This window comes from Cupriavidus sp. FW305-26 (assembly GCF_058787975.1).
The window spans coordinates 1-47,444 of the sequence record NZ_JBYTAH010000006.1 but is presented as its reverse complement, the minus strand read 5'-3'; the positions used below and the strand labels follow the sequence as shown (position 1 = coordinate 47,444).

Sequence of the window (47,444 nt, the reverse complement as noted above, 5' to 3'; positions counted from 1 at the left end):
GCCCATCGGGCCCCCGCGCTGCGTTTTGCCCCGCCTCAGTCCAGGCGGCGGCACATGCAGTGCGTCCAGGCGCCGAAGCGGCGTTGAAATTCCCTGGACAATTCCAGTTCGGTCGGCAACTCGTCCACGGATGTCAGCGAGAAGCCATAGCGCGCAAAAAAGGCCGGATGCTCCGTCGTCAGCAGAACGGCCTTGGTGCAACCGTTAGCGCGGGCGCGCATCAACAGGGCCGCAACCAGATGGGTGGCAATTCTTCGCTCCCGAAAATCGGGAAGCACGCCAACGGTCCTGACGACAAAGGTCTGGTCGAATCTCTCCCCGCAGGCACAACCAGCTACGATTTCCCCGAATTCAGCGACATGGCACAGACATGCGGCCGGCCTCACATTTTCAACTGACAACCCACATTGCTGCAGCACTTCCGAAATAGCTTGAATATCGGCAATTCCAGCGGCTCGGATACGGACGTCCCTTGGCATCGCCTCTCCTGAATCACTTGATCAACTTCCGCCCTCCCCCACAGTGACCATCACGGCACCAGGCAAGGGCGCAGTAGTAATTTAGCGCATACATAAAAACCAGCCCAATCCGGGTAAACACATGTGCCGCGGCGCCGGCATTATGGGGAGAATAATGCAGCCCAAAACCGGCGGAAACGCAATGGGATAATCCTTGCGAGATGTCCCGCCAGGAATAATGCAGGACTTGCAATTTACGCCAATCTCGCATTGCCGCGCGCCTGGAAAATCGTGCCGATATTCATCGATGCAGAATCCCAAAGAAAAAAGCCGCGTAATTCTGATTACGCGGCTTTTTTCTTTGGGAGCGGGAGCGCTTCAGCGGCGGCGCATGTAGAACACAAACACCTTGTCCACTTCCGAGTGCGACAGCAGCTCATTGCCGGTCTGCTTGGCAAAGGCCTGGAAATCGCGCGTGGCGCCGGGATCGGTGGCCAGCACCTTGAGCACATCGCCGCTGGCCATGTCGGCCAGGGCCTTCTTGGTGCGCAGGATCGGCAGCGGGCAGTTCAGGCCGCGCGCATCCACTTCTTTCTGGAACTCCATTCGTCTCTTCCTTCGATTCTGGGGGCTGGGCGGCTGGCCGGAGGCCAGCCTCACCAACGGTATTGTAGCGAACCCCCGACCAGGCTGAAGTCGTGCGGGCGGCGCGGGTCCGGAATGTCGGCGCCGGTCTGGCGGTCGAAGAAGCGCACCGGATAGCCGCGCGCGGCCAGCCAGTCGGCAACCGCGAAGCCGGTGCCAGCCGACCAGACGCGCACGTCCTCCGGCGCCACCAGCTTGTAGTCGGCCAGTTCCTCGGACAGCGCCACGGTGCCGGTCGCCTTGACGTGGTAGGCAATGATCAGCTCGTTCTTGCGCATGAACTCGTAGACGCCGATCAGCGACACCGACTCGGTATCGAGGTTGGTCTCTTCCTTCAGTTCGCGCGCCACGCCCAGCTCGGGCGGCTCGTCGCGCTCCAGGAAGCCCGTCACCAGCGCGAACATGGTCTCCGGCCAGGCGGCATTGCGCGCCAGCAGCAGCTTGTCCTGGTACTCCACCACCGCCGCCAGCACCGGCAGCGGGTTGTTCCAGTGCACGAAGCCGCATTCCTGCTGCACGCAGGCGTGGCGTTCGCGCCCGGACAGCGGCAGCACCTCAAGCGGCGCGCCGCACTGCGGGCAGAATCGGTATTGCATTTGGGGGCTCCTGAAGGGTCTCGTCGTTATAGGTATGGGTGCCGGTCAGGCGCCGCAAGCCGCCCGCATGTCGGCGGCCAGCGCCTCGACCGTCTGCGGCTGCAGGTCCCATGAACACATGAAACGGCAGCCGCCGGCGCCGATAAAGGTATAGAAGCGCCAGCCCCTGGCGCGCAGCGCCTCGATCGCGGGCAGCGGCAGCTCGGCGAACACGGCGTTGGACTGCGTCGGGAACATGATGCGAACGCCCGGAATATCGCTGATGCGCTGCTGCAGCAGCTGCGCCATCGCATTGGCATGGCGCGCGTTGGCGAGCCATACGTCGTTCTCGAGCAAACCCAGCCACGGCGCGGAGATAAAGCGCATCTTCGACGCCAGCTGCCCGGCCTGCTTGACGCGGTAGGCAAAGTCCTCGGCCAGGCGGCGGTCGAAAAACACCACCGCTTCGCCCACCGGCAGGCCGTTCTTGGTGCCGCCGAAGCACAGCACGTCGACGCCGGCGCGCCAGGTAATCTCGGACGGATGCACGCCCAGCGACGCCACCGCATTGGCAAAGCGCGCGCCATCCATATGCACGCGCAGCTGGCGGCGCTTGGCGATGGCAGCGATCGCGCGCACCTCTTCCACGCTGTAGACGGTGCCGACTTCGGTCGACTGCGTCAGCGACACCACCTTGGGCTTGGGGTAATGGATATCGGAGCGGCGCGTGACCAGCGACTCGACCGCGTCAGGCGTGAGCTTGCCGTCAGCGCCGGGCGCGGTCAGCAGCTTGGAGCCGTTGGAGAAGAACTCCGGGCCGCCGCATTCATCGGTCTCGATATGCGCCAGCTCGTGGCAGATCACCGAGTGGTACGACTGGCACAGCGCCGACAGCGCCAGCGAGTTGGCCGCCGTGCCGTTGAACACGAAGAACACTTCGCAGTCGGTCTGGAACAGGTCGCGGATACGGTCGCAGACCTTCTGCGTCCAGGTATCGTCGCCGTAGGCCTGCTCATGGCCGCTGGCGTTGGCTTCCAGGAAATACTTGAGCGATTCCGGGCAGAAGCCGGCGTAGTTGTCAGAGGCGAAGTGCTGCATGGTGTTCAGTGTGGGGCTGAATGGAGCCTTACTTCTTGTCGGCCCACAGCTCGCCGCCGGTGGCCCAGTTCTCGCGCTTGATGTCGGTGATGATGATGTCGACGGCCGAGGCCGAGCAGCCCAGGGTCTCGCAGCTGACGCGCGTCACTTCCTCGACAAACTTGCGCTTCTGCTCGATGGTACGGCCTTCAAACATTTCGACGTGGAAAGTCGGCATGCAATGCTCCTTTGATGAATGTGGTTGAGTCGCGGCGGGAAATCGATCCCGCTCAGTCCCGGTATGAAGGATCGATTCTATCCAGTTTGCGCAGCAGCGCGGGCCACTCCATCACGCCTTCGACGGCGCCGTTGTCGTAGAGCTGCTCCGAGGTCTTGTCCGCCACGGCCGCGCCTGGCTGCACCAGCGCACCGCCCGCCTGTGCGGCAATCTGGACCTCGCAGGCCTTGATCAGCGTCGCCATCAGCACATAGGCCTCGGCCACGGTGCGGCCCACCGTCAGCGTGCCGTGGTTGCGCAACAGCATGGCGGGATGCCCACCCAGCGATGCGGTCAGCCGCGCGCCTTCGGCCGGGGTGAAGGCCAGGCCTTCGTAGTCGTGGTAGGCCATGCGGCCGTGGAAGCGCATCGCGTGCTGCGACAGCGGCAGCAGCCCGGCGGCCTGCGCCGATACGGCAATGCCGGCGGTGTTATGCAGGTGCATCACGCACATCGCGTCGGCGCGCGCCGCATGCACCGCGGCGTGCAGCGCAAAGCCGGTCACATTGACCGGATGCACGGTCGCGCCGACGACCTCGCCGCGGCCGTTGATCTTGACCAGGTCGCTGGCGCGGATCTCGTCGAAGGCAAAGCCGAAGGGGTTGATCAGGAAGTGGTCGGACTCGCCCGGCACCGTGGCGGAGATATGGGTGTAGATCAGGTCATCCCAGCCCTCGCGCGCGGCCAGGCGGTAGGCGGCGGCCAGGTCGACGCGCACACGCTGTTCTTCGGCGGAAACGGGCCGGATGGGGGCACCCGCGGCACGCGCGGGCTGCAAGGCAAAAGACATGGGGTCGCTCCTGCGCCGCCCGGTCTCGCGTGCCGGGTACGGCCCCGGCCTTCTGTGCCGCGCCACGGGGGCTGCACGCCAGGCGCGGCAGCCGCTCGCGTGGCGCGCCAGGCGGCAAAGGCAATACTTTAGCGCACCTTGCCGATCAGCTCCGGGCAGCCGCCAGCGGCCAGGCGCGGCCCATCCAGGCGAACACCAGCGCGCCGAGCAGCAGCGCCGCCGCCGCGCACGCCAGCGAGCCGGCAAAGCCGCCGGTGCGCGCCACCAGCGCGGTTGCCAGCGGCGGCCCGGCGATCTGGCCCAGGCCGTAGGACGCCGTCATCAGGCCCATCAGCCGCGCCGCTTGCGGCCCCCACAGGCGCCGCGCCTCGCGCATCGCAAACGCCACCAGCGCGGTGAACGGCAGCCCCGCCAGCAGGCTGCTGAGGGCAAAGCCGGCCACGGTCGGGAACACCACCGCGATCGCCACGCCCAGCGCCTGCATGCCGTACAGCAGCGTCAACAGCTTGCGGTTGTCGTGCGCCATGCCGACCCGCGTGACCAGGAACGCGCCCACCGTCACTCCCGCGCCGAAGATCGGCCAGAACAGGTCGGCCCAGACCGTGCCGGGCAGCGCCTCGCGCGCAATCACCGGCAGGAAGGTCGCGGTGATGATGTAGCCGAAGCCGGCCAGGCCGTAGGCAAAGGTCAGCGCCCAGGTCTGGGCATCGAGCCGCGCGGCGCCGGTGTCGGCTGCCGCCGGGGATGCCGCCGCCGTCGCCGTCATCGGCACAGCCGGCTGCGCGACGAAGATCCGCCAGACCGCCGCCACCAGCACCACCGCCAGCGCCGTGAACGCGAGCCAGCCATAGTCCGCATGCCAGCCCGCACCGACCATGCCGGATGCACCCAGCCCAGTGACCACGATGCCCAGCCCCGGCCCGCAGAAGATCAGCCCGGCGAGTTCCGGCTTGCCCAGTTCCGCCAACCGCTGCAGGCACCACCCCGCGGTGTAGACCATCACCACGGCGCTGGCCACGCCCGCGGCGGCGCGCCACAGCGACCATGCCGCCATGCCGCCCGGCAGGGCCATGCCCAGCGTCAGCAGCACCGTTGCGGCCAGGCCCCAGCGCACCATGCGCACCGCGTCGGGCCGGATGAACATGCACACTGCGGCGCCGGCGAAGTAGCCGATGTAGTTGACCGTGGCCAGCCAGCCGCCCTGATCCAGCGTGACGGTGCCGTCATGCAGCATCATCGGCAGCAGCGGCGTAAAGGCAAAGCGGCCGATGCCCATCACCACCGCCAGCGATACCAGGCCGGCCATGGCCACCGCCACCGCGCCGGCTTCGCGCCGTGCCGACGCCCGGGTGGCCACGCGCGCAGCGGCGGGGTGTTCAGGGTCGAGGCTGTGGGGGTTCGGCATGGCTGGAGGCTGGCGGGGCAGCGGTTGCATTGCGATGCCTGTATGCTACGCTGGCTTCAGCATCCCAAAAAATGAATTATCAAGATGTCATGCATCTTGATAAGAGATGAATAGCCTCAGGAGTCCCGCATGGACCTTGCCGCCCTCGAGATCTTCCGCGCCGTCGTCGAAGCCGGCGGCATCACCCGTGCGGCCGAGCGGCTGCACCGGGTGCAGTCCAATGTCACCACGCGCATCCGCCAGCTGGAGCAGTCGCTCGGGGTCGACCTGTTCGTGCGCGACGGCCGGCGCATGGTGCTGACGCCTTCCGGGCAGACCCTGTTCGACTATGCCTGCCGCATCCTCAGCATGACCGAAGAGGCACGCCAGGCGGTGCTGCCGGCGCGGCCGCACGGCCGGCTGCGCATTGCCTCGATGGAGAGCACCGCCGCCAGCCGCCTGCCCAATGTGCTGGCCGCGTACCACCAGGCCTGGCCCGCGGTGCAGCTGGAGCTGGTGACGCTGGCCACGCGCCAGGCGCTGGATGCGCTGGCGCGCTTCGAAGTCGAATGCGCCTTTGTCGCCGAGCCGCTGACCGACCCGGCACTGAGCGCCGTCCCGGTGTTCGAGGAAGAGCTGGTGGTGATCACGCGCGCCCGCCATCGCCCGGTGCGCACCGCGGCCGACCTGGAGGTGCCGACGCTGCTGGCGTTCGAGCCCGGCTGCAACTACCGCGCCCGGCTCGAGAACTGGTATGTGAGCGGCGATGCGCCGACGCCGCGCGTGCTGCAGCTGAGCTCGTACCATGCCATCGTCGCCTGCGTCGCGGCCGGCATCGGCGCGGCGATCGTGCCGCGCTCGGTGCTGGGGCTGTACCGCGACCTGCCCGCCATCCGCCAGCACAGCCTGGGCGCGGCCGGCCGCGTGCGCACGCTGCTGGCCTGGCATCCGTCCATGGCCAGCGCGGCCTTGCATGCGCTGATCGACACGCTCACCGCCCACTCACCCGGCCCCTCGGCCAGGCCGGACCTGGCGGCGGCCTGAGCGCCCGGCGCGCGGGCCCGAGGCAGCCCGCGTGCAAGATGTGCCCGGTGGCCTACACTTGAAGTGGCGCCATCACGGCACCTTGCGTGCCCCGCCCCTCTCATGAAACCTGCCACCGCGCTGCTGCGGGCCCTTCGGCCGATGTCCGGCCGGCTGCTGGCCGGCCTGGCGCTGGCGTGCGGCGCCGTTGCCCTCGCCGGCCCAGGTGCCCGTGCGGCGCCGCCCTCCGGCGCCTCGGCGCCTGCCGCCACCGTCACGACCACGGCAACCGCGCCGGTCTACGTGATTCCGCTCAAGGGTGCGGTCAGCCCCGCCAGCGCCAGCTTTATCCTGCGCAGCATGGAACGCGCGCGCGCGGGCGGCGCCCAGCTGGTGGTGCTGGAAATGGACACCCCGGGCGGGCTGGACGCGTCCATGCGCGAGATCATCCAGGCCATCCTGGCCTCGCCGATACCGGTGGCCAGCTACGTCTATCCCGGCGGCGCGCGCGCGGCCAGTGCCGGCACCTACATCCTCTACGCCAGCCACATCGCGGCAATGGCGCCGGGCACCAACCTGGGCGCGGCCACCCCGGTGCAGGTCGGCATTGGCGGGCCGCAGAAGCCAGAGGCCCTGCCCGGCGCCAAGCCCGCCTCCACCCCCGCCAGCGAGCCAGCGCGGGCCGACGCGATGGAACGCAAGCAAATGCACGATGCTTCGGCCTATATCCGCGGCCTGGCCCAGCTGCGCGGACGCAATGCCGAGTGGGCCGAACGCGCGGTGCGCGAATCGGTCAGCCTGTCGGCCGACGAGGCCCTGGCCCAGCGCGTGGTCGACCTGGTCGCCCCCGACCTGCCCGCGCTGTTGCGCCAGGTTGAAGGCCGCTCGATCACCGCTGCCGGCGGCAAGGCCGGCGTGCTGCACACCGCCAATGCGCCGGTGGTGACGCTGGAACCCGACTGGCGCAACCGCTTCCTGGCCGTGATCACCGAGCCCAGCGTGGCGCTGCTGCTGCTGATGATCGGCATCTACGGCCTGATCTTCGAATTCTCCACGCCGGGCATGGTGGTGCCCGGCATTGCCGGCGCGATCTGCCTGCTGGTGGCGCTGTTCGCGCTGCACATGCTGCCCGTGAACTACGCCGGGCTGGCGCTGGTGGCGCTCGGCATCGGCTGCATGGTGGCGGAGCTGTTCCTGCCGACCTTCGGCGCGCTGGGCGTGGGCGGCATCATCGCCTTTGCCTTTGGCGCGGTGATGCTGATCGACACCGACGTGCCGGGCTTCGGCGTGCCGCTGCCGATGGTGGCGGCGATGTCAGCGCTGTCCGCGATTTTCGTGTTCGGCATGTCGGCGATGCTGGTGCGCTCGCGCAAGCGCCCGGTGGTCAGCGGTGCCGACACCCTGGTCGGCGCCCGCGGCGAAATGCTGGACGACCTGCGCGAGGAAGGCTGGGCCACGGTGCGCGGCGAGACCTGGCGCGTGCACAGCGCCAGCTCCTTGCCGCGCGGCACGCCGGTGGTCGTCACCGCGCGCAAGGGCCTGGTGCTCGAGGTGATCGCCGCCGGCAACGCCCCGCTTGTCCCGACAACTCCACCCCAACCGACGCCAGACAAGGGAGCCTGACCATGGCCTACGGATTCAGCTTCGGCGGTTTGATCTTCCTGCTGGCACTGCTGGTGATCACCTCGTTCCGCGTGCTGCGCGAATACGAACGCGGCGTGGTGTTCATGCTCGGACGCTTCTGGCGGGTCAAGGGCCCGGGCCTGGTGCTGCTGATCCCCGCCGTGCAGCAGATGGTCAGGGTGGACCTGCGCACGGTGGTGATGGACGTGCCGCCGCAGGATGTGATTTCGCGCGACAACGTCTCGGTGAAGGTCAATGCGGTGGTGTACTTCCGCGTGGTCGATCCGGAACGCGCCATCATCCAGGTGGCGAACTTCCTGGAAGCCACCAGCCAGCTGGCGCAGACCACGCTGCGCTCGGTGCTGGGCAAGCACGAGCTGGACGAGATGCTGGCCGAGCGCGAGAAGCTCAACCTCGACATCCAGCAGGCGCTGGACGCCCAGACCGACGCCTGGGGCATCAAGGTCTCGAACGTCGAGATCAAGCATGTCGACCTCAACGAAACCATGATCCGCGCGATTGCGCGGCAGGCCGAGGCCGAACGCGAGCGGCGCGCCAAGGTGATCCATGCCGAGGGCGAACTGCAGGCTTCGGAGAAACTGCTGGAAGCGGCCCAGATGCTGGCGCGCGAGCCGCAGGCCATGCAACTGCGCTACCTGCAGACGCTGACACAGATTGCAGGGGACAAGAGTTCCACCATCGTCTTCCCGCTGCCGATCGACATTCTCAACCGGCTCGCCGGCAAGCCGCCCGGCGACGAGCGCCCATAGAAAATGGCGCCGAAGCGCCATTAGCAGTTGCCGGGTCTGAGGGGGTTGCCCCCCCTCAGCCGCTCAGACCTTGGTCGCCACCCACTCGCCGACACCAGCCAGCGCCTGCGGCAGCTTGGCCGGCTCGGTGCCGCCAGCCTGGGCCATGTCGGGACGGCCACCACCCTTGCCGCCCACCTGCTGCGCGACAAAGTTGACCAGCTCGCCGGCCTTGACCTTGCCCGTGGCATCGGCGGTGACACCAGCGATCAGGCTGACCTTGCCGTCGGACACCGCACCCAGCACGATGGCCGCACTCTTCAGCTTGTCCTTGAGCTTGTCCATGGTCTCGCGCAGGGTCTTGACGTCGGCGCCGTCCAGTTGCGCGGCCAGCACCTTCAGGCCCTTGATGTCGACCGCCTGCGCGGCCAGCTCGTCGCCCTGCGAGGCGGCCAGCTTGCTCTTCAGGCGTTCCAGCTCCTTCTCCAGCGCGCGCACCTGGTCCTGCACCTGGCCGATGCGCGGCACCAGCTCCGACGGCTGGGCCTTCAGCACGGCGGCGGCTTCGTTCAGCCTGGCGTCCAGGCCCTGCAGGTAGTGCAGCGCGTTGTCGCCGGTAATGGCTTCCACGCGGCGGATGCCGGCGGCAACGCCGCCTTCCACCACGATCTTGAACAGGCCGATGTCGCCGGTGCGGTGCACGTGGGTGCCGCCGCACAGTTCCTTTGAGGTGCCGATCGACAGCACGCGCACGTCGTCGGCGTACTTCTCGCCGAACAGTGCCATCGCGCCGCTCTTGACCGCGTCGTCGAACGGCATGATCTCGGCATGCGTGTCGTCGTTGCGCAGGATCTCGGCATTGACGATCTCTTCCACGCGGCGGATCTGCTCGTCGGTCAGCGCCGCGTTGTGCGAGAAGTCGAAGCGGGTCTTGTCCGCATCCACCAGCGAGCCCTTCTGCTGCACGTGGCTGCCCAGCACTTCACGCAGGGCCTTGTGCATCAGGTGGGTGGCCGAGTGGTTGCGCACGGTGCGCGCACGGCGCTGCGCGTCGACCTGGGCCGACACGGCATCGCCCACCTTGAGTGCGCCGCCTTCCAGCGTGCCCTGGTGGCCGAACACGTCGGCCTGGATCTTGGTGGTGTCAGTCACGGCGAAGACGGCATTGCCTGCCTTCAGCACGCCCTGGTCGCCGGCCTGGCCGCCGGACTCGGCGTAGAACGGGGTGTTGTCGAGCACCACCACGCCGGTCTGGCCCGGCTGCATGGCGTTCACGGCGGCGCCGTCCACATACAGCGCGGTGACCCTGGCTTGCGGCAGTTCCAGCTTCTCGTAGCCGTGGAACACGGTCTTGTCGCCGGTGTACTCCAGGCCGGCGGCCATCTTGAACTTGCCGGCGGCGCGCGCCTGCTCGCGCTGGCGGTTCATGGCCGCGTCGAAGGCGGCCTCGTCCACGCCGATTTCCTGCTCGCGGCACACGTCCTGCGTCAGGTCCAGCGGGAAGCCGAAGGTGTCGTGCAGCTTGAACGCCAGTTCGCCGTCCAGCGTCTTGCCGCCCTTGAGCTTCAGGTCGGCCAGTGCGGCGTCAAGGATCGACATGCCGTTCTCGATGGTCTCGAAGAAGCGCTCTTCCTCGGCCTTCAGCACTTCGGTCACGCGCGACTGGGCTTCAGCCAGTTCGGGATAAGCCTGGCCCATCTGCTCGACCAGATCGGCCACCATCTTGTGGAAGAACGGGGTCTTCTGGCCCAGCTTGTAGCCATGGCGGATGGCGCGGCGGATGATCCGGCGCAGCACGTAGCCGCGGCCTTCGTTGCCGGGGATCACGCCGTCGACGATCAGAAACGAGCACGCGCGGATATGGTCGGCGATGACCTTGAGCGAGTTCTGGTTCAGGTTGTCGATATGGGTTTCACGCGCGGCGGCCTTGATCAGCGCCTGGAACAGGTCGATCTCATAGTTGCTGTGCACGTGCTGCAGCACCGCGGCAATGCGCTCCAGGCCCATGCCGGTGTCCACGCACGGCTTGGGCAGCGGCGTCATATTGCCCTGCTCGTCGCGGTTGAACTGCATGAACACCAGGTTCCACACCTCGATGTAGCGGTCGCCGTCTTCCTCGGGCGATCCCGGCGGGCCGCCCCACACGTCCGGGCCGTGGTCGTAGAAGATTTCCGAGCACGGGCCGCACGGGCCGGTGTCGGCCATCTGCCAGAAGTTGTCCGAGGCGTAGCGCGCGCCCTTGTTGTCGCCGATGCGCACGATACGCTCGGCCGGCACGCCCACTTCCTTGGCCCAGATGTCGTAGGCCTCGTCGTCTTCCGCGTAGACCGTCACCCACAGCTTCTCGGCCGGCAGCTGGTAGGTCTTGGTCAGCAGTTCCCACGCGTACAGGATGGCATCGCGCTTGAAGTAGTCGCCAAACGAGAAGTTGCCCAGCATCTCGAAGAACGTATGGTGGCGCGCGGTGTAGCCCACGTTCTCGAGGTCATTGTGCTTGCCGCCGGCGCGCACCGAGCGCTGCGCCGAGGTGGCGCGGGTGTACGGGCGCTTGTCGGTGCCCAGGAACACGTCCTTGAACTGCACCATGCCGGAGTTGGTGAACAGCAGCGTCGGGTCGTTCGCCGGCACCAGGCTGGACGAGCGGACCACGGTATGGCCCTTCGATTCGAAGAACTGCAGGAACTTGCTGCGAATGTCTGAGACTTTCATGGGATGGCGGACGCTTGCCCTGGCGTGGCCGGGCGCGACGAATCAGTATTGGATTTGCAAACCGTTGATTATACGGGCAAGGCAGCCTGCCGGGCACGTCAGGCATGGCGCCGGGGAGCCGGCCGGCTATCGCCCAAATCCCATCGCCACAAGCGCCTTATAAAGCACCCAAAGCCGCACCGGCGATTTGCCAGTGGTACATTGCAGGCAACCCGTGCTGGCCCCTGTTTGCAGGGGCGCGCCGACCCCTCGCCGTTGCGACCGATCCCCCGCCTTACCCACTGCATTGACTACCGCCATGGGAGCTTTAAGCCATCTCCGCGTCCTCGACCTGACCCGCGTCCTTGCCGGGCCGTGGTGCGCCCAGAACCTTGCCGATTTCGGCGCCGACGTGATCAAGATCGAGCGCCCCGGCGCCGGCGACGATACCCGCACCTGGGGCCCGCCCTGGCTCAGGGACGAGGACGGCCGCGACACCGCCGAAGCCGCCTACTACCTGGCCGCCAACCGCAACAAGCGCTCCGTGACCTGCGACATCAGCACGCCGGAAGGCCAGCAGATCGTGCGCGAGCTGGCGGCGCAGAGCGACGTGGTGCTGGAGAACTACAAGGTAGGCCAGCTCAGGAAGTACGGCCTGGACTATGAGTCGCTCAGGCAGGTCAAGCCCGACCTGATCTACTGCTCGGTCACCGGCTTCGGCCAGACCGGCCCGTACGCCGCGCGCCCGGGCTATGACTTCATCATCCAGGGCATGGGCGGCTTCATGAGCCTGACCGGCGAGCGCGACGACCTGCCCGGCGGCGGCCCGCAGAAGGCCGGCGTGGCCATTTCCGACCTGATGACCGGCCAGTACGCCACCATCGCCGTGCTGGCGGCGCTGGCGCACCGCGACCGCACCGGCGAGGGCCAGTACATCGACATGGCCCTGCTGGACGTGCAGGTGGCGATGCTGGCCAACATGAACACCAACTACCTGGCCAGCGGCCAGGCGCCGCGCCGCTGGGGCAATGCGCACCCCAATATCGTCCCCTACCAGACCTTCCAGGCCGCCGATGGCTGGATCATCGTGGCGGTGGGCAACGACGGGCAGTTCCGCAAGTTCGTCACCGACGGCGGCAAGCCCGAGCTGGCCGACGACCCGCGCTTTGCCACCAACCCGCAGCGCGTGGCCAACCGCGACGTGCTGGTGCCGATCCTGGCCGAGATGGTGCGCCCGCGCACCCGCGCCCAGTGGATCCGCGACCTGGAGGCCGCCGGCGTGCCGTGCGGCCCGATCAACACCCTCGACGACGTGTTCGAGGACGACCAGGTCAAGGCGCGCGGCCTGCGCGTGGACCTGCCCCACCCCAGCGCCGGCGAGGTCAGGCTGGTGGGCAGCCCGATCAAGATGAGCGCCACGCCGCCGCAGGCACTGCGCCACCCGCCGCTGCTGGGCGAGCACACCGACACGGTGCTGGCCGAGACGCTGGGCTACGGCCCTGAGCAGATCGAAGCGCTGCGTGCAAAGGGTGTGCTGTAAGATTCTCCTCCTGCCGGCGGGCGGCCCTGGTGCCCCGCCGGTGCCTTCCCGAAGCAGTTCAGTCCCCACTGAAGCAAAGGCAAAGGAGAATCCATGCTGACCGACGCCATACTGTCCTTCCTGCATTTCCTTGCGATCTTCGTCCTGATCACCCTGATGGCCGCCGAGGCCGTGGTGCTGCGCCCGGAAATCACGCCGGCCGCGGTGCGGCGCCTGTCGCTGTACGACCTGTTCTATTTCCTGTCGGCGATGGTGGTGCTGGGCACCGGCCTGCTGCGCCTGTTCTACGGCGCCAAGGGCGCCGACTTCTACCTGCACAACCCGTGGTTCCATGCCAAGGTGGGCGTGTTCGTGCTGATCGCGCTGTGCTCGCTGCCGCCGACCTTCGCCATCGCGCGCTGGCGCAAGCAGGCGCGCCGGCTGCCGGATTACGTGCCGCCGCCGTCCGAGTTGAAGGCCGCCCGCCGCTGGGTGATGATCGAAGCCCACCTGGTGATCCTGCTGCCGCTGTGCGCGGTCATGATGGCGCGGGGCATCGGCGCCAGATAAGAATCCCAATCCCCTGAAGTCCGAAACATGCTGAAGAAACTGCTTGCCGCCGCGCTGACCGCGGCCCTGCTGCCCGCCGCCGCCGTGGCGGCCACCAATGCCTACCCGACCAAGCCGGTCCGCTTCGTGGTGCCCTACCCCGCCGGCGGCCCGCTCGACACCGTCGCGCGCGCCATCGGCGAGAAGCTGCGCGACAGCCTGGGCCAGCCGGTGGTGGTCGAGAACAAGCCCGGCGCGGGCGGCAACCTGGGCGCGGACTACGTCGCCAAGCAGCCGGCCGACGGCTACACCATCGTCATGGGCGCGGTGGCCACGCACGCCATCAACCCGACGCTGTTCAGCAAGATGCCGTACGACCCGGTCAAGGACTTCGCGCCGATCACGCTGGTGGCCGACGTCCCCAACGTGCTGGTGATGCACCCGGGCAAGGCCGCCGACCTGCATATCAACAATGTGCGCGACCTGGTCGCGTACGCGCGCAAGAATCCGGGCAAGCTGGATTACGCCTCGGGCGGCAACGGCAGCGCCGGCCACCTGTCGGGCGAGCTGTTCAAGAGCATGGCGAAGGTCAGCATGGTCCATATCCCGTACAACGGCGCCGCACCGGCGCAGCTGTCGGTGCTGTCGGGCCAGACCGACCTGATCTTCGACAACCTGGCTTCGGCCTCGGCCAATATCAAGGCGGGCAAGCTGAAGGCCTTTGCGGTCACCACCGCCAGCCGCGCCGCGGCCTTCCCGGAACTGCCGACCATCGCGGAAGCCGGCAAGGGGCTGGGCCTGGAAGGCTTCGACATCTCGACGTGGTTCGGCGTGTTCGCGCCGGCCAACACCCCGCGCGAGATCGTCGAGCGGCTTAACCATGAGATCGTGGCAATCCTGAAGACCGACGAGATGAAGGCACGCCTGGCCCGCATCGGCGCACAGCCGGCACCGACCACGCCCGAGCAGTTCGCGGCGCTGATCCAGCGCGAGCTGAAGAAATACGCGCAGATCGTGAAGGTATCCGGGGCGAAGGTGGATTGAAAACAAGGCGGCCATGGCCGCCTTTTTTGTCATTACTCCGCCTCGGCACCCTCCCCGCTCCGCTCTGCCCCGTCCTTGCGCCGGCGCGGCCATAGCCGCCCGCCCGAATCCCCGTCCAGCCGCGGCAGCAGCAACCCCACCTGCAGGATCTGCGCGCCTTCCATGCGCGTCACCGTCAGCGGCAGGCCGGCGATCGCGACACTGTCGCCTTCCACCGGCGGCGAGGTGAAGGCCCGCTGCATCGCCGCTTCCAGCGTCAGCGGCTCCTCTTCCGGGGTCAGCGCGCGCGTGCCGTACAGCGCCGCGACGTCGCGCAGCAGCGCATCACCCGACATCAGGAAATCATGCGAGGCCTGCTCCCAGGTAGGCGCGCGGCCCGGTGCCTGGAACAGCGCCGACAGCATCGGCAGGGTCGTCACCGGCGCCAGCACCGAGACGCTGTCGCCGGCGCGCAGCACGGTCTGATCCAGCGCCGCCAGCGCATCGTCGCGCGCCACCGTCAGCAGCCGGCAGCGCGGCGGCAGCTCCAGCTGGTCGGCGCGCACGTTCTCCACGGGCGCATTGGGCCCCACCTCGAACTGCATCACCTCCAGGATCGGCGCGCGCGTGCCGCGCAGGCGCGAACGCGCCAGCGGCTCGGGGTAGCCGGGGCGCCGCACGCGCGCCAGGCGCGCCGCCACCGACACCGTGGTGCCCTGGAACAGCAGGCTGGCCAGCACCACGGCAAAGGCGATGCGGAACAGCAGCCCCGATTGCGGCACCTCGCGCAGCAGCGGAAACAGCGCCAGTACGATCGGCACCGCGCCGCGCAGGCCCATCCAGGCGATAAAGCCGGTCTCGCGCGCATTGAAGCGGAACGGCAGCAGCGCCAGCCACACCGCCACCGGCCGCGCCACCAGCATCAGGAAGGCCGCCACCGCCACCGCCGGACCGGCCACCTCCCAGATCCGGTGCGGCGACACCAGCAGGCCCAGCAGCAGGAACATGGCCGACTGCGCCAGCCAGGCCATGCCGTCCATGGCGCGCATGGTGTCCGACGTCACCGCGCGCTCGCGGTTGCCGATCAGCATGCCGGTCAGGTACACCGCCAGGAAACCGCTGCCGCCGGCGCTCTGCACCAGCGCGAACACCATCGCGCCGCCCGAGCACAGCAGGATCGCCTGCAGCCCTTCGGCCACGCGGATGCGCTCCAGCACGCGGGCCAGGCAATAGCCGAGCGCCAGGCCGAGCAGCCCGCCCACGCCGAACTGCACCAGCAGCCGCGTGACCAGGCCCAGTGGCGTCAGGCCGTCAGGCGCGGTCAGCCATTCGATCAGCGTCAGGGTCAGGAAGATCGCCATCGGGTCGTTGATGCCGGACTCGATCTCGAGCACGCTCGCCACCCGCTCCTTCAGCCGGATGCCGCTGCTATTGAGCATCGAGAACACCGCGGCCGCGTCGGTCGAGCCGACGATGGCACCAAGCAGCAGCCCGAGCCGCCAGTCGATGCCCAGCAGCCACGCGGCGAACACGCCGACCAGCGCTGCCGTCACCAGCACCCCCACGGTCGCCAGCGACAGCGAAGGCTTCAGCGCCACCCGGAAGGTGGCAAAGCGCGTGCGCAGCCCGCCATCGAGCAGGATCACCGCCAGCGCCAGGTTGCCGACCAGGAAGCTGAGCCAGGTATCGGAGAAACGGATGCCGCCCGGCCCGTCCACGCCGGCCAGCATGCCCACGGCCAGGAAGACCAGCAGGAACGGCACGCCCAGGCGTGCCGAGAAAGCCCCCAGCACGATGCCCAGCGACATCACGACGGCGCCGATCAGAATGATGTGGTCAATGCTCTCCAAACCGCTCCTCGCGTTGCGTAGTGGTTCCTTGCGGAACCTTTCAAACCTTTCAGCGGCGGGTAGCGCCGCACGGCGCACGACCGCCCCGGATGATAGCGCAGCGACTGGCGCCACGGCCCGCCAACCCGCTCCCAGCTTGGCTTGGCGGCACTTTTAAACGCTCTTTCACTAGGGGATACCCTCAGCATGACCCTGTTTGCAGACATCTGAAAGGTAGCTGAAAGGTCGCCCCCTTAACTTCCACCCTGCCCGTAGGAGAGCTCCCGCAAACTGCCGCATTGATGCATCGCAACAAAGGCAGAGGAAGGGAGCCCTCCTGAGATTTCAAGCAGTCTTATCGAGGAGATTCACTTTGCGCATACGTAGCCAAAAGGACTTCGCCTCCGGCCTGATGTTCATCCTGGTCGGATTCGGCTTTTCCTGGGTCGCGCGCGGTTATTCCATGGGAACCGCCGCAAAAATGGGACCGGGATACTTCCCGTTCTGGCTCGGCATCGTGCTCGCCCTGCTGGGCGTGCTGGTGCTGTGGGGCTCGTTGTCTTCCAAGTCGGAAGAAGACAACCTGGCCCGCTGGGACATCAAGACGCTCTTGTGGATCCTCGGTTCGGTGGTGCTGTTCGGCCTGCTGCTCAAGCCGCTGGGCATGGTGCTGTCGGTGCTGGTGCTGGTGCTGGTGTCGTCGATGGCCAGCCATGAATTCAGCTGGAAGGGTGCCATCCTCAACGCCATCATCCTGGTGCTGATCAGCCTGGGCGCGTTCGTGTACGGCATCAACCTGCAGATGCCGGTGTGGCCGGCTTTCCTGGCAAGCTAAGGAGGCCGCCAACATGGAACTACTCGCCAACCTGGGTCTGGGCTTCTCCACCGCCCTGACCTTCCAGAACCTCGCGTACGCCTTCCTGGGCTGCGTGCTGGGAACCCTGATCGGCGTGCTGCCGGGCCTGGGGCCGCTGGCCACCATCGCCATGCTGCTGCCGGTGACCTACACGCTGCCCCCGGTGGCCGCGCTGATCATGCTGGCCGGTATCTACTACGGCGCCCAGTACGGCGGTTCGACCACCGCCATCCTGGTGAACCTGCCTGGTGAATCATCCTCGGTGGTGACAACCATCGACGGCTACCAGATGGCAAGGCGAGGACGAGCGGGGGTGGCGCTGGCCACAGCCGGGCTGGGCTCGTTCTTCGCCGGCTGCGTCGCCACCATGATCCTGGCCGCCTTTGCCGCGCCGCTGTCGGAACTGGCGTTCAAGTTCGGCCCCGCCGAATACTTCTCGCTGATGGTGCTGGGCCTGATCGGCGCCGTGGTGCTGGCTTCGGGTTCGCTGGTCAAGGCCATCGCCATGATCGTGCTGGGCCTGCTGCTGGGCCTGGTCGGCACCGACGTGAACTCGGGCGCCGCGCGCTTCTCGTTCGACGTGCCGGAACTGACCGATGGCCTGAACTTCGTCTCGGTGGCAATGGGTATCTTCGGCTTTGCTGAAATCATCGCCAACCTGGAGCAGAAGGAACACCGCGAAACCTTTACCGACCACATCACCAACCTGTTCCCGACCAAGGAAGACTTCAAGCGCATGATCCCGGCGGTGTTGCGTGGCACGCTGCTGGGCTCGGCACTGGGCATCCTGCCGGGCGGCGGTGCATCGCTGGCTTCGTTTGCTGCCTACTCGCTGGAGAAGAAGACTTCCAGGTATCCGCAGGAATTCGGCAAGGGTGCGATCGAAGGCGTGGCGGGTCCGGAATCGGCCAACAATGCGGCTTCGCAGACCTCCTTCATCCCGCTGCTGACGCTGGGCATTCCGCCCAACGCGGTGATGGCGCTGATGGTGGGTGCGATGACCATCCACAACATCCAGCCCGGCCCGCAGGTGATGACCAGCAACCCGGCGCTGTTCTGGGGCCTGATCGCCTCGATGTGGATCGGCAACCTGATGCTGATCGTGCTGAACCTGCCGCTGATCGGCATCTGGGTGAAGCTGCTGAAGGTGCCTTACCGCTACCTGTACCCGGCCATCCTGACGTTCTGCTGCATCGGCGTGTACTCGGTCCAGAACACCACCTTCGACGTGTTCCAGACCGCGGCCTTCGGCGTGGTGGGCTACCTGTTCATCAAGCTCAAGTGCGAACCCGCGCCGCTGCTGCTCGGCTTCGTGCTGGGGCCGATGATGGAAGAGAACTTCCGCCGCTCGCTGCTGCTGTCGCGTGGTGACTTCAGCGTGTTCGTGACGCGCCCGCTGTCACTGGGCCTGCTGATCGCCGCTGCCGTGCTGGTGCTGATCGTGGCGATGCCGTCGATCAAGGCCAAGCGCGAGGAAGCGTTCCAGGAAGAATAAGCAGGGAATATCGCCGGCCCCGGGGCCGGCGGCACAACACACTAAGGGCACCGCAAGGTGCCCTTTTTTTTTGCGCTTGCCGGCTACGTTCTGGCTCCGCCCCACCGCCGCCCGACCCCCGACGACCTATATTGGTAGGACTCGGACAACGGTCGCGCTGCGCGCATCGGAGGTTGAAATCATGACCATGTCTACCACGCTGGCGAGATGCCTGAGCAAGAAGCAAAGCCAGTTCGACACCGTCCGGCACCCCTACAGCCTCAGCAGCATGGCCACTGCGCAGGCCGCACACATTCCCGGAGACCGACTGGCCAAGACCGTCCTGCTGGAAGACAGCAGCGGCTACGTCGCTGCCGTGATTCCTTCGACTCACCACCTGAAACTGTCGGAGATCTGCGAGCAGACCGGCCGCAAGCTGTCGCTGGCGCATGAGGATGGCGTGCGCGAAGTGTTCCGCGACTGCGACCACGGCGCGCTCCCGCCGGTCGGCATGGCGTACGGCACGCAGACCTGGCTCGACGACAGCCTGCTGACGCATCCCGACGTCTACTTCGAGGCGGGCGACCACCAGGAACTGGTGCACATGAGCACCGGGCAGTTCCTCGACCTGATGGCCGATGCGCGGCGCGGGCATTTTGCGCACAGGATCATGTAGGCGGGGGCATGCCCTGGCAGGCCACGCGGCCGGCGCTTGCCGGCCGCTTGTCATTGTGTCGGCGACGCGTCCACTGCGCCGCTCACACCCGGGTTGAGAAAGCCCCGTCAGGGAGGACGGCCCTGACGGGGCCACGCGACCGTTCAGGCAACGTCGAACCGGTCGAGGTTCATCACCTTGGCCCAGGCGGCGACGAAGTCACGGACAAACTTCTCCTGTCCGTCCTCGCTTGCGTAGACCTCGCAAAGGGCCCGGAGCTGGGAATTCGAACCAAACACCAGGTCGACGCGGGTGCCGGTCCACTTCTTCGCACCGGTCTTGGCGTCACGCCCCTCGAACACGTCCCGGGCCTCCGAGAGCGGCTTCCATTCCGTACGCATGTCGAGCAGGTTGCGGAAGAAATCGTTGCTCAGCGTTTCCGGACGGTCGGTGAAGACGCCGTGCGCATCCTGCCCGGTATGCACGTTCAGGACGCGCAGTCCGCCAATGAGCACCGTCATCTCGGGAGCAGTCAGGGTCAGCAATTGCGCCTTGTCGATCAGCAGGTCCTCCGCCCGGATGTTGTACTTCCCCTTCAGGAAGTTGCGGAAGCCATCTGCAATCGGCTCGAGCGCCCCGACGGATTGCACGTCGGTCTGTTCCTGCGAGGCGTCCATGCGGCCCGGCGTAAACGGCACGGTCACCCGATGGCCGGCCTTCTGCGCCGCCTGCTCGATCCCCGCGCCACCGGCCAGCACGATCAGGTCGGCAAGCGAGATCTTCTTGCCGCCGGACTGTGCGCCGTTGAACTCGGCCTGGATCCCTTCGAGCACCTTCAGCACCTTCGCCAGTTGCTCGGGCTCATTGGCTGCCCAGTCCTTCTGCGGGGCCAGGCGGATACGCGCGCCATTGGCGCCGCCGCGCTTGTCCGAGCCGCGGAAGGTGGATGCCGAGGCCCAGGCGGTCTGCACCAGTTGCGAGACCGGCAGCCCTGACGCCAGGATCTTCTGCTTGAGCGCGGCGACGTCCTGCTCGTTGACCAGCGGATGATCGACCGCCGGGATCGGATCCTGCCAGAGCAGCTCTTCGGCCGGCACTTCCGGTCCGAGGTAGCGGGCGCGTGGGCCCATGTCACGGTGGATCAGCTTGAACCAGGCGCGGGCAAAGGCATCGGCGAGCTGGTCAGGATGCTCCAGGAAGCGCCGCGAGATCTTCTCGTAGGCCGGGTCGAAACGCAGCGACAGATCCGTGGTCAGCATCGTCGGCCGCAGCTTCTTCGCAGGATCGTAAGCGTGCGGGATGGTTTCCGCGGCATCCTTGGCAACCCACTGGTTGGCACCGGCGGGGCTCTTGGTCAGCTCCCATTCGTGGCCAAACAGGTTCTCCAGATAGCTATTGCCCCACTTCGTCGGCGTATTGCTCCAGGTCACCTCCAGGCCGCTGGTGATGGTGTCGGCGCCCTTGCCGGTGCCAAAGGTGCTCGCCCATCCCAGGCCCTGGCGTTCGAGATCGGCGCCCTCGGGCTCGGGCCCGATGTTGTCCGCGGGACCGGCACCGTGGGTCTTGCCGAAGGCATGCCCGCCGGCGATCAGCGCGACGGTCTCCTCGTCGTCCATGGCCATGCGCCCGAACGATTCGCGGATGTCGTGGGCCGCGGCAAGCGGGTCCGGATTGCCGTCGGGGCCTTCCGGGTTCACGTAGATCAGGCCCATCTGCACGGCGGCCAGCGGGTTCTCCAGGTTGCGTCCGGAGTCGGTGCGGCTGGTCTCGGTGCCATGCAACGCCTCGTCGGCCACGACCACGCCTTCATCCTTGCCGGCAGCACCCTTGCCATAACGCAGGTCACCGCCCAGCCAGGTCTTTTCCTTGCCCCAGGAAACATCCGCATCCGGTTCCCAGGTGTCTTCCCGGCCACCGCCGAAGCCGAACGTCTTGAAGCCCATGGTCTCGAGCGCGACGTTGCCGGCCAGGATCATCAGGTCGGCCCAGGAGATCTTCTGGCCGTACTTCTGCTTGATCGGCCATAGCAGTCGGCGCGCCTTGTCCAGGCTGGCGTTGTCCGGCCAGCTGTTGAGCGGTGCGAAACGCTGCTGGCCGCGCCCTGCACCACCGCGGCCATCGCCAATGCGGTATGTGCCCGCGCTGTGCCAGGCCATGCGGATAAACAGCGGGCCGTAGTGGCCGAAGTCCGCCGGCCACCAGTCCTGCGAGTCAGTCATCAGCGCGGCCAGGTCCTTCTTCACTGCTGCGAAGTCGAGACTCTTGAAGGCCTTGGCATAGTTGAAGTCGCCGCCCAACGGGTTGGACTTGCTGGAATGCTGGCTCAGCAGGTCCAGACGCAGTTGATTCGGCCACCAGTCACGATTCGTCGTGCCGCCGCCGGCGGCATGGCTGAACGGACACTTTGTTTCGTTAGACATACGTTTCTCCATGTAGGGACGTACTGAACACGCCTGCAGCGATGGCGTCAAAGGTCGGGCAATCAGCGGACGCGCGAGGGCGTGCGCCAACGCAGGAGTCGTGGCGCCCATGGCGAGTCGGGCCGCGTCAGCGCCCGTCCGCAACCGAAATATATGCAATAGGGATCTTCAGGAGAACGTGTTTCTGACTATCCGCGCGATAGGACTTGGTTATGGCACGGCGACAGCTAGGCGCCGAACAGCTCGCTGCAGGCGGCCCGTACTGCCGCGGTCACCTTCCCGCGCCCGTGGTCGCGCCGTTCCAGCATGCCGATGTGACGCATCACCGGCTCGCCGTTGACCAGCAGCGGCAGGATGCGCAGCGCCTCGTCGTCGCGCCAGCGCGCGCGGCGCAGCAGCGGCACCACGGTCACGCCGACCTCCTGCCGCACCAGTTCCACCAGCGCCTCGATCGCGTTCAGCTCGAGGAATTCGTTGACCTTCAGGTGCGCGCGGCGCAGCGCGCGCTCGACCAGCACGCCGGTGCGCTGGCTGCGGTCGAAGCGCAGGTAGGGATTGGTGGCGAGCGCCTCGCGTGCGTCGCGGCCCGGGCTGCCGCGTGCCGCGATCGCCACCAGCGGCTCCTGGTACAGCGGCGTCCAGCGCAGCGTGCCGGGCACGCGTGCGGCGCCCTCGACCAGGATGGCGGCATCCAGCTCGCCGGCCTCGACCTGCGCCGCCAGCTCGATCGACTTGGCGCCGACCAGGCGCACGTCGAGCGCAGGATAAGTGCGCTTCATATGCGCCACCGCATGTGACAGCCCGCCCATCACCGACACCACCGCACCCACCGCCACCGCACCCGCCATGGCTTCGTCCGAGGCCAGCGGCAGGCGCATCTCTTCATACAGCGCCAGCATGCGCCGCGCCTGCGGCAGCAGCGCGCGGCCGTCGGCATTGAGCACGGCCACGCGGCCGTTGCGGTCGAACAGCTCGCGGCGCAATTCGGTCTCCAGCGCGCGCATCTGCAGGCTGACGGCGGCCTGGGTCAGCGCCACCTGGCCGGCAGCGGCGGCAAAGGAGCCGTGCTCGGCCACGGCAACGAAGGTACGGAGGAAGCGGACAGTGCTCATCGGTGCACACAAGGGAAGAGTCAGGCAAATGCCGGCAAGGGCTGATCCTCAAGATTTCCTTGTGACATTGGAAAGAAATATTAGCTTTCTTTGTGACCGGCAGCACGGAATAATGAAGGCCGGCTCATGAATCGGGGCCAATCGCCTGACACCGGAGACAAGAATGAAATCCTGGCTGCGCCGCTTCGGCATCGGCCTTGGCTGCGGGCTTTGCCTGGCCGCCACGCCCGCACTGGCCGATACCTATCCCAGCAAGCCGATCCGCCTGATCGTGCCCTTCCCGGCCAGCGGCGCGACCGACCTGCTGGCACGCGCCATCGCGCAGAAGGTGGGCGCCAACCTGGGCCAGCAGATCGTGGTCGACAACCGCCCCGGCGCCGGCGGCGCGATCGGCTCGGACATGGCCGCCAAGGCCGCTCCCGATGGCTATACGCTGCTGATCGCCACCACCAGCACGCACTCGATCGGGCCGTATATCAACACCCGCCTGCCATACAACACCGAGACCGACTTCACCCCGGTCAGCCAGGTGGCGATCGCCACCAACCTGCTGGTGGTGCCGAACAGCCTGCCGGCGAAAAACGTGCGCGAGCTGATCGACTACGCCAAGAAGCATCCCGGCGAGCTGAACTACGCCTCCAGCGGCAACGGCACCGTGGTGCACCTGACCGCCGAGGCCTTCAAGGCGCAGGCGGGCGTGTTCATCACCCACATCCCCTACCGCGGCACCGCGCTGGCCGTGCCGGACCTGATCTCGGGCAAGGTGCAGGTGCTGTTCGACAGCATCGTGTCGGGCCTGCCGCATGTGAAGGACGGCAAGCTCAAGGCACTGGCGGTGACCAGCGCCAAGCGCTCGCCGCTGGCACCGGAAATCCCCACCGCGAGTGAGTCGGGCCTGCCCGGCTTCGAGTCCGACACCTGGTTCGGCATCTATGGCCCCAAGGGCCTGCCGGCGGATATCGTCAACCGCCTGAATGCCGAGTTCAACAAGGCCATCCAGTCGCCCGAGGTCAAGGAACGCCTGGGCAAGCTGGGCGCCGAGCCGGTCGGCGGCACGCCGGCACAGTTCGCCGCGATGGTGAAGAAGGACAGCGCGCGCTGGGGCAAGCTGATCAAGGATCGCAAGATCACGGCAGAATAAGGGCCGCAGAATTTGCGCTACGGGCGCACCGAGCACAAGGACACAGACAAGCATGCAGAACTTCAACTGGACCAACCCCTACCCCTCCGTGCGCATCCCGCTGTTTGCGCGCAACGTGGTTTCCACCTCGCACCCGCTGGCTGCGCAAGCCGGACTGCGCATGCTGCTCAAGGGCGGCAATGCGGTCGATGCCGCCATCGCCGCGGCCGCCGCGATCACCATCGTCGAGCCGGTGTCGTGCGGCCTGGGCAGCGATGCCTTTGCCATCCTGTGGGACGGCAAGGAACTGCACGGCCTGAACTCGTCGGGCGTGGCCCCGGCGGCGTGGAGCCCGGAATACTTCAAGAACAAGTACGGCACCGATGCCAACGGCCTGGCCAACCGCCCGATCCGCGGCTGGGACTCGGTCACCGTGCCCGGCGTGGTCGCCGGCTGGGCCGCGCTGCATGAGCGCTTCGGCAAGCTGCCGTTCGCCGACCTGATGGAGCCGGCGATCGAGATCGCCGAGCGCGGCTATGCCGTGCCGCCGGTGGTGGCACACAAGTGGGCCGCCGCGGTGCCTGAACTGAAGGACCAGCCCGGCTATGCCGAGACCTTCATGCCCAATGGCCGCGCACCCGCGGTGGGCGAGAAGTTCACCATGAAGGCTGCCGCCGAAACCCTGCGCAAGATCGGCGCGACCCGTGGCCGCGCTTACTATGAAGGCGAGATCGCCGAGCAGATTGCCGCCTTCAGCCAGCAGTGCGGCGGCGCCATGACGCTCGATGACCTGCGCAACTACCGCCCCGACTGGGTCAAGCCGATCAGCAAGTCCTACCGCGGCTACGAGCTGCACGAGATCCCGCCCAACGGCCAGGGCATCGCCGCGCTGATCGCGCTGGGCATCCTGGACCAGTTCGACATGGCTTCGATCCCGGTGGACTCGGTCGATTCTCAGCACCTGCAGATCGAGGCAATGAAGCTGGCCTTTGCCGACCTCTACCGCTACGTGGCCGACCCGCGCAGCATGGAAGTCACGCCCGAGCAGATGCTTGACGATGGCTACCTGAAGTCGCGCGCGAAGCTGATCGACATGCAGCGCGCCACGCATTTCGACTTCGGCATGCCCAAGGTGGGCGGCACCATCTACCTGACCGCCGCCGACGAGAACGGCATGATGATCTCGTTCATCCAGTCCAACTACATGGGCTTCGGCTCGGGCGTGGTGGTGCCGGGCACCGGCATCAGCCTGCAGAACCGCGGCGTGGGCTTCTCGATGGACCCGAAGTCGGCCAACGTGGTCGCGGGCGGCAAGCGTCCGTTCCACACCATCATCCCGGCCTTCCTGACCAGGGACGGCCAGCCGGTGATGAGCTTCGGCGTGATGGGCGGCGACATGCAGCCCCAGGGCCACCTGCAGACCGTGGTGCGCATGCTGGATTACAAGCAGCAGCCGCAGGCCGCCTGCTGCGCGCCGCGCTGGAAGGTCAACCGCGACTTCACGCTGGATGTGGAAAGCACCATGGACCCGGCCACGGTCGCGGGCCTGAAGGCGCGCGGCCACCAGCTCAAGTCGGTGGACGATCCGTACATGGACTTCGGCTCGGGCCAGTTCATCTGGCGCCTGTCGGAGGACGCCGAGCACGGCTATGTCGCGGCCAGCGACAGCCGGCGCGATGGCCAGGCAGTGGGGTTCTGAGCCGGCTGACTCAGTGCCTTCGCCAGCGATACGCCCGGGTCCACCCGGGCGTTTTTCATGGCACGGCACAACTGTCCGCAACTGGCCCGCCGGCGATCGGCCCAACTGTGCATGGCGTGTCCGCCCCCGCTCCGTACACTGGTGATCAACCAGCCTCCGGAGCCCCCCGCGCCATGACCACCTACGCCTTCCGCCTGCTCAACGTCTTTGCCGAAGCCACCTTCGGTGGCAATCCGCTATGCGTGTTCGAGGATGCGCGCGGTATGGACGAGGCCACCATGCAGGCACTGGCGCTGCAGTTCAACCTGTCGGAAACCACCTTTATCCTGCCGTCGGAACGTGCCAGCGCGCGGGTGCGCATCTTCACGCCGGGCTATGAAATGCGCTTCGCCGGCCATCCGACGCTGGGCACCGCGCACGCTGTGCGCGACCTGGCCGGAACCGGCGACGCGCTGACGCTGGAGTTCGCGGCGGGCGTGGTGCCGGTGACCGCGCAGGGCGATGTCTGGACCTTCACCGCCCCCCACAGCGGCAAGCCGAAGACCGCGCCGGCGGGCCTGTCCGATGCCGACATCGCCAGCCTGCTCGGCCTGCGGGAACACGACCTGCTGGTGTCGCCGATGTGGGTCGACACCGGCGCCGACCAGCTGCTGGTGGCAGTGCGCGGCACCGATGCCGTGCGCCGCGCCAACCCCGACAGCGCGCGCCTGCAGATCTGGCCGCAGAGCAGCCTGGGCCGCAAGACCGTCTACGTCTTTGCTTTCGACCCGGAGCAGCCCGGCCGCGTGCTGTCGCGCTACTTCTTCACCAAGCAAGGCGGCGGCGTGGCCGAGGACCCGGGCACGGGTTCGGCCTGCGCCAACCTCGGCGGCTGGCTGCTGGCCACCGGCCACGCGCTGCCGGCCGAGTATGCGATCGACCAGGGCGAGGCCGTTGGCCGCCCCTGCCGGCTGCGCCTGAAGGCCGATGCCGAAGGCGCCATCCGCGTGGGCGGCCGCGTGCTGGAGATCGGCCGGGGTACCGTGACCGTGTAACGGCATCTGCGCTACATTGACGGTTTCGCCTCCCGCCGACCCACGCCCCGCCTGCCATGACCTCGCACGCCATCACCACGCTGGCCGAACTGGAAGCGCTCTACGCGCAACCGGCGGCCCCGTCGCTGTCCAAGGAAGTCGACTACCTGCACCCGCACTACCGCGCCTTTATCGAGGCGGCGCCCTTCTGCCTGCTGTCGACGGTGGGCGAGGACCGGGCTGAATGCTCGCCGCGCGGCGATGCGCCGGGCTTTGTGCAGGTGCTGGACGAACACACGCTGCTGCTGCCCGACCGGCGCGGCAACAACCGCATCGACAGCCTGCGCAATATCGTTGCCGATCCGCGCGTGGGGCTGCTGTTCGTGATCCCCGGCATCAACGAGACCATCCGCGTCAACGGCACCGCGCAGATCAGCGTCGACCCGGCGCTGGTCGCGCGCTGCTTGGCCGACGGCAAGGCCCCGACCACGGTGCTGGTGGTCACGGTGCAGTCAGTGTTCTTCCAGTGCGCCCGCGCGCTGATCCGCTCGCGGCTGTGGGCAGCGGATGCGCAGGTGGCGCGCCAGTCGCTGCCCAGCAACGGCGAGATCCTGGCCACGCTGAGCGACAACGCCATCGACGGCGCCGCCTACGACCGTGACCTGCCCGAGCGGCAGCGCACCACGCTCTACTAACCTAGCCGCGCGGCAGCCACTCCGGCGCGTGCGTGCCGAGCGGCTCGGACGGCAAGGTCCAGCGCGCCGGCGTTTCCGACAGATGCGCCGCATGACGCACCACCGTCAGCATGCCGAAGCCCGACGGCACGGCCTCAAGCAGGTCGGAAACGTCGTCGATCTTCTGCTCGGGCGCCTTGAGCCCGTCCGGCACGCGCCCCAGGCCGCGCAGCCACTGCCCCACCTGCGCCAGCGACACCCGCACATGCCAGCTGCCGCCCTCCACCGCGCGCCGGTGCAGCGCGGCCATCGCGCCGAAGGCCAGCAGGTAGCCCGCGGCGTGGTCCAGCACCTGCGCCGGCAACGGGCGCGGCATGTCGCCGCCGGCCGCCTGCGCTTCGGCATCATTGAAGCCGGTGGCGGTCTGCACCAGCGAATCGAAGCCGCGCTTGTGCGACCACGGCCCCACATGGCCATAGGCGCTCAGCGACACATAGACGATGCCCGGACGTGCGCGCGCCGCGGCCTCCGGCCCCACGCCCAGCTCGGCCAGGCCGCCGGGCCGGTAGCCCTGCACCATCACGTCGGCACCGTGCAGCAGCTTGTGCAGGGTGCGCTTGTCATCGGGATCGCGCAGGTCCAGCTGGCAGCTGCGCTTGCCGCGGCCGGTGTCGATCACCAGCGGCGGGATCGACGGCAGGTGCGAGGCAGTGACCAGCAGCACGTCGGCGCCATGCGCGGCCAGCGTGCGGCCCGCCACCGGGCCGGCGATGATGCGGGTGAAATCGAGCACGCGCACGCCCGACAGCGGCTGCGCATCCGCGGATGCGGGCGCCGGCAGTGGTTGCGGCGGGGCGTCGCCGATGCGCTCCAGCGTCACCGGCGGCAGGCCGCGCAAGGCGGCCGCCTGCGGATGGCGGTCCCATTCCTCGAAGCTGCGCAATGCCGCAACCACCAGGCCCGCGTCGGACGCCGCGGTCTCGAAGGCTTCGGCGTCCCGCTTTTCCAGCGCGGCCTGCACGGCCGCCTTGTCATTGGCGCAGCCGAGCAAGCGCACCACGCCGTCGCGGTGGTGCGGGAAATTGGTATGCAGGCGCACCCAGCGGCCGTCGCCGCAGCGGTAGATGCCGGCCAGCTTGTCCCACAGTTCGGGCGCGGGGCCACCATCGACGCGCAGGTAGCGTTCGCTGCGGAATTCGGTGATGGCGTGGCGCATGTCGACGCTGACGTCCTGCCAGCGGCCGGTGCGGCTGTGCCACAGTGCGGCGGCTGCCAGCGCCGCGGCGCCAAGGCTGGCCTGGGCGGCGGTGCCCACGGCAAAGCTCGACGGCAGCACCGGCTCGGCGCCGTCCAGCTTCAGGTGCGCCAGCGCCTCGGCGGGCAGGCCGGCATCACGCCACAGCGCGGCAACGACTTCAGAGGGCTCAAGCGGCACTGGCGCCGCATCGGGTTGGGCGTTCATGGGCATTCCTGCAGCGATGGACCAAAGCCGGCCACCACGGGCCGGCACGCTCCCATGCTACTCCGACACATCACTTTCGTCGCAGCCAGGCGCATCCGCGCGGACGCAAATCCGGGATAAGGGCGGAAATCCGCGGCGGCTCGCGGCGTGCGGCGGCTCCGGCACGGTAAAATCCCGTTATTGGCATTCCGCCACGCAATCTGACGACCCGGCCCCAAGCACCCAGACGCACCAGGCCGGCCAACCGGCGCCATCATGAGCCACGACAACAAGCCTACCGACAGCACCCCCGCCGCCTCCAACTTCCTGCGCAGCATCATCGACCAGGATCTCGCCGCCAGCACCTATGCCGGCCGCCAGGACAAGGCCGGCGAACCGCTGCCGACCGTCATCACCCGCTTCCCGCCGGAGCCCAACGGCTACCTGCATATCGGCCACGCCAAGAGCATCTGCCTGAACTTCGGGCTGGCGCGCGACTATGGCGGCCGCTGCCACCTGCGCTTTGACGACACCAACCCGGTCAAGGAAGACACTGAATACGTCGATTCGATCATCGACGCGGTGCACTGGCTGGGCTTTTCCTGGGACAGCGAGGGCAAGGACGGCACCAGACAGCCGCACCTGTACTACGCCAGCGACTACTTCGACCAGCTCTACGCCTTTGCCGAGACCCTGATCGAGCGCGGCGCCGCCTACATCGACAGCCAGACCGCCGAGCAGATCGCCGCCAGCCGCGGCAATTTCTCCGAGCCGGGCAAGCCCTCGCCCTACCGCGAGCGCAGCGTCGAAGAGAACCTGCAGCTGTTCCGCGACATGCGCGCCGGCAAGTACGCCGACGGCGAGCACGTGCTGCGCGCGAAGATCGACATGACCGCGCCCAATATCGTGATGCGCGACCCGGTGCTCTACCGCATCCGCCATGCGCATCACCACCGCACGGGCGACAAGTGGTGCATCTACCCGATGTACGACTTCACCCACTGCATCTCGGACGCGCTCGAGAACATCACGCATTCGCTGTGCACGCTGGAGTTCGAGAACAACCGCCCGCTGTACGACTGGGTGCTTGAGCACCTGCGCGACAGCGGCGTGTTTCGCGACCCGCTGCCGCACCAGTATGAGTTCGCGCGGCTGAACCTGACCTACGCCATCACCAGCAAGCGCAAGCTCAAGCAGCTGGTCGACGAGCAGCGCGTGGACGGCTGGGACGATCCGCGCATGCCCACGCTGGTGGGCGTGCGCCGGCGCGGCTACACCCCGGAATCGATCCAGCTGTTCTGCGACCGCGTGGGCGTGGCCAAGGCCGACAGCTGGATCGACATGAGCACCCTCGAAGGCGCGGTGCGCGACGACCTGGACGGCCGTGCCGCGCGCGGCGTGGCCGTGCTGGAGCCGCTCAAGCTGATCATCGACAACTACCCCGAGGGCCAGAGCGAGGAATGCTCGGCACCGGTCCACCCGAAGAAGCCGGAACTCGGCAAGCGCGTCTTTCCGCTGTCGCGCGAGCTGTGGATCGAGCGCGAGGACTTCAACGAGACTCCGCCTAAGGGCTACTTCCGCCTGTTCCCGGGCAACAAGGTGCGGCTGAAATACGGCTACGTGATCGAGTGCACCGGCGTGGACAAGGATGCCGATGGCAACGTGATCGCCGTGCACGCCAGCTACCTGCCCGAAACCAAGAGCGGCACGCCGGGCGCCGACAGCGTCAAGGTGAAGGGCGTGATCCACTGGGTCAGCGCGGCGCACGCGTACGAGGCCGAAGTGCGCCTGTACGACCGCCTGTTCAACGACCCCAACCCGGATGCCGGCGGCAAGAACTTCCTGGATGCGCTCAACCCGGATTCCAAGCAGGTGATCACCGCCTACCTGGAGCCGGGCCTGCGCGAAGCGCAGCCCGAAGACCGCTTCCAGTTCGAGCGCCATGGCTACTTCGTCGCCGACCGCAGCGATTCGCGGCCGGGCAAGCCGGTCTTCAACCGCATCGTCGGTCTGAAAGACAGCTGGGGCAAGTGATGGCCAAACCTGGCAAGGCAGCCGTGCAAACCATCACCTTCCCGCTCGAGGGCGAGTTCATCGCGCTCAATGACCTACTCAAGCTGGCGGGCGTGTGCGACAGCGGCGGCGCCGGCAAGGCGCTGGTCGCCGCCGGCGAAGTCTCGGTGGACGGCGCGCCTGAATCGCGCAAGACTGCCAAGATCCGCGCCGGGCAGGTGGTGGGCCTGGCGGGCATCGAGATCCGCGTGGTCGCCGCCTGACCGCGCGGGGCGGGCCGGCGGCGCCAGTGACGGCGGCGCCGGCATTGCAACCGAAAGGACTGGACTATGCCGATCGCTTTCTGGTGCGTGCTGCTGGCCGGCATCCTGCCGCTGGCGACGGTGGCCATCGCCAAGGCCAGCGGGCCTGGCTATGACAACCATGACCCGCGCGGCTGGCTGGAGCAGCAGTCCGGCCGCGCGCGCCGCGCCGACATGGCGCACCGCAACCACTTCGAGGCCTTCCCCTTCTTTGCCGCCGCCGTGCTGGCCGCCAGCCACCTGCAGGCGCCGCAGGCCCGCATCGACGAGCTGGCCGTGGTCTTCATCGTGGCCCGCCTGCTCTACACCGTGTGCTACGTGACCGACCGCGCCACGCTGCGCACGCTGTGCTGGACCATCGGCTACCTGTCGGTGGTGGGCATGTTCCTGCTGCCCGTGTTCGTCCACTGAACGCCGACTGAGCCATGGCCGCACGCGCGCTGGCACTCGCTGCCGCCCTGGGCATCACCGCTGCGCAGGCGGCGCCGCTTGAGTACACCATCGATCCGGCGCACACCACCGTCTATTTTTCCGCCAGCCATTTCGAGCGCAGTTCGGTGCGCGGGCGCTTTGGCAAGATCGACGGGCGCCTCATATATGACGCGGACAGCGGCGCCGGCGCACTCGACGTGACCGTGGACCTGGCCTCGGTCGATACCGGCAACCGCACCCTGGACGGCGTGCTGCGCTCGGCACAATTCTTCGATACTGCCCAGCACCCGGTGGCGCGGCTGCGCGCGGACCGCTTCTTGATGGAAGGCGGCCGGCTGGCGGCGGTGGAAGGCGAGCTGACGCTGCACGGCGTCACGCAGCCGCTGCGCCTGCAGGCCGAGCGTTTCCGCTGCGGCGAGGTCACCCTGTTCGGCGTGAGCCGGCAGGTCTGCGGCGGTGACTTCCGCGCCGAGGTGCCGCGCAGTGCCTTTGGCATGACCCGCTTCCTGCCCGAGGTAGGCGATACCGTGACGCTGCAAGTGGCGGTCGAGGCATCGCCCGCGGGCAGCACCCCACGGTAACCGTATTCGTCACCTCCGGCGCAAATTTCTCTTGTAGAATCAGCGCTTTGCCCAATTCCCGCCACGCTCGCCTGCGTGTGCCTGATGGGGGCGCGCGAGACCAAGACCATGTTCGACATCCATTCCGGCGACATCGTGGCCGCCGCACTGGCAGCTGCCGGTGCCTGCCTGGCCTGCAGCATTCCGGGCGACTTCCTGCGCCGCTTCCCGCTGTGGGCAGTGCAAACCTACGGCCGCGGCGCGCTGCTGATGCCGTTCCTGGCGATGATGGTCGGCACCTGGCTGTTCCGCCTCGGGGTGGCCGGCCAGATCGACTCCACCGCCGGGCAGGCGCTGATCGTTGCCGCCGGCTTCCTGAGCACGCTGCTGCTGTCGGCGTTGCTGCGCTTCTACCTCAAGGAATACCGCAAGCGCTGAGCCACTGCGCGAGTATGCCGGGCCCGCAGGCGGTGTCCGGCAAATGGCGTATGATGCGGCCTTTTGCGTCTCCCGCACCCCAGCCGGGGCGCCTGCCGCTCACTTCACCTCATGGCGCTCAAATCCACCATCTTCAAAGCTGACCTGTCGGTCTCCGACATGGACCGGCCCTACTACGGCAGCCACAGCCTGACCATCGCCCAGCACCCGTCCGAGAATGACGCGCGCATGATGGTGCGCCTGCTGGCCTTTGCCTGCGAAGCCACCGAAACGCTGGCCTTCACGCGCGGCCTGGACGAACCCGACGAACCCGACCTGTGGGACAAGCGCCTGACCGGCGACATCGCCCACTGGGTCGAACTGGGCCAGCCCGACGAAGCGCGCCTGAAGCGCGCCGCGGCGCGCGCCGAGCGCGTGACCGTCTATACCTACAACGCCGCCAGCGCGCGCGAATGGTGGAAGGGCATGGCGGGCAAGGCCGGCAAGCTGCGCAACGTCACCGTCTACAATGTCCCGGCGGAAGCGGTCGAAGCCCTGGCTGCGCTGGCGCAGCGCGCCATGCGCCTGTCGGTGACGATCCAGGACGGCGACATCTGGGTGGCCGACGACGACCGCAATGTGCAACTGACGCTGGATGTGCTCCAGCGCGCCCAAGCCTGAACGCAGCCGCGCTGCGTTCTCCTCTCACCACGTCTGTTCCCATCGGAAGGAAATACGCCATGCAAACCACGCCCTCTGGCCTGCAATACGAAGACACCACCGTCGGCGCCGGCGCCGAAGCCACCGCCGGCAAGCACGTCACCGTGCACTACACCGGCTGGCTGTACGAGAACGGCCAGGCTGGCCGCAAGTTCGATTCGAGCAAGGACCGCAACGACCCGTTCGTGTTCCCGCTGGGTGCCGGCCATGTGATCCGCGGCTGGGACGAAGGCGTGCAGGGCATGAAGGTGGGCGGCGTGCGCCGGCTGGTGATCCCGGCCGACCTCGGCTACGGTGCCCGCGGCGCCGGCGGCGTGATCCCGCCGAACGCTACCCTGCTGTTTGAAGTGGAACTGCTGGCGGTCTAAGCCGGCAGCAAGGTTGTCGCGCCTGCACAGGCAGGGGCGACAACCGCGGCAACTACCCGTCTTGCTGGCGCGCCCGCGCCTCAGAACCCGATCGCGGCGTTGCCGACATCGACGCGGACCTTGTCCCGGTCCAGCAGCCGCGCCGCATGGCGGGCATAGTCCTGCGCCCAGGCAGGATCGCCGGAGAAGCGCGCCTCTCCGGAAAACTTGGCGACATTCAGGATCTTGTCGATCACCAGCACCTTGCCGACCGGGCTCGACGCCTGACAGCCCAGCTCGCTGTATTCCCGGTCGAACCAGCGCCACGCGGCGTCCTCGGTGACTGCGGCCAGCTCGTCCGTGCCGATCGTGAAGTCATATTCCTTGCCACTGCCGAACACCACCGTAAGCGTGCGTGCCATCGCGGGTTCCCCCTGTGAATTGAGGCCACCATTGTAAGGACATGGCAGCCGCGCCGGCCAGCAATTCACGTGCGCCTGATCGCGGACAAAGGTGCGGCAGCACCCGTCCGCGGCGAGTGACCGAGGCGGCATGCCGCGCCAAACGTTGTCAGGCGCCCACACCCGTGCCGGTTGCTCAGGCAATTCTGAGAAAAACTGGCACTTATGTCATTTCCCCCACCTTCCCGTGGCGCCGCTTTGATTTATGCTTCCACCATGGCCATCACGCGACAGGACCTCGAATCCGACCGTCTGCGCACCTCGCTGTGCAGTACTCCGGTCGCGTCCTCGCTGCTGCCGGAAGCCGTGCTCGAGCAGTCCCTTTCCGACACGCTGGCGCGCCGCCCGGAAGATCCCGCGCTTGGCGGCGATGTCTGGCTGTTCGGCTATGGTTCGCTGATCTGGAACCCGATGGTGGTGCACACCGAGCGCCAGCGCGCCACCGTGCACGGCTACCACCGCGGCTTCTACCTCTATTCCCGCATCAACCGGGGCACCTGGGACAACCCGGGCCTGGTACTGGGCCTGGACCGGGGCGGCTGCTGCCACGGCATGGTGTTCCGCATCCCCAGCCATGTGGTCGAGCAGGAATTCCGCGTGCTGTGGCGCCGCGAGATGCTGACCGGGGCCTACCATCCGCGCTGGCTGCGCATCCGCACCGGGGATGCCAGCGCGCCTGAGCAGCGTGCCCTCGCCTTCGTCATGAACCGCTCGCACGAGGCCTACGCCGGCCGGCTGCCGGATCCCAGCGTGGTCGAGCGCCTGCGCCACGCTGCCGGACTGTACGGCCCCGCGCGCGAATACCTGCAGCAGACCTTGCTGGGCCTGGCCACCAACGGCGTCGACGATCCCTACCTGGGCAGGCTCTGGCGCCAGCTGCAGGCCAACGATGCCGCCGACGCCGAGCGCGCTGCGCACGCCGCCCGCGACGACGCAGCGCCCCTGCCGGCCAGCCCCCACGAAACCGTCTGAGCCAAGGAGCTGCCGCCATGACGCGCCCCGCCGCCCGCACCCGCAGACAGGCACTCAACGAGCTGCTGGGCCTGATGGGATTGCTGATGGGGGGCGGCCTGCTGGCGGCCCAGGGCGGGCAAACCCTGGCGGCACGGCCCGCCGGCGGCGCGGCCAGCCAGCCCGCCGCCCGAGCGCCGCGCAGCGCGGCCATGCAGCCGCCGCCACGCCGCGACACCATCGGCACGCTCGACCGCAACCTGATCACCGCCGCCAGCGCCGGCGACCAGGACCTGGTGGCGCGCCTGCTGGCCGCCGGCGCCTCGGCGCGCGCGGCCGACGAGCGCGGGCGCAGCGCCCTGCTGGCGGCGGTGCAGAACCGGCACACCGAAGTCGCGCGCACGCTGCTGCTGGCCGGCGCCGATGTGAACCTGAAGGACACCGAGGCCAACAGCCCCTTCCTGCTGGCAGCCGCCACCGGCCAGGCCGACATGGTGCGCCTGGCGCTGGCGCACGGCGCCGACCTGGCCAGCACCGACCGCTATGACGGCACCGCGCTGATCGCCGCCAGCCAGCACGGCCATGTCGAGGTGGTGAAGCTGCTGCTGAAGGCCGGCGTTGCCGTGGACCATGTCAACGACCTCGGCTGGACCGCGCTGCTGGAAGCGGTGATCCTGGGCGATGGCAGCACCCGCTACGAGGAAACGGTGCAACTGCTGCTGGATGCGGGCGCTGACGCCAACCTCGCCGACCGCGAAGGCGTGAGCCCCACGCGCCATGCGCGCGAGCGGGGCTACAAGACGATGGTGAAGATGCTGATGCGGGTGCGGGGGCATTGAGGGCCGGCACCGCGTAAATAAAAAAAGCTGGTCGGTCGACCAGCCTTTTTCATTGGCTACCCGGCTGCCTCAGGCCGCGGGCCTCTCCTCTGCGCCGGTGTTGCGCGCATTCTCGCATTCCTGCAGATGGCGCCACATCACCTTGCCGGTGCCCGACTTCGGCAGCGCCTCAACGAACTCCACCACGCGCGGGTACTTGTAGGCGGCCATGTTCTCCTTGGCCCATTCGATGATCTGCTCCGGCGTGGTCTTGCCTTTGGCATGGGCGCGCAGCACCACCACCGCCTTGACGGTCTCGCCGCGGTACGGGTCGCGCGTGCCGATGATGCAGGCCTCCTGCACGTCCGGATGCTTGTACAGCAGGTTCTCCACCTCGGCCGGCCACACCTTGAAGCCCGACGCATTGATCATGCGCTTGAGGCGGTCGGTGATGAAGAAGTAGCCCTCTTCGTCCATGCGGCCCAGGTCGCCGGTGCGGAAGAAGGCCTTGCCCTCGAACTCGATAAAGGCGTCGCGGGTGGCGTCTTCCTTGCCCCAGTAGCCCTTGAACACCTGCGGGCCGCTGACGATGATCTCGCCGATCTCGTTGGGCGGCAGTTCCTTGAGCGTGACCGGGTCGACCACGCGCGCGTCGGTGTTGAAGGTCGGCACGCCCAGGCACTGCAGCTTGGGCCGGTCCGACGGGTTGCTGTGCGTCGGCGCCATGGTCTCGGACAGGCCGTAGCCTTCCAGGTAGTTCAGCCCGAACTGCTCGCGCAGGCGCTCGGCCACGGCCTGCGGCATGGCCGCGCCGCCGCCGCCGATATAGCGCAGGCTGGCCAGGTCGAACTGGGCCAGGTTGGGGCTGGCCAGGAAGTCGATCACCATGGTCGGGATATTGGTCCAGTGCGTGACCTGGTAGCGCGAGATCAGGCGGCCGGCCACCTCGCGGTCCCAGCGCGGCAGCATCACCACGGTGGCGCCGCTGTAGATCGGGCCGTTCATGCCGTACTGCATGCCGGTGACGTGGAACAGCGGCAGCACCGACAGGATCACCGATTCGGCGCCCGAGCCCGACCAGGTTGAGCCGCCGACGATGTTGTGCATCACCGAGCGGTGCGTATGGATGCAGCCCTTGGGGAAGCCGGTGGTGCCCGAGGTGTAGGGCATCACCGCCATGTCGTCCGGGCCGGCGGTGTGCGGGCCAGGCTGCAGGCCGGCACCCAGTGCCTCGGGCCACGCGGTGGCGCCCGCGGGCAGCGGATGCGGCGTGGTCAGCCAGGCCGGCGGCGCGTCTTCCGGATGTTCGTGCGTGGGCGGCAGCGCGTCGGCATACTGAGTCACCAGCATATGCTCCAGGCGCTCGGCCGGCGCCAGCTCCGCCTGCGCCTGCTCGACCCCGGCGGCCAGGTCGGCGGTGAAGATCGCCACGCGCGCCTGCGCGTCGGTCACGTAATGCTTGAATTCCTCGGCACGGTTCATCGGGTTGACCGGCACCACCACCGCGTCGGCGCGCAGGATGGCGTAGTAGCTGACGATGAACTGCGGGCAGTTCTGCATGTACAGCAGCACCCGGTCGCCCTTCTTCACGCCCGCCTTCTGCTGCAGCCAGCCGGCCAGGGCGGTGGCCTGCGCCTCCAGCTCACGGAAGGTGATGGCATTGCCGAAGTAGCGGATCGCGGCCTTGTCGGCATAGCGGAGCGCCGAGACTTCCAGGTTGGCCCAGAGCGAGGTCTCCGGCAGCACGATGGCGGTCGGCAGGCGCTTCGGCCAGAACTGGAAATGCGGGCGAGCTGGGGTCTGCATGCAAGGTCTCCTGTGCGGTCTCGCGGACCGGGGCTTTTGGTATGATCAAGGACTATAACCGAACGATCGTTCTATTTTCAACCGCAGACTTTCCCGAACCCTGCGGGCACGGTATTGGCACAGGGCGTTGCATTCGGCGCCTTCGCCCTCACAATAGGGGTATAGATTGCCTTGCCCCTTCGGGCGGCCCGCCCGGGCTGGCCGCTCCCGCCTCTCCCCGATCCAGGATTTCCCATGAGCGACGTGACCCTGCAGAATTTCGAAACCGAAGTGATCGAGGCCTCGCGCCAGGCGCCCGTGCTGGTCGACTTCTGGGCGCCGTGGTGCGGCCCCTGCCGCACGCTGGGCCCGATGCTGGAACGGCTGGAATCCGAGGCCGGCGGCCAGTGGAAGCTGGTCAAGGTCAATGTCGACGAGAACCAGGACCTGGCCGCGCACTTCGGCGTGCGCAGCATCCCGCATGTGGTGGCGATTGCCGACGGCCAGGCGGTGGACCAGTTCATCGGCGTGCTGCCCGAGTCCGGCCTGCGTGAATTCCTCGGGCGGCTGATGCCCAGGCCCGCGCAAACGGCCCTGCATGACGCGCTGCAACTGGCCGCCGAGGGCGACCGGGCCGGCGCCGAGGCGAAGTTCGACGAAGCCATTGCGCTCGACCCCGAGACCGACGCCGCCCGGCTGGCCTATATCGGTTTCCTGCTGGACGGCAATGCCGTCGCCGAGGCCAGGTCGCAGTTCGAGGCCCTGTCGCCGCAGGCCGCGCAGCAGGACGCCCATGCCGCGCTGCGCATGCGCATGGATGCGATGGAGGGCCTGTCCGGCCTGCCGGACGAGCCCACCCTGAGCGCGCGCATTGCCGCCGACCCGCGCGACCTGGCGGCGCGGCGGGACCTGGCCAGGCTGCTGATCGCGCGCCAGCAGTACGAGCCGGCGCTGGAGCAGTTGCTGGAAATCGTGCGTACCGATCGCACTTTCGAGGACGATATCGGCCGCAAGACCATGCTGTCGGTGTTCGAGATGCTGGCCGACCGGCCCGACGTGGTGTCGCACTGGCGCCGCCAGCTGAGCACGGCGCTGAACTGAACGGCCGGGCCGCGGGCCCCGGCGCGGTAAACTGGCGGACTCAGTTCCGCCATTTTTCCTGCCATCCGCCATGCCAGCGCCCCGCCTGATCGACTTCAAGACCGAGCCCGCCCCCAGCCACGACCGCCCGCGCCCGGACCGGCTGGTGTCAGGCAACCCCGACCGCACCACCTGGACGCACTACAGCGCGCAGCACGGCGATTTCGACTGCGGTATCTGGGCATGCGAGCCCGGAGCCTGGCGCATCGCCTTTCCGGCCGGCAAGGAAGAGTTCTTCCATGTCATCAGCGGCCGCATCCGCATCAGCGACGATGCCGGCCAGGCCAGCGACTTCGGCCCCGGCGACGCCTGCGTGATCCCGGCCGGCTTTACCGGGCTGTTCGAGGTGCTGGCACCGGTGCGCAAGTATTTCGTGGTGATCGAACGCGACTCCGCCCACCCGGCCTGACTGCGCTCAGGCCGCCGTGACCGGGCCTTCGACCAGCGTGAAGCCGTGCTCGCGCATATGCTCCACCATCATCGCGTCCATCGACTTGACGTGATGGTCGAACCAGCCCGAGAGCTCGGCCACCAGGCGGCGGCCAAGCTGGAACTCGGCATCGGTGTGCACCTTGTCGCGCACCGCGGCGGCCACGGCCAGCACCTGCTGGTGCTCGCCCGCGTGGCAATGGCGCGGGCCGAAGCCCATCGCCTCCATCCACTGCTCTTCCTGTGCGAAATGATGGCGGGTATGGTCGATCCATTCGTCCATCGCCGCCAGGAAGCCGGCATCGTCGGCGCCGGCCACCGCGGCCAGCAGCTGCACGAACTCGGCATGGGTGGCGTCGGTGACCGGTTCGCCCAGATGGAGGTGGCCCGGCAGGCCGGCGGAGGAAAGCTGGTCTTTGGCGTCCATGGATCGACGGCAATCGTGGGAGAAAACGGCAAGGATACCGAATCGGCGCGGCCCGGGCCTGATCTGGCGCAAGCCCAGGGGGTATGCTGTGGGCGATGCGCCCTGTCCGCTACACCAAACCCTCATGCCAAGACTGATCTTCTTCTGCGGCCATGCCGGCACCGGCAAGACCACCCTCGCCCACCGCCTGATCGGCCCGCTGATGCAGGCCACCGGCGAGCCCTTCTGCCTGCTCGACAAAGACACCCTGTACGGCCGCTACAGCGCCGCGGCCATGGCCGCGATCACCGGCGACCCCAATGACCGCGACAGCCCGGCCTACCTGAACAACCTGCGCGACCCGGAATACCAGGGCCTGCTCGACACCGCGCGCGAGAACCTGGCGCTGGGCATCAGCGTGATCGTGATCGGCCCGCTGTCGCGCGAGGTCAAGGCCCACCTGCTGCATGACCCCGGCTGGCTGCACGTGCCCGCCGGCACGACGGTGCGCACGGTCTGGGTCCATCTGCCTGAAGACGAGGCCCATGCGCGCATCATCCGGCGCGGCAATCCCAACGACGCCTACAAGCTGGGCCACTGGGAAGCCTACCGCACCCGGCGCTTCATGCCGGCGCCCGCGGATTATCCGGAGCTGATCTTCTTCGACAACCTTGCACCCGGCGACGCCGAGATCGACGGGCTGCTGCGCGCGCTGAGCGCCTGAGCGGCCCGGGCGGCTTCAGCCGCGCGCGATCGCGCCGATCACCGCCGACGCCGCGACAAAGCCGAACACCGCCGTCACCGCCACCGACGAGCCAAAGCCCGCGCAGGCCAGCCCCTGCGGGCCGCGCATGGCCGGCTGGCCCGGCTGCAGGTCCAGCGGCGGCGCCTCGTCGATCTCGCAGGCCTGCTGCTCGGGCTCGGGATATTGCAGCGGCTCGTCCGAATAGACCGCGGCGATGCCGAACTTCTTCTTCGGGTCGCGCGTAAAGCCCCATTGCTTGCGCAGGCCGGCGCGCACCTTGGACAGCAGCGGGTCCTGGATCGTACGCGCCAGGTCGTCGATGCGCACGCGCGTGGGGTCGAGCTGGCCGCCCGCGCCGCCGCAGGTGATCACCGGCACGCCCTGGCGCCGGGCCCAGCCGAGCATCCCAGTCTTGACGCGCACCGCGTCGATGGCGTCGATGACGTAGTCATAGCCGGCGCCGAGCAGCTCGGGCACGTTGTCCGGCGTGACGAAATCATCGACCTGCGTTACCCGGCAGCGCGGGTTGATGGCCACGATGCGCTCGGCCATGGCCTCGACCTTGGCGCGCCCGTAGGCATCGCCCAGCGCATGGATCTGGCGGTTGGTGTTGGACAGCGCGATATGGTCCAGGTCGATCAGCGTGATGCGCCCGACCGCATTGCGCGCCAGTGCCTCGGCCGCCCAGCTGCCGACGCCGCCAATGCCGACCACGCACACGCTGGCCGCCTCCAGGCGGGCCAGGCCGGCGGCGCCGTAGAGCCTTGCCACGCCGCCGAAGCGGCGGTGGTAGTCATCCTCGGCCGGGCTTTCGTGGGTCAGCGGCTCGGGCAGGCCGGCCAGGTCGTGTGCGGCATCGTTCATGCTGGAGGTATCGGGTCGATGGAGTGCGGCAGGGTCGGCGCTTGGCTGCGCGGGGCAAGAATCCGGCATTTTCCGGCGGCGATGTCAGCCAATCCCCGACAAAGACAGGAAGCGCGCAACTATACAATAGACGTGCAGTGGTCCGTTCGCCGCCCCGCGCTGGCTTGGGCGGCCCCGGCCCTGCCCCCCGCCAGACAGGAGAGCCCGCCTCATGCCCGTGCGCCGCAAGGTTGTTCTGTGGAGTGTGCTGACACCCATCGCGCTGATCGCGCTGCTGGTGGTCGTGATCCTGACCTTCGACTGGAACCGCCTCAAGCCCTGGCTCAATGACCGCGTCACCGAGGCCATCGGCCGCCCCTTTGCCATCAACGGCGACCTGACCGTGACCTGGCGCCGCGGTGAGGGCGAGAAAGGCTGGCATACGCTGGTGCCGTGGCCGCGGCTGTCGGCGCGCGACATCACCATCGCCAATACCGACTGGGCCAAACAGCCCAACCTGGCAACCGTGCGCGAGCTGATCTTCGTGCTGCGTCCGATACCGCTGCTGGCGCACCAGATCGCGGTGCCGACCATTGTCGTCGACAGCCCGACGGTGTGGCTGGAGCGCCTGCCGGACGCCCGCAACAACTGGACCCTCGAGTTCGGCCCCAAGAAGGGCCCGTCCGAATGGGAGCTGCATATCGGCGAGGTGGTGCTGGCGCGCGGCAACCTGGCGCTGGCCGACCAGCTCAAGAAGATCGAGCTGCAGGCGGAGCTCGACACCATCGGCGGCAGCCCGCTCTATGACAAGGCCCGCGACGGCGCGCTGGTCGCGCCCGAGGCCTCCGCGGTGCCGCCAGGGCCCCCGGCCAGTGCACCCGGCGCGGCCAGGGCAGCCTCCGCGCCAGCGGCTTCGGCGCCGGGCGTTTCCGCCCCGCCGGCCACGGCCAAGGGCCCCGACGACCGCTACGGCGTGCGCTGGAAAGCCACCGGCCGCTACAACGAGGCCACCATCAACGCCAGCGGCAAGGCCGGCACGGTGCTGAGCCTGCGCAACGCCGACGTGCCCTTCCCGATCCTGGCCGATGTGCGGGTTGGCACCACCCGCGCCGTGATCGAAGGCACCGTGACCAACCCGGCCCACCTGGCCGCGCTGGACGTGCACCTGACCCTGAGCGGCGACAGCATGGCCAGGCTCTATGCGCTGACCGGCGTGGTGCTGCCGTCCACGCCCCCGTACCAGACCCGCGGCCGGCTGATGGCGACGCTGCGCAAGCAGGGCTCGATCTACGAGTACCAGAAGTTCACCGGCCGCGTCGGCGGCAGCGACCTGTCCGGCACGCTGACCTTTACCAAGCGCGAGCCGCGCCCGCTGCTGGCCGGCAACCTGGTGTCCAACCAGCTGCGCTTTGTCGACCTGGCGCCGCTGATCGGCGCCGATGCCAAGCCCGGACGCCCCGCCAAGGACAGCCCGGTGGCCCAGCCGGCCGACAAGGCGCTGCCGGTGGCGCCATTCCGCACCGAGCGCTGGGACGAGATCGACGCCGACGTGCGCTTTGCCGGCAAGCGCATCATCCGCGATGCCGACCTGCCGATCACCGACCTGGTCACGCACCTGAAGCTGCAGGACGGCGTGCTGCTGCTGGACCCGCTGAATTTCGGCGTGGCCGGCGGCAACCTGGTGTCGACCATGCGCCTGGACGGCAAGCGCGAGCCAATGGGGGCCACGGTCGACATGACCGCGCGGCACATGAAGCTCAAGCAGCTGTTCCCCACCTTTGACCTGATGCGCACCAGCATCGGCGAACTCAACGGCAGCGCCAAGCTCTCGGCCACCGGCAATTCAGTGGCGGCACTGATGGCGTCTTCCAACGGCGAAGCCAAGCTGCTGGTCGAGAACGGCACGGTCAGCAAGTTCCTGCTTGAAGCGATGGGGCTGAACGTGGGCAGCGTGGTGATCCGCAAGCTGTTCGGCGACAGGCCGGTGCGGATCAACTGCGGCGTCAGCGACTTTGCCTTCACCGACGGCATCGCGCGCGCGCGCACCTTTGTGCTGGATACGGAAGATGCGGTGGTCGAAACCACCGGCGGCATCGACCTGCGCAATGAAAGGCTGGCGCTGACCATCCACCCGGACTCCAAGGGCTTGCGCGTGTTCTCGCTGCGCTCGCCACTGTACGTGGGCGGCACCATGAAGAAGCCGTCCGTCAGCCCCGATATCGGGGTGCTGGCGCTGCGCGCCGGCGGCGCGCTGTCGCTGGCGCTGCTGGCACCGGTGGCGACTGCGGTGCTGCCGCTGGTGGACCTGTCCCCGGACGGCGAAGACAACCTGTGCGCAACGCTGCTGGCCGACCTGCGCAAACGCCCGGTCGCGCCGCCGCCGGGCAAGACCTACAAGGATCCCAGGACCGGCAAGACCGCCGGCATGACCGCCGGCAGGCCGATCCCGAAGGAAACGCCGGGGACCGCCGCGCAGGCTGACGCCCAGACCCGCCAGCCGGCACGCGCCAGCGAGCGCGAGGAGCGCAAGCCGGCGCCAGCGCCGGCGCCGGCGCGCCCGGACAGCGATGCCCTGCACAAGGGCGGTTGAGGCGCGTGCGCAATCAGGTCGCGTCGCCTGGCGGCCGCATGTCCGCCATTGTCTGAAGCAAAATCACAACACTTGGCCCCGCTGCGACATCCTGCCGCACGCAGCCGTTGTGCCGCGCCCACGCCGGGCGCATAATTAAACGGCCATTTACAAGAAGTTTAAGCATGGCAAGCATCGGGTGCGGTGCGGGTTCGCCCGCTGCATCCTTCTGAAGGCGCGGCTGCGGCCGCCCTTTGTTTCCTCTTTATTTTCCCGCCTCGGCACGGCCGCCGGCCGCCACGAGCGCGGCCACCGCGAGCCCCCGTTCCCATGTCGCTGCCGCACACCGCCGTCCCGCCGATCACCTGGCTGATCGCGCTGACGGTGTGCAACCACGTGGCCTTCAATGCCAGCCGCGTGGTGGTGTCGCTGTTCGCGATTTCCCTCAAAGCCTCCACCATCACACTCGGCGTGCTGATGTCGCTGTATGCGGTGCTGCCGATGCTGCTGGCAATCCGCGCCGGCAAGCGCATCGACAAGATCGGGCCGCGCAAGCCGATGACCGCGGGCTCGCTGATGGTGGTGGCGGGCACGCTGCTGCCGGCGCTCTGGCACGACCTCGGCGCGCTGTACCTGTCATGCGCGCTGATCGGCGTGGGCTTCATGCTGGTCCAGGTGGCGATGCAGCTGCTGATCGGCCAGGTCTCCACCAACGAGACCCGGCTGCGCAACTACACCTGGCATGCGCTGGGGCTGTCGGTGTCCGGCACGCTCGGGCCGGTGGCGATGGGCTACGTGATCGAGCATGCGGGCTTCCGTCCCGCCTTCATGGTGCTGGTGGCGGTGGCGCTGGTCGGCCAGGCCGGCCTGCAATGGCTGCGTCCGCGCCTGCCGGCGCAAGGCGGCAATGCCGGGCGCATCGCCATCGAGGACGGCAGCCGCCACTCCACGCTGGACCTGCTGCAGCATGCCGAGCTGCGCGCGGTCTTTATCGCCAGTGCGGTGCTGTCCGCCGCATGGGACCTGCACGCCTTCCTGATCCCGATCCAGGGCTCGCGCATCGGCCTGTCGCCGTCGTCGATCGGCTGGGTGCTGGGCGCTTTCGCGATTGCCACCTTTGCCATCCGCGTGGCCATGCCGGCGGTGTCGCGCCGGCTCTCGGAGTGGAAAATCATCCGCAGCGCGCTGCTGGTGGGAGCGCTGGCCTACCTGGCCTACCCCCTGGTCACGCAGTTCTGGCTGATGTGCGGGCTGGCCTTCGTGCTGGGCCTGGCGCTGGGCAGCGCCCAGCCCAATGTCATGAATATCCTGCACACGGCGTCGCCGCACGGCCGCGCCGGCGAGGCACTGGGCCTGCGCTCGGCGGTGCTCAATACCAGCCAGGTGGTGTGGCCGCTCACGTTTGGCGTGGTCGGCACGGCGCTGGGCATGCTGCCGATCTTCCTGTCGATGGCGGGCGCGATGGGCGCGGCCGGCTACTACTCGCGGCGCCAGGGGCGCAAGGTGCTGCCACCGCCGGTTTAGCCGCCGCGGCAGGTGGCGCTGCCGATACGTTTGTCGCCACGCAAATGCGATCCCCGATGCATTCGCTATACTCGAATCAGCCGGACCTGCGGCCCCCGCCCCCGGGCGCACCGCGCATCCCGACCGATATCCTGATGATTGCGACATGACTCAACTTGCCGACCTTCGCCGTAGCTATGTGCTGGGCTCTCTGTCCGAAACCGACGTAGCGCCCGACCCGATGAGCCAGTTCAAACGCTGGTTCGACGAGGCGGTCACGGCCAAGCTGCCCGAACCCAATGCCATGACCCTGGCCACGGTCGACGCCGACGGCCAGCCGTCCGCGCGCATCGTGCTGCTCAAGGGCATCGACGACCGCGGCTTCACCTTCTTCACCAACTATGAAAGCCGCAAGGGCCTGGACCTGGCGGCAAACCCGCGCGCGGCGCTGCTGTTCCACTGGGTGCAGCTGGAGCGCCAGGTACGCGTCGAAGGGCGCGTCGAGAAAGTCTCGGACGACGAGAGCGACGCCTATTTCGCCACGCGCCCGCTGGGCTCGCGCGTGGGCGCCTGGGCCTCTGCGCAAAGCCGCGAGGTGCCCGGCCGCGACGTGCTGGAGCAGCGCGAGCAGGAATACCGCAGCAAGTTCGGCGAAAACCCGCCGCGCCCGCCGCACTGGGGCGGCTACCGCCTGGTGCCGACCGCGCTGGAGTTCTGGCAGGGCCGCCCGTCGCGGCTGCACGACCGCATTGCCTTCCGCCTGCAACCCGGCGGCGACTGGCAGATCGTGCGGCTGTCGCCCTGAAACGGTTGGCACGCGCCTGAACATGCGCCAACTACGCCGAACGGGTCGGTAGTGGGGTCTTCTGGGCGGTGCGCTGCACAAGCTGCGGAATTGGACTAAAGTGAGACCGGCGTCGCTTGGTTACTCTTTTCTTGCAGCGCTCGATACGGATTGGGCAAGGTTCCAGCTCAGTACCAACCTTGCCTGATGCGTCGGCCGCAGCGTGTGCCGCAACCATCGGGAGGTAAAGCGCATGTTTTTCAAGCAAGCCCTGGAAAAGCAACTCGACAACTGGATCGCCGACCTGCGAGAGAATGCCAATCTGCCGGTCAGCTTGCGGCTGTGGAATGGCATCGAATACCCGCTCGGGCACTTCGACAAGCCGGCTGTCACGCTGACCGTACGCGAAGCCGCGGCCCTGCCGCTGCTGCTGACGCCGAGCCTGGACAACCTGGGCGAAGCGTATGTGCAGGAGAAAATCGACTTCGAGGGCAGGCTGACGGACATCATCAAGGTCGCCTACGGCTTCTCGGCCGCGGCCACGCACCGCGCCGGCGGCGCGCTGTTCAAGGCGGCGCAGCACTTCGCGCATACCAAGCAGGAAGACAAGAACTCGATCCAGTACCACTACGACGTCTCCAACGACTTCTACCAGCTCTGGCTCGATCCCAACATGGTCTACTCCTGCGCCTACTTCGAGCACGGCGACGAAGACCTGGCCACGGCGCAAATCAAGAAGATCGACCACATCCTGACCAAGATCCGGCTGCAGCCTGACCAGACGCTGCTGGACATCGGCTGCGGCTGGGGCGCGCTGGTGCTGCGCGCCGCGCAGAAGTTCGGTGCGCGCTGCGTGGGCATCACGCTGTCGCAAAACCAGTTCGACCTGGCCACCGAACGTGTCAGGGCCGCGGGCCTGTCCGACCGCATCGAGATCCGGCTGCAGGACTACCGCGACACCGCCGGCACCTTCGACCGCATCACCAGCGTCGGCATGTTCGAGCATGTGGGCAAGGACAACCTGCCCGGCTACTTCAGCCGCATCCGCGAACTGCTGGCCGACGACGGCTATGTGATGAACCACGGCATCACCTCGCCCGACCCCGACAACGGCGCGACGCCGATGGACGGCGCCGAGTTCATGGACCGCTATGTGTTCCCGCAGGGCGAGCTGCCGCATATCGGGCTGGTGCTGCGCACGCTGCAGCAAGGCGGCCTGGAAGCCTTCGACGTCGAACTGCTGCGCCGCCACTACGCGCAGACGCTGCACTACTGGGCCGACAACTTCGAGGCCCGCGGCGACACCATCCGCAGCCTGGTCGGCGAGAAGAAATACCGCATCTGGCGGGTCTACCTGGCCGGCTGCGCACATGCCTTCGAGACCGAGAAGATGTCGATCTACCAGGTGCTCTGCCACAAGGCCGGGCTGCCGGCCGATACCCTGCCGTGGTCGCGCCGCTATATCTACGACCAACCCATTGGCCGCAACGACTGAAGGCAACGCCGGCGATTGACTGAAGACCTCTTTGGCGGGCTGCTCCAGCCC

The 47,444-nt window shown here is 67.9% G+C and carries 45 protein-coding genes; 29 read left to right on the top strand and 16 right to left on the bottom strand.

All coding sequences use genetic code 11. From position 1 onward, the window contains the following. Positions 1-35: 35 nt before the first annotated feature. The 7 genes from AC3WQZ_RS05900 to AC3WQZ_RS05870 form a co-directional block, all read right to left on the bottom strand. Complete coding sequence (locus AC3WQZ_RS05900; RefSeq protein ID WP_492300160.1) at positions 36-479, bottom strand: GNAT family N-acetyltransferase; 444 nt, start codon at positions 477-479, stop codon at positions 36-38. Between the two features lie 357 nt (positions 480-836). Continuing rightward, positions 837-1,064: a sulfurtransferase TusA family protein gene (locus AC3WQZ_RS05895; RefSeq protein WP_010813669.1), complete on the bottom strand. Its 228-nt coding sequence runs from the start codon at positions 1,062-1,064 to the stop codon at positions 837-839. 50 nt (positions 1,065-1,114) lie between these two features. Beyond that, on the bottom strand, positions 1,115-1,699 hold the full coding sequence (locus AC3WQZ_RS05890; RefSeq protein WP_010813670.1) for an NUDIX domain-containing protein: 585 nt from the start codon (positions 1,697-1,699) through the stop codon (positions 1,115-1,117). A gap of 45 nt (positions 1,700-1,744) precedes the next feature. Further along, the gene (locus tag AC3WQZ_RS05885; protein WP_492300159.1) at positions 1,745-2,776 is read right to left on the bottom strand and encodes a threonine aldolase family protein; all 1,032 of its coding nucleotides are present in this window, start codon (positions 2,774-2,776) and stop codon (positions 1,745-1,747) included. A gap of 28 nt (positions 2,777-2,804) precedes the next feature. Continuing rightward, the gene (locus tag AC3WQZ_RS05880) at positions 2,805-2,993 is read right to left on the bottom strand and encodes a 4-oxalocrotonate tautomerase (RefSeq protein WP_010813672.1); all 189 of its coding nucleotides are present in this window, start codon (positions 2,991-2,993) and stop codon (positions 2,805-2,807) included. A gap of 52 nt (positions 2,994-3,045) precedes the next feature. Beyond that, positions 3,046-3,822 (bottom strand): class II aldolase/adducin family protein, encoded by a 777-nt coding sequence (locus AC3WQZ_RS05875; RefSeq protein ID WP_010813673.1) that lies wholly within the window; start codon positions 3,820-3,822, stop codon positions 3,046-3,048. Between the two features lie 145 nt (positions 3,823-3,967). Continuing rightward, positions 3,968-5,227: a YbfB/YjiJ family MFS transporter gene (locus AC3WQZ_RS05870; RefSeq protein WP_492300158.1), complete on the bottom strand. Its 1,260-nt coding sequence runs from the start codon at positions 5,225-5,227 to the stop codon at positions 3,968-3,970. A gap of 129 nt (positions 5,228-5,356) precedes the next feature. On the opposite strand from AC3WQZ_RS05870, the gene AC3WQZ_RS05865 reads away from it, so the two are divergent. From AC3WQZ_RS05865 to AC3WQZ_RS05855, 3 genes are all read left to right on the top strand, one after another. Beyond that, entirely contained in the window at positions 5,357-6,250 is an 894-nt protein-coding gene (locus AC3WQZ_RS05865; protein ID WP_492296514.1) for a LysR family transcriptional regulator, read from the top strand. Positions 6,251-6,352: 102 nt separating this feature from the next. Continuing rightward, entirely contained in the window at positions 6,353-7,852 is a 1,500-nt protein-coding gene (locus AC3WQZ_RS05860) for an NfeD family protein (protein WP_492296512.1), read from the top strand. Between the two features lie 2 nt (positions 7,853-7,854). Continuing rightward, the gene (locus tag AC3WQZ_RS05855; RefSeq protein ID WP_010813677.1) at positions 7,855-8,622 is read left to right on the top strand and encodes a slipin family protein; all 768 of its coding nucleotides are present in this window, start codon (positions 7,855-7,857) and stop codon (positions 8,620-8,622) included. 63 nt (positions 8,623-8,685) lie between these two features. Here the strand turns inward: AC3WQZ_RS05855 and alaS are convergent, their stop codons facing one another. Continuing rightward, positions 8,686-11,310 (bottom strand): alanine--tRNA ligase, encoded by a 2,625-nt coding sequence (gene alaS, locus AC3WQZ_RS05850; protein WP_010813678.1) that lies wholly within the window; start codon positions 11,308-11,310, stop codon positions 8,686-8,688. Between the two features lie 298 nt (positions 11,311-11,608). Between alaS and AC3WQZ_RS05845 the strand changes: the two genes are divergently transcribed. The 3 genes from AC3WQZ_RS05845 to AC3WQZ_RS05835 all read left to right on the top strand — a co-directional run bounded on the left by AC3WQZ_RS05845 (position 11,609) and on the right by AC3WQZ_RS05835 (position 14,401). Beyond that, the gene (locus AC3WQZ_RS05845; RefSeq protein WP_010813679.1) at positions 11,609-12,829 is read left to right on the top strand and encodes a CaiB/BaiF CoA transferase family protein; all 1,221 of its coding nucleotides are present in this window, start codon (positions 11,609-11,611) and stop codon (positions 12,827-12,829) included. 93 nt (positions 12,830-12,922) lie between these two features. Next, entirely contained in the window at positions 12,923-13,378 is a 456-nt protein-coding gene (locus tag AC3WQZ_RS05840; protein ID WP_011615824.1) for a DUF2214 family protein, read from the top strand. Between the two features lie 27 nt (positions 13,379-13,405). Beyond that, positions 13,406-14,401 carry a Bug family tripartite tricarboxylate transporter substrate binding protein gene (locus AC3WQZ_RS05835; protein WP_010813681.1) on the top strand — a complete coding sequence of 332 codons (996 nt, stop codon included), beginning with the start codon at positions 13,406-13,408 and terminating at the stop codon, positions 14,399-14,401. A 32-nt stretch (positions 14,402-14,433) separates the two neighbouring features. Here AC3WQZ_RS05835 and AC3WQZ_RS05830 read toward each other — a convergent pair whose 3' ends face one another. After that, complete coding sequence (locus tag AC3WQZ_RS05830; protein WP_492300157.1) at positions 14,434-16,230, bottom strand: potassium/proton antiporter; 1,797 nt, start codon at positions 16,228-16,230, stop codon at positions 14,434-14,436. A 352-nt stretch (positions 16,231-16,582) separates the two neighbouring features. On the opposite strand from AC3WQZ_RS05830, the gene AC3WQZ_RS05825 reads away from it, so the two are divergent. The 3 genes from AC3WQZ_RS05825 (at position 16,583) to AC3WQZ_RS05815 (ending at position 19,215) form a co-directional block, all read left to right on the top strand. After that, positions 16,583-17,044 (top strand): tripartite tricarboxylate transporter TctB family protein, encoded by a 462-nt coding sequence (locus AC3WQZ_RS05825; protein ID WP_010813683.1) that lies wholly within the window; start codon positions 16,583-16,585, stop codon positions 17,042-17,044. A 13-nt stretch (positions 17,045-17,057) separates the two neighbouring features. Continuing rightward, complete coding sequence (locus AC3WQZ_RS05820) at positions 17,058-18,560, top strand: tripartite tricarboxylate transporter permease (protein ID WP_010813684.1); 1,503 nt, start codon at positions 17,058-17,060, stop codon at positions 18,558-18,560. Between the two features lie 181 nt (positions 18,561-18,741). After that, positions 18,742-19,215 (top strand): aminoacyl-tRNA deacylase, encoded by a 474-nt coding sequence (locus AC3WQZ_RS05815; protein WP_010813685.1) that lies wholly within the window; start codon positions 18,742-18,744, stop codon positions 19,213-19,215. A 143-nt stretch (positions 19,216-19,358) separates the two neighbouring features. Here AC3WQZ_RS05815 and katG read toward each other — a convergent pair whose 3' ends face one another. Together katG and AC3WQZ_RS05805 are read right to left on the bottom strand one after the other, a co-directional pair. Then, positions 19,359-21,614: a catalase/peroxidase HPI gene (gene katG / locus AC3WQZ_RS05810; RefSeq protein ID WP_011615827.1), complete on the bottom strand. Its 2,256-nt coding sequence runs from the start codon at positions 21,612-21,614 to the stop codon at positions 19,359-19,361. A 227-nt stretch (positions 21,615-21,841) separates the two neighbouring features. Further along, positions 21,842-22,726, bottom strand: coding sequence for a LysR substrate-binding domain-containing protein (locus AC3WQZ_RS05805; RefSeq protein ID WP_010813687.1), 885 nt, complete (start codon positions 22,724-22,726; stop codon positions 21,842-21,844). Between the two features lie 163 nt (positions 22,727-22,889). Here AC3WQZ_RS05805 and AC3WQZ_RS05800 point away from each other — a divergent pair, with 163 nt between their 5' ends. From AC3WQZ_RS05800 to AC3WQZ_RS05785, 4 genes are all read left to right on the top strand, one after another. Beyond that, the gene (locus AC3WQZ_RS05800) at positions 22,890-23,867 is read left to right on the top strand and encodes a Bug family tripartite tricarboxylate transporter substrate binding protein (RefSeq protein ID WP_010813688.1); all 978 of its coding nucleotides are present in this window, start codon (positions 22,890-22,892) and stop codon (positions 23,865-23,867) included. 52 nt (positions 23,868-23,919) lie between these two features. Beyond that, entirely contained in the window at positions 23,920-25,545 is a 1,626-nt protein-coding gene (ggt, locus tag AC3WQZ_RS05795; protein WP_010813689.1) for a gamma-glutamyltransferase, read from the top strand. 173 nt (positions 25,546-25,718) lie between these two features. Then, entirely contained in the window at positions 25,719-26,579 is an 861-nt protein-coding gene (locus tag AC3WQZ_RS05790) for a PhzF family phenazine biosynthesis protein (protein ID WP_010813690.1), read from the top strand. 56 nt (positions 26,580-26,635) lie between these two features. Then, complete coding sequence (locus AC3WQZ_RS05785) at positions 26,636-27,253, top strand: pyridoxamine 5'-phosphate oxidase family protein (RefSeq protein WP_010813691.1); 618 nt, start codon at positions 26,636-26,638, stop codon at positions 27,251-27,253. Position 27,254: 1 nt separating this feature from the next. Here the strand turns inward: AC3WQZ_RS05785 and AC3WQZ_RS05780 are convergent, their stop codons facing one another. Further along, positions 27,255-28,694: a CoA transferase gene (locus tag AC3WQZ_RS05780; RefSeq protein ID WP_010813692.1), complete on the bottom strand. Its 1,440-nt coding sequence runs from the start codon at positions 28,692-28,694 to the stop codon at positions 27,255-27,257. Positions 28,695-28,949: 255 nt separating this feature from the next. Here AC3WQZ_RS05780 and AC3WQZ_RS05775 point away from each other — a divergent pair, with 255 nt between their 5' ends. The 7 genes from AC3WQZ_RS05775 to AC3WQZ_RS05745 all read left to right on the top strand — a co-directional run bounded on the left by AC3WQZ_RS05775 (position 28,950) and on the right by AC3WQZ_RS05745 (position 33,485). Beyond that, a complete protein-coding gene (locus tag AC3WQZ_RS05775; protein WP_010813693.1) occupies positions 28,950-30,707 on the top strand; it encodes a glutamine--tRNA ligase/YqeY domain fusion protein in 1,758 nt (585 codons plus the stop codon). Beyond that, positions 30,707-30,949, top strand: coding sequence for an RNA-binding S4 domain-containing protein (locus AC3WQZ_RS05770; RefSeq protein WP_010813694.1), 243 nt, complete (start codon positions 30,707-30,709; stop codon positions 30,947-30,949). The genes AC3WQZ_RS05775 and AC3WQZ_RS05770 overlap by 1 nt, the downstream gene beginning before the upstream one ends. Positions 30,950-31,015: 66 nt before the next feature. Next, a complete protein-coding gene (locus AC3WQZ_RS05765) occupies positions 31,016-31,399 on the top strand; it encodes an MAPEG family protein (RefSeq protein ID WP_010813695.1) in 384 nt (127 codons plus the stop codon). Between the two features lie 14 nt (positions 31,400-31,413). Beyond that, positions 31,414-32,001, top strand: coding sequence for a YceI family protein (locus AC3WQZ_RS05760; RefSeq protein WP_439668117.1), 588 nt, complete (start codon positions 31,414-31,416; stop codon positions 31,999-32,001). Positions 32,002-32,109: 108 nt separating this feature from the next. After that, positions 32,110-32,418 (top strand): hypothetical protein, encoded by a 309-nt coding sequence (locus tag AC3WQZ_RS05755; protein ID WP_011615834.1) that lies wholly within the window; start codon positions 32,110-32,112, stop codon positions 32,416-32,418. Between the two features lie 111 nt (positions 32,419-32,529). After that, complete coding sequence (locus AC3WQZ_RS05750; protein ID WP_010813698.1) at positions 32,530-33,078, top strand: YaeQ family protein; 549 nt, start codon at positions 32,530-32,532, stop codon at positions 33,076-33,078. Between the two features lie 59 nt (positions 33,079-33,137). Next, entirely contained in the window at positions 33,138-33,485 is a 348-nt protein-coding gene (locus AC3WQZ_RS05745; RefSeq protein ID WP_010813699.1) for an FKBP-type peptidyl-prolyl cis-trans isomerase, read from the top strand. A gap of 80 nt (positions 33,486-33,565) precedes the next feature. Here the strand turns inward: AC3WQZ_RS05745 and AC3WQZ_RS05740 are convergent, their stop codons facing one another. Then, the gene (locus AC3WQZ_RS05740) at positions 33,566-33,886 is read right to left on the bottom strand and encodes a hypothetical protein (RefSeq protein ID WP_010813700.1); all 321 of its coding nucleotides are present in this window, start codon (positions 33,884-33,886) and stop codon (positions 33,566-33,568) included. Positions 33,887-34,141: 255 nt separating this feature from the next. On the opposite strand from AC3WQZ_RS05740, the gene AC3WQZ_RS05735 reads away from it, so the two are divergent. Together AC3WQZ_RS05735 and AC3WQZ_RS05730 are read left to right on the top strand one after the other, a co-directional pair. After that, positions 34,142-34,897: a gamma-glutamylcyclotransferase gene (locus tag AC3WQZ_RS05735; RefSeq protein WP_010813701.1), complete on the top strand. Its 756-nt coding sequence runs from the start codon at positions 34,142-34,144 to the stop codon at positions 34,895-34,897. 17 nt (positions 34,898-34,914) lie between these two features. After that, on the top strand, positions 34,915-35,715 hold the full coding sequence (locus tag AC3WQZ_RS05730) for an ankyrin repeat domain-containing protein (protein ID WP_010813702.1): 801 nt from the start codon (positions 34,915-34,917) through the stop codon (positions 35,713-35,715). 69 nt (positions 35,716-35,784) lie between these two features. Here the strand turns inward: AC3WQZ_RS05730 and AC3WQZ_RS05725 are convergent, their stop codons facing one another. Then, entirely contained in the window at positions 35,785-37,500 is a 1,716-nt protein-coding gene (locus tag AC3WQZ_RS05725; protein WP_010813703.1) for a long-chain fatty acid--CoA ligase, read from the bottom strand. Between the two features lie 234 nt (positions 37,501-37,734). On the opposite strand from AC3WQZ_RS05725, the gene trxA reads away from it, so the two are divergent. Both trxA and AC3WQZ_RS05715 read left to right on the top strand, forming a co-directional pair. Then, positions 37,735-38,580, top strand: a complete 846-nt coding sequence (trxA, locus tag AC3WQZ_RS05720; protein WP_439668118.1) for a thioredoxin — start codon at positions 37,735-37,737, stop codon at positions 38,578-38,580. Between the two features lie 70 nt (positions 38,581-38,650). After that, on the top strand, positions 38,651-39,028 hold the full coding sequence (locus AC3WQZ_RS05715; protein WP_439668119.1) for a cupin domain-containing protein: 378 nt from the start codon (positions 38,651-38,653) through the stop codon (positions 39,026-39,028). 6 nt (positions 39,029-39,034) lie between these two features. On the opposite strand, the gene AC3WQZ_RS05710 is transcribed toward AC3WQZ_RS05715, so the two are convergent. Next, positions 39,035-39,475 (bottom strand): bacteriohemerythrin, encoded by a 441-nt coding sequence (locus AC3WQZ_RS05710; RefSeq protein WP_439668120.1) that lies wholly within the window; start codon positions 39,473-39,475, stop codon positions 39,035-39,037. Positions 39,476-39,599: 124 nt separating this feature from the next. Here AC3WQZ_RS05710 and AC3WQZ_RS05705 point away from each other — a divergent pair, with 124 nt between their 5' ends. Next, the gene (locus tag AC3WQZ_RS05705; protein WP_010813707.1) at positions 39,600-40,178 is read left to right on the top strand and encodes a P-loop nucleotide/nucleoside kinase family protein; all 579 of its coding nucleotides are present in this window, start codon (positions 39,600-39,602) and stop codon (positions 40,176-40,178) included. A 15-nt stretch (positions 40,179-40,193) separates the two neighbouring features. Here the strand turns inward: AC3WQZ_RS05705 and tcdA are convergent, their stop codons facing one another. Continuing rightward, the gene (gene tcdA, locus AC3WQZ_RS05700) at positions 40,194-41,063 is read right to left on the bottom strand and encodes a tRNA cyclic N6-threonylcarbamoyladenosine(37) synthase TcdA (protein WP_081050145.1); all 870 of its coding nucleotides are present in this window, start codon (positions 41,061-41,063) and stop codon (positions 40,194-40,196) included. Between the two features lie 211 nt (positions 41,064-41,274). Between tcdA and AC3WQZ_RS05695 the strand changes: the two genes are divergently transcribed. The 4 genes from AC3WQZ_RS05695 (at position 41,275) to AC3WQZ_RS05680 (ending at position 47,393) form a co-directional block, all read left to right on the top strand. After that, complete coding sequence (locus AC3WQZ_RS05695; RefSeq protein ID WP_439668121.1) at positions 41,275-43,632, top strand: AsmA family protein; 2,358 nt, start codon at positions 41,275-41,277, stop codon at positions 43,630-43,632. Between the two features lie 309 nt (positions 43,633-43,941). Continuing rightward, positions 43,942-45,135 carry an MFS transporter gene (locus AC3WQZ_RS05690; RefSeq protein WP_010813710.1) on the top strand — a complete coding sequence of 398 codons (1,194 nt, stop codon included), beginning with the start codon at positions 43,942-43,944 and terminating at the stop codon, positions 45,133-45,135. A 145-nt stretch (positions 45,136-45,280) separates the two neighbouring features. Continuing rightward, a complete protein-coding gene (gene pdxH, locus AC3WQZ_RS05685) occupies positions 45,281-45,919 on the top strand; it encodes a pyridoxamine 5'-phosphate oxidase (protein ID WP_010813711.1) in 639 nt (212 codons plus the stop codon). A 232-nt stretch (positions 45,920-46,151) separates the two neighbouring features. Beyond that, a complete protein-coding gene (locus AC3WQZ_RS05680; RefSeq protein WP_010813712.1) occupies positions 46,152-47,393 on the top strand; it encodes an SAM-dependent methyltransferase in 1,242 nt (413 codons plus the stop codon). Positions 47,394-47,444: the final 51 nt, after the last annotated feature.

Coding starts and splice junctions, on each gene's coding strand:
- ggt (WP_010813689.1), top strand. CDS start 23,920: ATGCAGAACTTCAACTGGACCAACCCCTACCCCTCCGTGCGCATCCCG.
- AC3WQZ_RS05805 (WP_010813687.1), bottom strand. CDS start 22,726: ATGAGCACTGTCCGCTTCCTCCGTACCTTCGTTGCCGTGGCCGAGCAC.
- AC3WQZ_RS05735 (WP_010813701.1), top strand. CDS start 34,142: ATGGCCATCACGCGACAGGACCTCGAATCCGACCGTCTGCGCACCTCG.
- AC3WQZ_RS05745 (WP_010813699.1), top strand. CDS start 33,138: ATGCAAACCACGCCCTCTGGCCTGCAATACGAAGACACCACCGTCGGC.
- AC3WQZ_RS05760 (WP_439668117.1), top strand. CDS start 31,414: ATGGCCGCACGCGCGCTGGCACTCGCTGCCGCCCTGGGCATCACCGCT.
- tcdA (WP_081050145.1), bottom strand. CDS start 41,063: ATGAACGATGCCGCACACGACCTGGCCGGCCTGCCCGAGCCGCTGACC.
- AC3WQZ_RS05775 (WP_010813693.1), top strand. CDS start 28,950: ATGAGCCACGACAACAAGCCTACCGACAGCACCCCCGCCGCCTCCAAC.
- AC3WQZ_RS05785 (WP_010813691.1), top strand. CDS start 26,636: ATGACCTCGCACGCCATCACCACGCTGGCCGAACTGGAAGCGCTCTAC.
- AC3WQZ_RS05860 (WP_492296512.1), top strand. CDS start 6,353: ATGAAACCTGCCACCGCGCTGCTGCGGGCCCTTCGGCCGATGTCCGGC.
- AC3WQZ_RS05715 (WP_439668119.1), top strand. CDS start 38,651: ATGCCAGCGCCCCGCCTGATCGACTTCAAGACCGAGCCCGCCCCCAGC.
- AC3WQZ_RS05875 (WP_010813673.1), bottom strand. CDS start 3,822: ATGTCTTTTGCCTTGCAGCCCGCGCGTGCCGCGGGTGCCCCCATCCGG.
- AC3WQZ_RS05820 (WP_010813684.1), top strand. CDS start 17,058: ATGGAACTACTCGCCAACCTGGGTCTGGGCTTCTCCACCGCCCTGACC.
- AC3WQZ_RS05845 (WP_010813679.1), top strand. CDS start 11,609: ATGGGAGCTTTAAGCCATCTCCGCGTCCTCGACCTGACCCGCGTCCTT.
- AC3WQZ_RS05690 (WP_010813710.1), top strand. CDS start 43,942: ATGTCGCTGCCGCACACCGCCGTCCCGCCGATCACCTGGCTGATCGCG.
- AC3WQZ_RS05840 (WP_011615824.1), top strand. CDS start 12,923: ATGCTGACCGACGCCATACTGTCCTTCCTGCATTTCCTTGCGATCTTC.
- AC3WQZ_RS05835 (WP_010813681.1), top strand. CDS start 13,406: ATGCTGAAGAAACTGCTTGCCGCCGCGCTGACCGCGGCCCTGCTGCCC.
- AC3WQZ_RS05750 (WP_010813698.1), top strand. CDS start 32,530: ATGGCGCTCAAATCCACCATCTTCAAAGCTGACCTGTCGGTCTCCGAC.
- katG (WP_011615827.1), bottom strand. CDS start 21,614: ATGTCTAACGAAACAAAGTGTCCGTTCAGCCATGCCGCCGGCGGCGGC.
- AC3WQZ_RS05900 (WP_492300160.1), bottom strand. CDS start 479: ATGCCAAGGGACGTCCGTATCCGAGCCGCTGGAATTGCCGATATTCAA.
- AC3WQZ_RS05880 (WP_010813672.1), bottom strand. CDS start 2,993: ATGCCGACTTTCCACGTCGAAATGTTTGAAGGCCGTACCATCGAGCAG.
- AC3WQZ_RS05765 (WP_010813695.1), top strand. CDS start 31,016: ATGCCGATCGCTTTCTGGTGCGTGCTGCTGGCCGGCATCCTGCCGCTG.
- AC3WQZ_RS05755 (WP_011615834.1), top strand. CDS start 32,110: ATGTTCGACATCCATTCCGGCGACATCGTGGCCGCCGCACTGGCAGCT.
- alaS (WP_010813678.1), bottom strand. CDS start 11,310: ATGAAAGTCTCAGACATTCGCAGCAAGTTCCTGCAGTTCTTCGAATCG.
- AC3WQZ_RS05725 (WP_010813703.1), bottom strand. CDS start 37,500: ATGCAGACCCCAGCTCGCCCGCATTTCCAGTTCTGGCCGAAGCGCCTG.
- AC3WQZ_RS05815 (WP_010813685.1), top strand. CDS start 18,742: ATGACCATGTCTACCACGCTGGCGAGATGCCTGAGCAAGAAGCAAAGC.
- AC3WQZ_RS05885 (WP_492300159.1), bottom strand. CDS start 2,776: ATGCAGCACTTCGCCTCTGACAACTACGCCGGCTTCTGCCCGGAATCG.
- AC3WQZ_RS05890 (WP_010813670.1), bottom strand. CDS start 1,699: ATGCAATACCGATTCTGCCCGCAGTGCGGCGCGCCGCTTGAGGTGCTG.
- AC3WQZ_RS05895 (WP_010813669.1), bottom strand. CDS start 1,064: ATGGAGTTCCAGAAAGAAGTGGATGCGCGCGGCCTGAACTGCCCGCTG.
- AC3WQZ_RS05740 (WP_010813700.1), bottom strand. CDS start 33,886: ATGGCACGCACGCTTACGGTGGTGTTCGGCAGTGGCAAGGAATATGAC.
- AC3WQZ_RS05780 (WP_010813692.1), bottom strand. CDS start 28,694: ATGAACGCCCAACCCGATGCGGCGCCAGTGCCGCTTGAGCCCTCTGAA.
- AC3WQZ_RS05855 (WP_010813677.1), top strand. CDS start 7,855: ATGGCCTACGGATTCAGCTTCGGCGGTTTGATCTTCCTGCTGGCACTG.
- AC3WQZ_RS05705 (WP_010813707.1), top strand. CDS start 39,600: ATGCCAAGACTGATCTTCTTCTGCGGCCATGCCGGCACCGGCAAGACC.
- AC3WQZ_RS05730 (WP_010813702.1), top strand. CDS start 34,915: ATGACGCGCCCCGCCGCCCGCACCCGCAGACAGGCACTCAACGAGCTG.
- AC3WQZ_RS05870 (WP_492300158.1), bottom strand. CDS start 5,227: ATGCCGAACCCCCACAGCCTCGACCCTGAACACCCCGCCGCTGCGCGC.
- AC3WQZ_RS05680 (WP_010813712.1), top strand. CDS start 46,152: ATGTTTTTCAAGCAAGCCCTGGAAAAGCAACTCGACAACTGGATCGCC.
- AC3WQZ_RS05865 (WP_492296514.1), top strand. CDS start 5,357: ATGGACCTTGCCGCCCTCGAGATCTTCCGCGCCGTCGTCGAAGCCGGC.
- trxA (WP_439668118.1), top strand. CDS start 37,735: ATGAGCGACGTGACCCTGCAGAATTTCGAAACCGAAGTGATCGAGGCC.
- AC3WQZ_RS05790 (WP_010813690.1), top strand. CDS start 25,719: ATGACCACCTACGCCTTCCGCCTGCTCAACGTCTTTGCCGAAGCCACC.
- AC3WQZ_RS05710 (WP_439668120.1), bottom strand. CDS start 39,475: ATGGACGCCAAAGACCAGCTTTCCTCCGCCGGCCTGCCGGGCCACCTC.
- AC3WQZ_RS05695 (WP_439668121.1), top strand. CDS start 41,275: ATGCCCGTGCGCCGCAAGGTTGTTCTGTGGAGTGTGCTGACACCCATC.
- pdxH (WP_010813711.1), top strand. CDS start 45,281: ATGACTCAACTTGCCGACCTTCGCCGTAGCTATGTGCTGGGCTCTCTG.
- AC3WQZ_RS05770 (WP_010813694.1), top strand. CDS start 30,707: ATGGCCAAACCTGGCAAGGCAGCCGTGCAAACCATCACCTTCCCGCTC.
- AC3WQZ_RS05800 (WP_010813688.1), top strand. CDS start 22,890: ATGAAATCCTGGCTGCGCCGCTTCGGCATCGGCCTTGGCTGCGGGCTT.